The following is a 56,913-nucleotide window of genomic DNA, read 5'->3' on the forward strand; positions in this document are numbered from 1 at the left end:
GCCCGGCCAGCTTCGGACGGCTCATCGGCTCCTGCACCACGAGCACGGCCGGGGGGACGTCGTCGGGCCCCGGATCCTGGGTGGACTTCTCGGCCAGGCCGGGGCTGCCGGGCGCGGTGGCGATCCAGGCGGCGACGAACAGCACCAGCATCGCGGTCAGGTTGAAGAAGAACAGCAGGCCGATGATCGGTCCGAAGATCTTCGCGCTGGTCGAGGTGAGCAGCGACGGGAACAGCGCCAGCGCCTGCTTGAGCAGCTCGAAGCCGACGGCCGCGGCGATGGAACCGCGGATCAGCGCCTTGCGCGGGGCGCGCATGTGCCGGGGCGGCAGCGCGGTGTAGACCCACAGGAAGACCAGGACGTCGGCCGCCATCGCCAGCAGGATCGGGACGATCACCAGCACCGGCTTGAGCCAGCCGACGTCGGACAGGTTCAGCCAGTCGAGCACCTGGGAGGTCAGTGCGCCGCCGACCGACGACAACACGATCGACAGCAGCAGGGCGACACCCAGGCCGACGAGCCGCAGGAAGCTGCGCAGCAGGTTGACCGGCAGACTCTCCTGCGCCGTCTCCTGGTCCTCGTCGAAGTCCGGCCGCCACTGGGCCTGGATGGCGTTGCGCACGTTGCCCATCCACGAGATGCCCGAGTACAGCGCGACGACGAGGCCGATGATGCCGACGGTGTAGCGGGCGTCGATCGCCGAGTTCAGCTGGTCGGAGAGCTGGCTGCCCAGGGTGCCCGGGATCTGCTTGGTGATCTGCCCCTTGAGCTCGTCGATCTGCCCGGGCTGTCCGGCCAGCACGAACCCGACCACGGCGAACGCCACCATCAGGATCGGCACCAGCGCCAGGAACGAGAAGTACGTGATGGCGCCGGCGAACTGGGTGCCCAGCCGCTCGGTGAACCGCCCGCCGGCGCGGGTGAGGTGCAGGATGCCCGGACGGGCCGTCAGCGCCTTGATCCTGGCGGCCAGCGCGGACGGCTTCTTCTCCGCCCGTTCCTCGACCGGGTAGTCGTCGGCGCGCAGCCGCTCGGCCGCGGCCCGCGGGGAGGGGTCGATGGCGGTCATGCCGGCCTCCGAGGTGCTCAGGCCGCCCGGACGGACGGCGACACCAGTGTGAGGTGTCCCCCGACCGGCCGCCGGGAGGGCCGGCCCGGCGGGTCAGACCAGGAACCCGACCCGCTCGTAGACCGCCGCCACGGTGGCGTCCGCCGTCGCCCGGGCCCGCTCCCCACCGGCGCGGAGCACGGCGTCGAGCTCGGCCGGGTCGGCGAGGTAGCCGGCCACCGAGGCCTGCAGCGGCGTCACGAACGCGGCGAACGCCTCGGCCAGGTCGCCCTTGAGATCGCCGTAGCCGCGACCCTCGTACCGGCGCTCCAGTTCCGGGATCGACGCGCCGGTGAACACCGACAGCAGGCGCAGCAGGTTGGACACCCCGGGCTTGGCGTCCTCGTCGTAGCGCACCTCGCGCTCGTTGTCGGTGACGGCCGATTTGATCCGCTTGACCGAGGCCTTGACGTCGGCGAGCAGGTCCAGCGAGCCGCCCGGCGACGACTTGCTCATCTTCACGCCGGGGTCGGTCAGGTCGTAGATCTTGGCCGTGGCCTTGAGGATGTAGGGCTCCGGGACGGTCAACGTCGGCCCGTACCGGGCGTTGAACCGCTGCGCCAGGTTGCGGGTCAGTTCCAGGTGCTGCCGCTGGTCCTCGCCCACCGGCACGGCGTCCGCCGCGTACGCCAGGATGTCGGCCGCCTGCAGGATCGGGTAGGTGAACAGGCCGACGCTGGACCGGTCCGCGCCGCCCCGGGCGGACTTGTCCTTGAACTGCGTCATCCGGCCCGCCTCGCCGAAGCCGGTCAGGCACTCGAGGACCCACGCCAGCTGGGTGTGCGCCGGCACCTGGGACTGCACGAACAGCGTGGACACCTGCGGGTCGATGCCCAGCGCGAGCAGCTGCGCGGCCGCGACCCGGATGCGCCGGCGGAGGTCGGCCGGGTCCTGCTCGACGGTGATCGCGTGCAGGTCGACGATCGAGTAGAAGGCCTGGTGCGTCGCCTGCAGGTCGACCCACTGCCGCAGCGCGCCGAGATAGTTCCCGACATGGAACGAGTCGGCGGTGGGCTGGATGCCGGACAGCACCCGGGGCAGTGCCACCCGGTCGGTGTCCGCAGCGCCGCCGCCGGCGGCGGGGGTCGCGGACGTCGGGGGCGCGGCGGGTGGAGCGGTCATGCCCCGATCTTCGCACCCGCCGGAGCGACCCCTGGTCGCACCGGCGGCGGCCCGGCCGGCGGCGGGGCATCGGGGCGGACGCCGGCCGCAACCCCGGCGTGGGCGGGTACCGCGGACCCGGGACGAGGCGCCTGAACTGCAGGCTCCGGCCCGGTTGCCCGCTCGGACGCGGGGTCCCGGCGGGCCGTCCGCCTGTCCCGCCGGCCGGCCCCCTCCTGGAGGTCGGCCGGCTCGGCCCGCTCGGGGCCGTCGGGGCGGGCGACCCCGTCGCCCGCGGTGCCTGCGTCGTCCCGCGGCGCGCCGTCGCCGTCCCCGGGGTGCTCCGTCGCGCCGTCGGCGGGCTGCGGTCCGGTCGGCGGCGACACCAGGATCCGGGACACCCGGCGGCCGTCCAGCTCGACGACGGTCAGCGTCCGCCCCGCGAACTCCACCGTGTCGCCGGTCCGCGGGATGCGGCCGAGACAGGCCATCACGAAGCCGGCCGCCGTGGTGTACGGACCCGGTGGCAGCTCCAGCCCGGTGATCTCGGCGAAGTCGTCGAGGTTGAGGATCCCGTCCACCTCGCCGGCCTTGGCAGGCGCGGCGGTGGCCGTCCCGCCTCCCGGGGCGACCATCTCGCCGACGATCTCCTCGACCAGGTCCTCGAGGGTGACGATGCCGTCGGTGCCGCCGTACTCGTCGACGACGACGGCCAGGTGCTGACCGGCGCCCCGCATCTCGTGCAGGGCGTCGAGCACGCCCTTGGTGCCGGGGACGACGGTCACCGGGCTGGCCAGGTCGCGCACCGTGGCGGTCCGGCCGAGCGCCCGCGGCGGCACGATCAGGTCCCGGATGTGCACGACGCCGAGCACGTCGTCGGCATCCCGGCCGATGACCGGGAAGCGGGAGTGCGGATGCAGCAGGGCTTCCCGGGCGGCCCGGCCGACCGACAGCTGGGCGTGCAGGAACCGCACCTCCGGTCGCGGCACCATCACCTCGCGGACGTGGGTGCCCTCCGCCTCGAAGACGTCGGCGATCATCCGCCGCTCCACCGACGTCAACGACTCGTGCGCCGCCACCAGCGACTGCAGTTCCTCGGAGCTGATCTCCTCCCCGGTGGCGTCCGGATCGCCGCGCAGCACCCGCACCATCAGGTTGGTCGAGCGGCCGAGCAGCCAGACCACCGGGCGGAACAGCCGGGCCAGCAGGGACAGCGGGCCGGAGGCGAACAAGGCGATCGCCTCACGCCGCTGCATGCCGATCCGCTTGGGCGTCAGCTCACCCAGGACCAGCGAGAAGAACGAGATGACCAGGGTCGTGCCGACGAGCGCGACGGTGCCGGCCGCACCGGGCCCGACCCCGATCGAGACAAGCCACACCTCGACGCGCTCGGACACCGTCGCGGCGCCGAAGGCCGAGGACAGCATGGTCGCGACGGTGACGCCGATCTGCACGGCGGCCAGGAACCGGTTCGGGTCGGACACCAGCCGCTCCAGCCGCCGCCCGCGGATGCCGCGGGTGGCCGCCAGCTGCCGCACCTGGCTCTCCCGCAGCGAGATCATCGAGATCTCCGCGGCGTTGAAGCAGCCGCCGATCAGGATGAACAGCGCGACGACCGCCACGTCCACCAGGACGTCCATCAACGCCCCGTCCCGGCCGTGCGGGCCGCGGGCGGCATGCCCCCCGGTCGCGGTGACGCCGCTCCCCCGGAGCGGTGTCCGGCCCGGCCGATGCTCGAGCGACTGGGCGGTGCACCGATGGCCGGTCCTCGGACCGGCCCGGCGGACGGTGGCTCCACCGGGCGATCGTAGCCGCGCACCGGCCCCGCGCCGGCCCGCACCGGCCGACCGGTTCGGACCGGCCGGCGGTACACCGGCTCGGACCGGCCGGCGGTGCACCGCCGCCGCGCCGCTCAGTCCAGCGGGCGCAGCTCGTCGGCGTAGGACACCGACCGCCGCCGCAGCACCCCGCCGCGCAGCGTGTACTGACCCATCCGCCACAGCGGCGGTGAGTACGCGTGGATCGACACGCTGGCCGGGGCCAGGCCGGTCAGCCGGTGGATGTGGTCGGGCCCGAAGCTGAACGCCCGCCCGCCGGGGACCGGGGTCGGCACCCCGGTGCTGCCCGCGCCGACGGCCAGGTTGTGCTCGACGAGCAGACCCCGGGTGACGGCGACCGCGCCGGACGAGATGTCGTGGTCGTGCCAGCCGGTGTCGTTCTCCGGCACCCAGCACAGCACCCACACGTCGACGTGGGCGTCGCGGTGCAGCAGCGCGTAGTGCCGCCGTCCGCCCTCGCCGAAGGCGACGTGCGCCTCCCAGCGCTCCGGATCCGCGGCCACCGCGGCGACCAGCTCCAGCAGCTCGGCCGGGGCGAGGTCGCGGCCGGGGAGCCGGTCCAGCGTCACGGCCGGTTCGGCCACCCGGTGCAGGTCCACGGACGCCGCCGCGGGCACCACCGCGTCGGGGTCCGCAGGCGGCTCGACTCGGGCCCGGTCCCCGGCCGGGTGCAGGGCTTCGGCGGTGCTCATCGTGCTCCGTTCAACAGGCGTGCGGGATTGGTGACGTGGATGGCGTGCCGGGCCGCGGCGCCGAGGCCGGCGTCGACGGGGCGCGCGTACGGGTGGTCGCTGCCGAGCACGAGCTGGTCGATGCCGAGCACGCGGACCAGGGCGTCCTGCGCCTGCCGGCCCAGCGACGAGGTCTCGACCCAGGTCAGCGGGTCGACCCGGAACGGGCCCCCGCCGCGCGCGGTCCACCGCTCGTGGTGCACCGGCGCCAGGCCCGCGCCGGCGACGAAACAGATGCGCAGCCCGGGCAGCAGGGACCGTCCGGCGGTGTGCCACGACCACCACGCCGCCTGCAGCTGCGCGGAGTAGTCGACGACGGCGGCCCACCAGTCCGGGACCGCCGACCCCGCACGGGCCGCGGGTCCCGGGTGCACCAGCACCGGCCGTCCGGCGCGCTGCGCCACCTCCAGGACCGGCGCCACCGCCTCGACGTCCGACGGCGTCGCCAGCCAACCCGCAGGTACCTGCAGGCCGGCAAATCCGCCCGACAGCCGGCCGGCCAGCCCGGCGGTGTCCGGCTCGCGGCGGGTGACCGCGGCCCAGCCTCCGGACGACGGGTCCAGCGCGGCGACCCAGCCGTGCCAGGCGTCGAGCAGCGGCGCCGCCTCCGCGGGCGGCAGGTCCTCGATGCCCAGCGGGCTGGACAGCGCGAACAGCGACCGGCCGGCCACCGGCGCGGCCCCGGCGTCCGGCGCACCCGACCCGGAGTCCGCGCCCGTCGGGACGGCGTCGGCGGTTTCGGCCGCCGCGGCCGGGTCCGGCAGCCGGAACGGCGGCTCGCCGTCGAGCAGCAGGTCCCGACCGGCCACCCGCGGCGCCGTGGACCGGGACCGCAGCGCCTCCACCAAGGTCTCCGGCCAGTGGTGGCGGTGCACGTCGACGGTCCCCGCGGAGGCCGCGCCGGGCGGATCGGGCGGCAAGCCGGACGGGACCGTGGCGAACGGGACGGTGGCGGACGGGACAGTGGCGGACGGGACGGTGGCGGACGGGACGGAAGGAGACACCGGGACCTCGGGGCGTGCGGGAGCGGACCGGTCGCACTCGACCGGCGGGGACCACCGCCGACAGGTCCGGTGGACCGGTCGGGGCGCGGGGCGGCCCTGGGAACAGGGCGGAGCAGGCGGACGGCGGCCGGGACGACCGGGCTCCCGGGAGAGCCCGTCGACCGGCGGGCGGTCAGCGGGACGGGGCCGGCTCCGGACACAGCGCGCTGCAGACCCGCTGCAGGTCGACGTGCGTGCGGTACGTGCAGGTGCGGCGGTCCGCTGCGGTCCCGAAGGCCGGACCCGGATGCACCATGCCGTCCACCTCGGTCGTCACCGGCCCGCTCGGGCCGCGCTCTTGTGGCCACCCGGTCGGGTGCCACCCGGTCGTCACCTGGAGCACCCCACAGCGACGAGGGTTGCCGTCCGGCGAGCCAGGGCTTGCCACCGGATCTCTTGACCTTGGCCCGCACGGTAGGGCCGGCGCACCGGGGCTGTCAACGATCACCGGGGTCCCGCGTCGCCGGCCTCCGGCCCCGTCCCGGCCGGCCCCGGTCGACTACCCTGGGGCCGGTCACACCGCGGTGACGCACCCGGTCAGGAGTCCGATGAGCTTCCGCAGCCCGTACCCCGACGTCGACATCCCCGACGTGTCCCTGTTCGACTACCTCTTCGCCGGACTGGACGAGGACGTCGCCGCCCGGCCCGCGCTGATCGACGGGACCACCGGCGCGGTCACCCGCTACGGTGAGCTGCGGGCCCAGATCCTGGCACTGGCAGGCGGTCTGGCCGCCCAGGGCTTCGTCCGCGGCCAGGTGGCGGCGCTGCTGTGCCCGAACATCCCCGCCTACGTCACCGTGTTCCACGGCATCCTGCGCGCGGGCGGGGTGGTGACGACGATCAACTCGCTGTACACCGTCCGGGAGATCGTGGAGCAGCTGGCCGACTCCCGCGCGGTCTACCTGTTCACGCTGTCGCCGTTCCTGCCGCAGGCCGACGCCGCGGCGCTGGAGGTCGGCCTGCCGGCGGAGAACGTCGTGGTCATCGACGGCGGACCCGAGGTGGCGCCGGACCGGTTGTCGTTGCGCGCCTTGCTGTCCGGCGCGACGCCGCCGCCGACGGTGGACGTCGACGCCGAGCACGACCTGGCCGTGCTGCCCTACTCCTCGGGCACCACCGGCAAGGCCAAGGGTGTCATGCTGACCCACCGGAACCTGGTGGCGAACCTGGCGCAGGGCGCGCCGGTGATCGGCGTCGAGCCCGACGACCGCATCCTGGCCGTGCTGCCGTTCTTCCACATCTACGGCATGAACGTGCTGATGAACGGCGGGCTGCTGCACCGCGCGGCGGTGATCACGATGCCGCGGTTCGACCTGGCCGAGTTCCTGCGGGTGATCAGCGAGCACCGCGCCAGCTACGTCTACATCGCCCCGCCGATCGCGGTGGCGCTCGCCAAGCACCCCATGGTGGACGACCACGACCTGTCCAGCGTGCGGCTGATCTTCTCCGGCGCCGCGCCGCTGGACGCGGAACTGGGCCGGGCCGTCGCCCGGCGACTCGGGTGCCTGGTCCGGCAGGGCTACGGGATGAGCGAGATGAGCCCGGTCAGCCACTGCATCCCGGCGTTCCGCGACGACATCCCGCTCGGCACGGTGGGTCTCACGCTGCCCAACATGGAGTGCCGGCTGGTGGACCCGACCACCGGGCAGGAGATCGACGTGCCGGAGACCGGCACCAGCGCGCCGGGTGAACTCTGGTGCGCCGGGCCGAATGTCATGATCGGCTACCTGGGCGACCACCAGGCCACGATCGACACCCTGGACCTGGACGGGTATCTGCACACCGGTGACGTCGCGACGGTGTCCGCCGAGGGCTACGTCACCATCGTCGACCGGGTCAAGGAACTGATCAAGTACAAGGGCTACCAGGTCCCGCCGGCCGAGCTGGAGGCGTTGCTGCTCACCCACCCCGGGATCGCCGACGCCGCCGTGGTGGGCGTGCGGGACGAGGACGGCGAGGAGGTCCCGAAGGCCTTCGTCGTCCGGCAGGCGGGTGTCACCGACGACGACCTGTCCGCACAGGACGTGCAGGCGTTCGTCGCGAAGCGGGTCGCCCCGCACAAGAAGGTCCGGCGGGTGCAGTTCGTCGACGCCATCCCGAAGTCGTCGTCGGGCAAGATCCTCCGGCGGGAACTGCGGACCACCACCTCCGGCTGACCAGGCGCCGGCTCGACGCGGCCCGCCGGCGCACCCACCCCCGCCGCCCCGGTCCCCACGAGGCCGCGGCCGGCGGTCAGCGACCGCCGGCCGCCACGACCGGTGGTCAGCGACCGTCGGCGCCGGACGCCTTCGCCGGCCGCCGGGCGGCCATGTCCTGGGTCTGGACCCGCAGGTTCTCGGCGATCGTGGAGAGCGCCGCGGTCACGGTGGGCATCGCCGCCGGTTCGATGTCGTCGAACGCCGCCACGAACCACGGGCCGAGGGCGTCGACGGCCGCCCGCCCGTCCTCGGTGAGCTGCAGGACGGTGCGCCGGCGGTCGGTCGGGTGCGGGAGCCGGCGGGCGATGCGGTCGCGCTCGAGCCGGTCCACCAGGGCCGTGATGCTGCTGGTGTTGAACCCCAGGAGGACGCCCAGGTCCCGCTGACCCATGGCGCCGCGGCTGTACAGGTAGCTGACCGCCTGCGCCGCCCCCACGTCGAGCCCCAGGTGCGCCGACGCCACCTGCCGGTACTTTTCGCCGGCCAGGATCAGTTCGCGCAGCGCCGCGGCCGCCGCGGTCACCGTTGCGTCCTCGGCGTCACCCATCGGCACAGATTACTTGACGATCGAGATGTTGCAACGCACATTGCTTGACAGACGAGCGATTGCAGCGCAGGATGGTGCCATCGGTTCGGACCCCAGCCCGGGCTACCGCGCCTGATCCCCGTCGGTCAAACAGTCGGCCACGCGGATCCGAAGGCACCGAACGGTTCTGGCACTCGGAGCTCGACCGCCAGGTTCGCCGGTCCTCCCCCGTGCCGGCGAACCGCTCCGCCCCTCCGGGGACAGCCGGCCGCTCGCCTCCCGAGGACAGCGGCGACAGCCCGCCCGGTCGTCGCCGACGGGCCGGACCCCGGGCGCGGCCGACCCGGAGGCCTGCCGCGCCCTGCGGTCAGGCCAGCCGCTGCTGCAGGTTCTCGTCCAGCGCGGCCAGGAACTGCTCGGTGGTCAGCCACCCCTGCTCCGGCCCCACCAGCGCGGCGAGATCCTTGGTCATCTTGCCGCTCTCGACGGTCTTGATGATCACGTCCTCGAGTGCCTCGGCGAAACCCGTGACCTCCGGAGTGCTGTCGAGCTTGCCACGGTGCTTCAGGCCGCCGGTCCAGGCGTAGATCGAGGCGATCGGGTTGGTCGAGGTCGGCTTGCCGGCCTGGTGCTGGCGGTAGTGGCGGGTCACCGTGCCGTGCGCCGCCTCCGCCTCGACGACGGAGCCGTCCGGGGTGCTCAGCACCGACGTCATCAGCCCCAGCGAACCGAAACCCTGTGCGACGGTGTCGGACTGGACGTCGCCGTCGTAGTTCTTGCACGCCCAGACGTAGCCACCCTCCCACTTGAGCGACGCGGCGACCATGTCGTCGATCAGCCGGTGCTCGTAGGTCAGGCCCGCCGCGTCGAAACGCTCCTTGAACTCGGCGTCGAAGATCTCCTGGAACAGATCCTTGAAGCGGCCGTCGTAGGCCTTGAGGATCGTGTTCTTGGTCGACAGGTACACCGGGTAGTTCCGCGCCAGGCCGTAGTTCAGCGAGGCGCGGGCGAAGTCGCGGATCGAGTCGTCGAGGTTGTACATCGACAGCGAGACGCCGGCCCCGGGCGCCTGGAACACCTCGTGCTCGATCGGCTCGGACCCGTCGGACGGGGTGAAGGTGACCGTCAGCGTCCCCGCTCCCGGGAAGCGGAAGTCGGTGGCGCGGTACTGGTCCCCGTAGGCGTGACGGCCGACGACGATCGGCTTGGTCCAGCCCGGCACCAGCCGGGGGATGTTCGAGATGATGATCGGCTCGCGGAAGATGACGCCGCCCAGGATGTTGCGGATGGTGCCGTTGGGCGAGCGCCACATCTTCTTGAGCCCGAACTCGGCCACCCGGGCCTCGTCCGGGGTGATCGTCGCGCACTTGACGCCGACGCCGTGCCGCTTGATCGCGTTGGCGGCGTCCACCGTCACCTGGTCGTCGGTCGCGTCACGGTTCTCGATGCCCAGGTCGTAGTACTCCAGGTCGACGTCCAGGTAGGGCAGGATCAGCTGGTCCTTGATGAACTGCCAGATGATGCGGGTCATCTCGTCGCCGTCGAGTTCGACGACGGTCCCCGTCACCTTGATCTTCGCCATGTCGCCTCGCTGCCTGTAGGTAGGTGCACTCCGCCACCGGCGCGGAGGCCGGTCTCCGTGTCCAACCGTACATCCGTACTGCTGGCGCACCGCACCCCGGTCGGTCCCCGGAACCTACCGCCGGGTCCTGTCGGGACCGCACCCGTCCCGGTGGTAGTAATGGGCCAGGGGGCACCAACTCGGTGCAAAAGCGACACGGGGGACACGTGAGAGCACAGCCGCCGGCCATCGACCCGGACCGGATGCAGGCCTGGGTGCGGTTCCTGCACGCGCACGCCGCCGTCGTCCGGCGGCTGGCCAACGACCTCGAGGCCGCGAACAAGATCCCGCTCGGGACCTACGACGTGCTGGTCCAGCTGTCCGAGGCGGGCGGGGCGCTGCGCCACCGGGACCTGCTCGGCCGGCTGCTGGTGCTGTCCCAGCCGGGTCTGTCGCGCCGCATCGACCGCCTGGAGGAGGCGGGCCTGGTGGAGCGCCGGCCCGACCCGCGCGACGGGCGCGGCGTCATCGTCCGGCTGTCGCGGTCCGGGCGGGCCGCGCTGCGCTCCGCCGCGGCGGTGCACCTGGCCGGTGTCGAGGACTACTTCGGCGCCGCGCTCACCGACGAGGAGGCAGGGGTGCTGGCCGCCGCCTTCGGCCGCATCCTCGACGGCCTCCAGGACCGCCCGTCCCGGGTCCCGACGGCGCGCCGCCGCTGACGCTGACGCTGACGGTGACGGTGACGGTGACGGTGACGCTGACGCGCTGACTGGAGCCCGCCGGTCAGCCGAGGGCGACCATGGTGCCGAGCACGGCGCCGAGCACAAGCAGGAACAGCACGTCGAACAGCCGCCCGCGGACAGCGAGCAGACCGATCACCCGCACCGGCAGGACCAGCCGCAGGGCTGCGGCCAGCACCGCCGCCGCGGCCAGCGCGGCGGACCCCCGCCGCCAGTGGTCGCTGCCGATCAACACGAGCGCGACCACCACTACCGCGACGACCGCAGCGAAGGGCACGGCCGACCACCGGCCGCCGGCGGTGCGGGAGCCCGCCCGCTCCGCAGAACCGGGACGCACCCGGTCGCCGGCCGGCCGCACCACCGGGTCGCCGGCCGGCTCGCGCACCACCGGGTCGCCGGCCGGCTCCGTGGTCACCGGGGACGCAGGCGCTCGGCCGCGGCCACCACGTTGGACAGCAGCATGGCCCGGGTCATCGGGCCGACGCCGCCGGGGTTGGGCGCCAGGTAGCCGGCGACCCCGCGCACGTCCGGCGCGACGTCCCCGGCGATCCGCCCGTCCACCCGGCTCACCCCGACGTCCAGCACGGCCGCACCCGGCTTGACCATCTCCGCGGTCACCAGCCCGGGGACGCCCGCCGCCGCGACGACGATGTCCGCCTGCCGGACGTGCGCGGCCAGGTCGCGGGTGCCGGTGTGGCACAGCGTCACGGTGGCGTTCTCCGAGCGGCGGGTCAGCAGCAGACCCAGCGGCCGGCCCACGGTCAGCCCGCGACCGATCACGACGGCGTGCGCCCCGGCCATCGGCACCCCGTACCGCCGCAGCAGCTCGAGGACGCCGACCGGAGTGCAGGGCAGCGGCGCCGGCTGCCCGAGCACCAGGCAACCCAGGTTGTACGGGTGCAGGCCGTCGACGTCCTTGGCCGGGTCGACGCGGGACAGGATGGCGAACTCGTCGAGCCCGGTCGGCTGCTGCACGAGGAACCCGGTGCACGCCGGGTCCTGGTTCAGCTCGTCGACGACGGCCTCCACCTCGGCCTGGGTCGTGCCGGCCGGCAGTTCCCGCTGGATCGAGGCCACACCGATCTCGGCGCAGTCGCGGTGCTTGGCGGCGACGTACCAGCGGCTGCCCGGGTCGTCGCCCACCAGCACGGTACCCAGACCGGGGACGACACCGACCGCCCGCAGCGCCTCGACCCGCCCGCGGAGCTCGTCCTTGATCGCGGCGAGCGTGGCCTTGCCGTCCAGGATGGTCGCCGTCACGGCTGCCGATCCTGCCACGGCCGCCGCGCCCCGAGGGCTTGCCCTGCCGGCCCGGCCAGGAGCGGGACGGCTGTCGGTGGTCGGGTGCAGGCTCGGCGCGGATCCCGGCACCGGGGTCACCGGCCGCGTGGGGTCGCCGGTTCTGACGGAAAGGAGCACGAGGTGGCGGAACGCACCGTCGAGTGGGTCGACGAGCTGCTGGAGCAGTTGTCGTTCGAGTGGGACCACCAGCTGCGGCCGCGGTGGTCCGGCCTGACCGACGACGAGTACCTGTGGGAGCCGGTGCCGGGCATGTGGAGCGTGCGGCCCCGCGGGCAGGCGGTCACCCCTCGCGCCGCCGGCGGCGGCGACTGGGTCGCGGACTTCGACCGGGAACCGGATCCGGCGCCGGTGACCACGATCGCCTGGCGCGTCGGTCACCTGCTCGTCGGCATCTACGGCGACCGCCTGGCCCGGCACTTCGGCGGTCCGCCGGTCGACTACGGCAGCTACGACTACCCGTCGACAGCGGCGGACGCTCTCGCGCGACTGGACGACCAGCAGGCCGCGTGGGTCGCCGGGATCCGCTCGCTGTCCGTCGCGGACCTGGCCAGGCCCTGCGGCGAGCCGGGTTTCGAGCAGGACACGCTGGCCGCCCTGCTGCTGCACATCAACCGGGAGATCATCCACCACGGCGCCGAGATCTCACTGCTCCGCGACCTCTACCGCTGGTGGCCGTCCCGGGGCAGTGGTGAGCAGGGTTGACCCGCGGGGGTGCGGGTACCGACGGCCCCTGCGATGTGATCGGATCGGTGGGCAGTGACCGGACCGGCGACGACCGTCCCGGCGGCTGTCCGGGGACGCGAGAGGAGCTGCAGTGAGCGACCAGACGCAGGGTTCGGAGCCGACGCAGGAGGAGCTCGAGAAGGCGGCCGGCGCGGAGAGCTACGAGGGCGAGCCGGTCACCGAGGAGGAACTCGGCAAGGTCTGGGAGGCCCCGGAGGCGCAGCAGGCGCCCTCCGACGGACAGGGCTGAGCCGCCGCCGTCGCCGGTGCGCGGATCGTCGGCCGCCCGGCGACGGGCAGGGCTGACGGTCCGCTGCTCCGGTGCCGGGCCGCCGTGTCTGCATGCCGTGGACGGGCGGGACCGGACGGGCCGGCACCGGGCCGTCGCGGGCTCGTCGTCCGGAGGGTCCGAAATTCCGGCCGCCCGTGTCTGCCGAGTGTCGACGGCGGACCGGGTGGTGGGACGGACCCGGCGCGGCAGCCACCGATCAGTCGCCCGGCGGCGCCAGCGTCAGCCCGTGGGCCGCGGCGAACCGGGCCGCCTGGTCCAGGTCGATCACGGCACCGGTCAGCTGGGCGGCCACCCAGCCGCCGGCGTCGGTCAGCGCGCCCCGCAGGTCGGCCCGGCGCAGGTCGGCGCGACCGAGCCGCGCCCCGGTCAGGTCGGCGCCGCGCAGGTCGCATCCGGTGAGCACCGCGCCCGTCAGGTTGGCCTCGCGCAACCGCAGGTGGGACAGGTCCGTGCCGGGCAGGCGCTCACCGGCCAGGCCGACCAGGGTCAGGTCGCAGTCCCGGACCGTCAGGGCGCGCAGCCGGCAGTCCGTCCAGCTGCTCCCGGTGAGCCGGCAGCCGTGCAGCGCGGCCCCGGCCAGCGACGCATCGGTGAAGGTGCACGTCACGAAGCTCGACGCCCGGTGCTCGGAGTCGTAGAGCTCGACGCCGTGGAACACGCAGTCGGTGAAGGCGGTGCCGCGGGTCCGGACGCGGGCCAGCGACGCCCCGGAGAAGTCGCACCGGACGAACTCCAGGCCCCCGAGGTCCGCGTCCGCCAGGTCCACCTCCGACAGATCCTCGTCGACGTAGGACCGCTGCGTCAGTCGCATCCCGGTCCGCCGGTCAGTGGAAGAAGTGCCGGGTCCCGGTCAGGTACATGGTGGCTCCGGATTCCTCGGCGGCCGCGACCACCTCCGGGTCCCGGACCGACCCGCCGGGCTGCACGACGGCGCGGACCCCGGCCCGCAGCAGGATCTCCAGGCCGTCGGCGAACGGGAAGAAGGCGTCCGACGCGGCCACCGCGCCGGCGGCACGGCCGGCCGCCCGCTCGACCGCCAGCCGGGCCGAGTCGACCCGGTTGACCTGCCCCATGCCGATGCCGACGGAGGCGCCGTCGTCGGCGAGCAGGATGGCGTTGGACTTCACGGACCGGCACGCCCGCCAGGCGAACTCCAGGTCGCGCAGCGTCGCCTCGTCCGCCGGTGCTCCGCAGGCCAGCGTCCAGGTCTCCGGCCGGTCGCCGGGGGCGTCGATCGCGTCGCGCCGCTGGGCCAGGGCGCCGCCGGAGATGGTGCGGAACTCCACCGGGTCCGGGGTGGCCCCGGCGGGCATACGCAGCAGCCGGATGTTCTTCTTGCGGGTCAGCACCGCCAGCGCGTCGTCGGTGTAGGCCGGCGCCAGCAGCACCTCGGTGAAGACCTCCGCGATCTGCTCGGCGAGCTGCCGGGTCACCGTCCGGTTGGTCGCGATCACCCCGCCGAAGGCTGAAACCGGGTCGCAGGCGAGCGCCTTGGCGTGGGCGCGGGCGATGTCGTCGTCCGAGCCGCCGGCGACGACGGCGATGCCGCACGGATTGGCGTGCTTGATGATCGCGACGGCCGGATCCTGCCAGTCCCCCGCTGCCCGCCACGCCGCGTCCGCGTCGACGTAGTTGTTGTAGCTCATCTCCTTGCCGTGCAGCTGCTCGGCGACCGCCAGCCCGGGCCGGTCGCCGCCGTAGAGGGCGGCGTCCTGGTGCGGGTTCTCGCCGTACCGCAGCTGCGCCAGCCGGCGGTAGGTGCGCCCCGTCCACGCCGGCCAGCGCGGCGCCGCGGCCGTCGCGCCGGCCGACTCGGCGGCGGCGGCACCGGCGGCGGGCTCCGAGCCCTGGGCCTCCTGCGCGGCGAACCAGCCGGCAACCGCGACGTCGTAGCCGGCGGTGTGCGCGAAGGCCTTCGCCGCCAACGCCCGCCGCTGGGCCAGCGTGAAGCCACCACCGGCGACGGCGGCACGGACCTGCCCGTAGTCGTCGGGATCCACCACGACCGCGACGCTGGGGTGGTTCTTGGCGGCGGAGCGCACCATCGCGGGGCCACCGATGTCGATCTGCTCGATGCACTCGTCCGGTGAGGCCCCGGAGTCCACCGTGGCCTGGAACGGGTACAGGTTCACCACGGCCAGGTCGAACGGCGCGATGCCGAGATCGGCCAGCTGCGCGGTGTGGTCGGCGAGCCGGGTGTCGGCCAGCAGTCCGGCGTGCACCGCCGGGTGCAGCGTCTTGACCCGCCCGCCCAGCGACTCCGGGAAGCCGGTCAGGTCCTCGACGGCCTGCACCGGGATGCCGTGGTCGGCCAGCAGCCGCGCCGACCCGCCGGTGGAGACCAGCTGCACGCCGGCCGCGTCGAGCTCGCGGGCCAGGTCCAGCAGGCCGGTCTTGTCCGAGACGGACAGCAACGCCCGGCGCAACGGCCGCCGGGCCTGCGTGCCGGGCTCGTCCGCCGTGGCGCTCGCGGATCCGGTGGAGGTCATCCGATGGTCACCCTTCTGCCGTCGATGCTCCAGCCGAGCCGGCACAGGCGGCCGACGACGTCGACCAGCTGGGTCCGCTCCGCCTGCTTGATGCGTTCGGTGAGGGTGGCCTCGTCGTCCCCGTCCAGCACCGGCACCGCGGTCTGCGCGACGATCGGCCCGGAGTCCAGGCCGGCGTCGGCGAAGAAGACGGTGGCGCCGGTGATCCGCACGCCGTAGGCCAACGCGTCCCGCGGTCCGTGCATACCCGGGAACGCGGGCAGCAACGTGTTGTGGGTGTTGATGTACCGCCCGCCGAACTCGGCGAGGAAGCGCGGCCCGACCAGCTTGAGGAAGCCCGCCGACACCACCAGCCGGGGGTCATGACGCCGGACCTGCTCGGTCAGCGCGCGGTCCCACGCGTCCCGGTCGGCGTGGTCCCGGACCGACTCGACGAAGGTCGGGACGCCGCGCTCGGCCGCCAGCGCCAACCCACCGGCGTTCGCCCGGTCGGCACCCACGGCCGCCACCACGGCGCCGAAGGCGGGATCCTGCTGGGCGTCCAGCAGCGCCGCCATGTTGGAGCCGCCACCGGAGATCAGGACGACCACGCGCGCGGAGTCGGTGGGACCCGCCGCGGCAGCCGCGGCCGGTGCGACCTGACCGGACAAGCAGCACCCTCTCGAGGCCGGGGACGGGAGCGCGGTCCAGCCTAGGCGTCCTCGCTCCGGCGACTCCGGCCCCCCTGCGCGCCGCGGCCGGGCGGCCCGGCGCCGTGGACGGGCGGGGTGCGGACGGTCAGGCCATCGGCCGCAGCTCCACGGCACTGCCCGGTCCGGCGAAGCGGGCTGCGACCTCCTGCGCACGCTCCCGGGAGGCACAGTCGACGACGAAGTAGCCGGCGAGCTGCTCCTTGACCTCGGCGTACGGGCCGTCGGTGGCGAGGTAGCCCTCGGGCGTCCAGGTGTAGACGGTGGCATCGGCGGGATCGCCGAGGGCCTCGGCGGTGACGAACTCCCCGGAGGCGGACAGCTCGCCGAGCAGGGCGTCGAAGTCCCGGTCCATCTCCTCGTGCCGCTCCCGGGGGATGGCCCGGCCCTCGGCGGTGTACAGCGACGTCGGGTGACCCCAGGGCTCCGGGGTGCTGTGGATCAGGATGACGTACTTCACGGCCGATCTCTCCTCTGTCCGTTCGGGCCGCCGTGGCCGGCGTACCCGGTGGTCGGAGCCGGCCGACCGGGTTCGACAGCAAGATCACCGCCGCGGCGCGTCACCCGTTCCGCCCGCCGTCCCCGCAGGCGACTGCGCTCAGTCGGCCGCGGGGCCGGTGCGCGGTTCCGCCGCCCGGTCCGCCCGGTGCGGGTCCACCGGGCGCTGCTGTGGGAGCAGCGGCCGGGAGCCGTGCACCGGGGCCGCACCGGCGGGTGTGGACAACTGGCCCGTGGGCGCTCCACCGTCGCGCACCGTCGTCTGCTGCGCGTTCGCGGCGTCCGCCACGGCATCCGCGGCGGCGTCCGCTGCGAGGTCCGCGGTGGCGTCCCGGTCGGTGCCCGCCGGCGTACCGGAGGAGTCCGCGACGACGTCCGACGTCCCCCCGTCCGGGTCGCCGCCGCCGCTCGGCAGTACGCCGTCGGGACGGTCCGTGCCGGCGAACGCGCCGGCAGCCTCGGACGCCGGCTCACCCGTCGAATCGTCGACGACGGCCGCGGCGTCCGTGTCCGTGGCCGGGTCCGGGTCCGGGTTCGTGTCCCGGTCCGTGTCCGTGTCCGCAGGGCCTTCGTCCGCGGACGGCTCGGCGGCACGACCCCCGGCCGTGACGACCGCGCGGTCCTCGTGCGTGACGTCCGGGCCGGTGTCGCCGGTGCGCGGGGCATCCGCCACCACGGCCCGGGGGTCCGCAGCGGACTCGTCCGCAGCGTCCTCCGCCGACCCGGCGTCCGGGGCGTCCGCGTGCGCGGCGACCGCCGACTCGGCCCCGTCGGTGACGCCGGCGTCCTGGTCGGCCTCGGCGGCGGCGCCCGGTGCGGTGGCGTCCGGCGTGTCGGATTCCGCATCCGCAGCCGCATCCGTGGCTCTGGCGTCCGCGTCCCCGGACACCGCCCGGGCCGGCACGACTGCCGCGACCGCGGCCCCGACCGCTCCGACCTCCACGGCCAGCAGCACGGCCGTCAGGACCGGCGGGGCACCGGCGGACAGCCACCGGCCCGGCGTCACGCCCCCGGCGGCGAGCCAGGCGAGGGCACCGACCGCCAGGCCGGCGAGCCCCCCGGCCGCCGCCGCGGCGCGGACCCGATCGGCCCGCGAGGCCAGCCGGCGCGCGGCGACCACACCAGCGAGCAGTCCGGCGGCGACGGGGACGGCCAGTGCGACGAGTCCCAACCCGCCGGCCGGGTGGCGGTCCGGGACCGCGGCGAGCAACGGGATGCCCGGCAGGTCGGCGGTCAGCGAGCCGAACGGCGAGTAGTGGCCGGCTCCGATGTCGAAGCCGACGCCGGAGGCGTAGCCGGCCACCGCGATCACCGCATTGGGCAGGAACGCGAGGCTCAGCACCGTGAGACCGAAGGCGTCGGCCCCGCCGCCACCCGCCTCGACCAGGTGGGCCGCCGCGCCGAAGGACAGGGCGGAAGCGGCCGCCAGCACCAGCGCGGAACCCCCGAGCACCGCCGCCACGGCCACCGCGGCGAGGCGCAGGGCGGTCGTCACCCAGCTCGGCGACACCCGCACCAGCAGGGCGCGCAGCGCCGCCCCGCGGACCACCGTGGCCAGGCCGACGGTGACCCAGGCCAGGATCGCCGGGCGCCACCACTGGTCGGGGCTCAGCCGGCCCGGCTGCAGCAGCACCGGGACCGCGGTCACCGCCGCCCCGTGCAGGATGCCGGTCACCAGGATCGCGGCGGTCTCCTGACCCACCCCCGCCGGCACGACGCGACCCCGCCCGACCGCACCCCACAACAGGGACACCGCCAGGACCCCGAGCAGCAGCGGTGGGAGCGTGAGGGTGGCGTCGCCGATCCGGACGTCCATCCCGTGTCCGGCGGCGAGCGCGATGGCACCGGCGCGCAGCGCGGGCAGCGGGCTGGACCCCGACGCCGGGGTGACCGCCCACAGCAGCAGCGCGATGCCGACGGTGAGCACCAGCGCCGCGAGCACCGCGGCCAGCGCCCGCACCGCAGCCGCCACGACGACCAGCGCGGTGGTGGAGGCCGGCGGTCGCCGATCGCGGGAGGTGTCCGGCGGAGCTCCGGACACGGCAGGGCGGTGGCCCGCGTCGAGCAGGGTCATCCGACGACTGTCACACGGTGCGCCCGCGGTCCCCGACAGGCTCGCCGCCGCGACAGCGGCAGTCGGACGCCGCCGCGACAGCGGCCGTCGGACGCCGCCGCGACAGCGGCAGTCGGACGCCGCCGCGACCGCGGCAGTCGGACGCCGCCGCGACCGCGCTGCCGGGAGACGACGAACGGGCGGCCACCGGAATCGGTGGCCGCCCGTCGTAGCTACTTGGTCCGCGCACCCGTTCTCGCCGGGGCCGCGGGACCAGGACGTCAGAAGCGGACCTGCTGGGTGGCGTCCGGACCGTCGTCGCGGCGGTTGGGGTCGGTCCCGGACTCGCCCGAGCCGACGGTCGGGGTGGCGCCGGTCGTGGCGCCGCCCTGGCCGTAGCCGCCGTAGTACGGCTGGTCGCCCTGCTGCTGGTAGCCGGTCGGCTGGCCCTGGCCCTCGGTGCCGACGGTCGGCTGCGGGCTCTGGTAGCCGCCGGTGTCCCCCGGTCCGCCGAACACCTGGCGGTGCGGCGTGCCGGCGTCGCCGTGCCCGCCCTCGCCGCCAAACGCCGGCGGGACCGCGTTGGCCACCGTGGCCGGGACGGGGACGGTGCCCTTGACGACGCCGCTGTCGGCGAGCCAGGCGGCCACGGCAGCGGCCGCCTCCAGCAGGGCGAAGATGGTGACCAGGATCAGGCCGATGCCGGCCTTGTAGTCGATGCCCTGCGCGTCGTCGGTGCCCGGGAGCGAGAACCAGGCGAAGACTGCGCCGAGGAATCCGACGACGGCGAGCACGGCGGCGGTGAACGGGTGACGGCCGGCCTTGGGCAGGATCGGCGCCAGCGACAGCAGGCCGGCCACCACGAGCAGCGCCGGGATCCACCCGCCGAGGTACCAGAGGTTTCCGACGGACTCGTCGTTGCCGTTGAGCGTCACCTTGGAACCGGTGAAGCACGCGAAGATCAGGTTGAGCAGCGCCAGCAGCGCCACCACGAGCGGCAGCACCTTGGCCAGGTTGACCGGGGTCCTGGGCGCCGGCGGCTTCTGCGGACCGCCCTGCTGCCAGCCACCCTGGCCGCCCGGTCCGCCGGGGCCGGGTCCGTAACCGCCGGGACCAGGTCCGTAACCCGGCCGCGCGGGGCCGCCGTACCCGCCGGGCCCCTGCGGGCCGCCGTACTGCTGCTGGCCGTATCCCGGCGCACCGCCGGGCCACTGCCCGGGCTGCGGGCCACCCTGGCCGTACGGGTTCGAACCTCCGGGCTGGCCTCCCTGCGGAGGGCCGTAGGGACCGCTCATCTGCTCCACCTCACGTCGTACCGCCGACACGTGTGCCGTCCGCGCCGCGGACGAGGCGGCGGGGCGGTGCCGGACGTGCTGCGACGCTACTCCTGGGTTCGCGCCGCGACTCTCGGCAACGTATCGCACGCCGTCCCGGCGTCCCGGGCACCGCTCGGGCATGTCCCGGCGACACCGGGCACCGCGCGCATCGACGGGCGGCGGGACCCGGCGGGGCGCTCGGCCGGCGGTACGGCGTGCGAAGGCTCCGGGTGGCGGCGCGGCATCGCCGAACAGGGTCACTCCGGGTGCATCCAGCGGAGTCGATCCGCCGGGCGACCCCTGGCCGGCGACCGGCGGTCCTGGGTCGCCGGTGGCTCGGCAACCCGGAGTCGATGGCCCGGCAAGCCGGAGCCGGCGACAGGGAGCCGGCGGCACGGCAACCCGGCAGCGACGCCGGGGGCCCACCGGCGGCCAAGGGCGCCGAGTCGAGTCCGGCCGCCCCCGGCGATCAGGCCGGCAGGACCTCGCGCAGCAGCCGCGCGGTCTCGGACGGCGTCTTGCCGACCTTGACGCCGGCGGCCTCGAGGGCCTCCTTCTTGGCCTGCGCGGTGCCGGCGGAGCCGGACACGATGGCGCCGGCGTGTCCCATGGTCTTGCCCTCCGGCGCCGTGAAGCCGGCGACGTAACCAACCACCGGCTTGGTGACGTGCTCGGAGATGTACGCCGCGGCGCGCTCCTCGGCGTCGCCGCCGATCTCGCCGATCATCACGATGGCCTTGGTCTCCGGGTCCGCCTCGAACGCCTCCAGGGCGTCGATGTGCGTCGTCCCGATCACCGGGTCGCCGCCGATCCCGATGGCCGTCGAGAAGCCGAGATCCCGCAGCTCGTACATCATCTGGTAGGTCAGCGTGCCGGACTTGGACACCAGGCCCACCGGGCCCTTGCCGGTGATGGTGGCCGGCGTGATGCCGACGAGCGACTCCCCCGGCGTGATGATGCCCGGGCAGTTCGGCCCGATGATCCGGGTGCGGCCGCCCTTGTGCTGGTTGTAGGACCAGAACTCGGCGGAGTCCTGCACCGGGATGCCCTCGGTGATCACCACGAGGAGCTCGATCCCGGCGTCGATGGCCTCGACGACGGCGTCCTTGGCGAACGCCGGGGGCACGAAGACGATCGACACGGTGGCGCCCGTCTCGGCGATGGCCTCGGCGACCGTGCCGAAGACCGGGAGCTGCACCTGCGCGCCAGCGGCGTCGGTGTGCGTCACGGTGGTGCCGGCCTTGCGGGCGTTCACCCCGCCGACGACCTGGGTGCCGGCCTTGAGCATCAAGGCGGTGTGCTTGGTGCCCTCACCGCCGGTGATGCCCTGCACGATGACCTTGGAGTCCTTGGTCAGGTAGATCGCCATGACTGGTGCGCGTCCTTTGCTCTGCTCTGCGGTGCTGGATCCGGCGGCCGGGTGCGGTGACGGACTACGGGGCGGCCAGCTCGGCGGCCTTGTCGGCACCCTCGTCCATGGTGTCGGCGAGGGTCACCAGCGGGTGGTTGGCCTCGGTGAGGATCCGCCGGCCCTCCTCGACGTTGTTGCCGTCGAGTCGCACGACCAGCGGCTTCTCGGTGTGCCCGCCGCCGACGCCGGACTCCAGGATCTCCAGCGCCTTGACGATGCCGTTGGCCACGGCGTCGCAGGCGGTGATGCCGCCGAACACGTTGACGAAGACCGACTTGACGTCGGGGTCGGACAGGATGATGTCCAGCCCGTTGGCCATCACCTCGGCGCTGGCGCCGCCGCCGATGTCCAGGAAGTTCGCCGGCTTGACCCCGCCGTGCTTCTCGCCGGCGTAGGCCACCACGTCCAGCGTGGACATGACCAGGCCCGCACCGTTGCCGATGATGCCGACCTGGCCGTCGAGCTTGACGTAGTTGAGGTTGCGCTCCTTGGCGCGCAGCTCCAGCTCGTTCTCGGCGGCGTTGTCGACGAAGCCCTCGTGGTCGGGGTGCCGGAAGTCGGCGTTGTCGTCCAGCGACACCTTGCCGTCCAGCGCGAGCACCTGACCTTGGGGCGTGCGGACCAGCGGGTTCACCTCGACCAGGGTGGCGTCCTCGGCGGTGAAGACCTTCCACAGGTCGACCAGGATCTGCGCGACCTGGTCCTTGACCTCGTCGGGGAAGCGACCGGCCTCGACGATCTCGGCCGCCTTGGCGGCGTCGACTCCGTCGACCGCGTCGACCGGGATGCGGGCCAGCGCCTCGGGCCGTTCGACGGCCAGCTCCTCGATCTCCATGCCGCCCTCGCGGGTGGCCATCGCCAGGTAGGTGCGGTTGGAGCGGTCCAGCAGGTAGGAGACGTAGTACTCCTCGGCGATGTCGCTGGCCGGGGTGACCAGCACGCGCCGGGTGACGTGCCCCTTGATGTCCAGCCCGAGGATGTTGCCGGCGTGGGTCTGCACGTCCTCGAGCGTCTTGCAGAACTTGACGCCGCCGGCCTTGCCGCGGCCGCCGGTCTTGACCTGCGCCTTGACCATGACCGGCAGGCCCAGCTGCTCGGCGGCGGTGACCGCGTCGGCCGCCGTCGACACCACGCGGCCGGCGGGGGCGGGCACGCCGTGCGCGGTGAACAGTTCCTTGGCCTGGTACTCGTACAGATCCACCTGTGCTCCTCGCCCTGGGTGCGGGTGGCCGGCGGAGCAGGGGGATGCGGGCGCGCCGTCGACCGTCGCAACGACCCTAGTCGCCCCCCGGGAGGGGTCGCCCGCCTGCACCGGTGAGCTTGCCCACGCGTGCCACCGGCCGGAACGGATAGGGCCCGCCCGGGCCGGGACCGAGCCGGGACCGGGCCGGGACCGTCCCGCGGCGGGCAGGTCCGGAGCCCGGGCGCCCCGGCCGGCCGGGGTCAGGACCGGGACAGCCGGGGAGCGACCGCCTGCTCGAGCCAGCCGACGATGTCCGCGGTGGCCGCGCCCGGGGTGAAGACTCCGTGCACGCCCAGTTCGGCCAGCGCGGCAATGTCGTCCGGCGGGATGATCCCGCCGCCGAACACCACGATGTCGGCGGCGTCCTCCGCGGCCAGCAGTTCCACCACGCGCCGGAAGTGCGTCATGTGCGCGCCGGAGAGCACCGACAGCCCGATGGCGTCGACGTCCTCGGCCAGGGCGGCGGCCACCACCTGTTGCGGCGTCTGGTGCAGGCCGGTGTAGACGACCTCCATCCCGGCGTCCCGCAGCGCCCGGGCGACGATCTTGACGCCGCGGTCGTGGCCGTCCAGGCCGACCTTGGCCACGACCACCCGGATCGGGCGGCTGCGCACCGCCGGCCCGCTCACCGGGAGGACGTCCCGGCTCGGCGGGGCCGGACGCCGGGCGGCTGCGTGGGCCGCCCGGTCGGCACCGGCGATCCGCCGCCGGGCCGGTGCAACGACGACACGCTCACCGCGGGTCCCCTTCCGCCGACCGCCGGGGCCGGCCCTGCTGCCGTCCGCCGCCGCGAGCCCGGTCCGCGACGCCGCCGGGAGCACCGGCAGCGCCACCCCGCGACGTCCGTGTCGCGCTGCGGGGGCTCGAGGACGCCATTCTCGCCCCGGCGGCCGCCGCACCGCGCGCCGATCGCCCGGGGTCCCCCGCCGGCACGCCGCCGGCCGGTCCCCTCGCCGGGTCCGACGGCACCCGCGCCGCCCACCCGGCCACCAGCACCGATCCGGCCAGCACCAGCACGGCGGCGGCCACCACCGCCGGGTAGCCGGCCCGCAACGCGAAACCGTCCTGGGCCCGGACCGCCGCCGGCACCACCAGCCGCACCAGCAGCGCGGCCGCCGCGGCCACGCCCGCACCGACGACGACGGACGGCAGGTCGCTGCGGAGGCCGGCCACCAGGCCGGCCGCCACGCCCAGGCACAGCAGCAGCAGCCCGGCACCGTCCACGGCCGACCCGGACAGCAGCGTCGGGCCGCTGCCGGCCGACGTCGCCAGCACCGGCAGCAGCCCGCTGACCAGCACCGCGACGACGAGCACCGCGGCCACGACGCCGGCGCGCTGCCGCACCGCCAGCGAGCTGTCCTCGTCCACCAGGTCGGTGCGGGCGTCCTGCAGGCGCCGGACCGCCACCACACCGGACACCGCGGCCGCGACGCCGAGCAGCGACGCGACGATCCCCCACCACAGCCCCGGCCCCATCGACCAGCGGTGCGGCGTCGCGCCGGCGACGCCGGCCGTGACCTGGGCACTGGCCCGCACGGTGCCGTACACCGCCAGCCCGGCGGTCGTCGCCCAGACCGCCGGCAGCCAGGCGAGCCCGAGGGCCGCGGCACCCGCCGGCGCCGTCGCCGGGACGAGCGCCGCGACACCGGCGACGGCCAGCAGCAGGGCCACCACGAGGAAGGGCCCACCGATCGACGCCGACAGCGGGTAGCCGCCGGGGCGGGGCGGATCCGCGGCGCCGTCGACGAGCAGGCCGCTGGTCCGCGCCGCGAGCACCGCCGCACCTGCCGCGAGCAGCGCCAGCACCCCTGCCAGCAGCCCCGGCAGGCGCCGGCCGCCCGTCCGGTCGCCGCCGGCGAGGACATCGCTGCCCGGCCCCGCCGTCGCGACCCCGCCGCCCGGCGGGCGGGGACCACGCCGGAGCAGCGGCACGGACAGGGCCAGGAGCAGCCCACCGGCGACCAGGGCCCACACCGTGCCCTCGACCCGGACGCCGATCCCCGCCGCCCGGACCAGCAGCGCGGTCAGGGCCGGCACGGCGACCGCCGCCGCCACCCCGCAGAGCAACGCGGCGGCCAGGCGCCGCGGCAGCAGCGGGGCCACCAGCACCGCGGCTCCGGCGAGGACGGCGAGCACCAGCGCGCCGGACAGGTCCCACAGGCCCAGCGCGGGCGGCAGGGCCCGGCTCGCCAGGTAGCCACCGGCGTACGGCACCGACACCGCACCGACCAGCACGGCGACCGCACCGAGCAACCCGACGACGACCGGCGGTCCGGCGCGGCGCACCTCGGCGGCGTCGTCGCCCCCCGCGCCACGGACGGCGAGTCCGGGTCCGTCCGCCCCGTCGCCGGCACCCTCCCCACCGGCGAGGGCGCCCACCGCGGGCGGGCCGTCGGCGGCGAGCGGGTCGACCGGGTCCCGGTCCGGATCGCCGAAGGCGCGGACCATCCCGCGAGCGGCGAGCAGCCCGCCGGCCACGGCCAGCAGGTCGCCGGCCAGCAGCAGCACGGCACCGGCGGGCGCGGCGGTCACCGGCAACGCGTGGACCGAGGCCTCGTGGAACAGCTCGGGACGCACGGCGTCCCCGGGATCGGTCACGGCACCGAGATCGGCGAGCAGGCGACCGGCCGCGAGCGTGCCGGCGCCGGCGGCGGCCGCCAGCCCGGCGAGCGGGCGCCAGGCGGCCAGGGCGAGGACCACCACGGGGACCAGCAGCACGGCCCAGGGCGCGGCACCGGCCGGACCGGGTGGGCTGCCGTCGGCCGTCCGCACCAGCCCGACGACCGGCGCCAGCGCCCCCAGCAGCGCGCCGACCAGCACCAGCGCCGCCGGAGCCAGCACGGTGCGGGCCGACGACACCGGCGAGGGGGCGGCGGTCACGGGATCGACGGCTCGGCCGGGCGGTTCCCGCCGCACCGGCCACCGCGGGCGGCTGCGGCAGAATGCACCCGACGACGGTAGCAACGGTGCCGTCGACGACCGGTGCACACGGGTCCGGCAGCGCTGGGCCGAGCGCCGGGCAGATGCGGGTCCGGCGTCGGGTCGGCGGCGGGCACGACGTCGGGCAGGATGCGGCCCGGCGCCCGCCCTGGTGCCGGGCACGGTCGCGCCGGCGCCCGACAGCGCGCCGGTCGGCTGCCGGGACGGACCCGGGGAGACGACGGGAGGCCCGGTGACGACGCGGTGATCGCCGGTCTTGCGTACGGGCTGCTGGCCGCCGGCCTGGTGCTCGCCCTCTGGACGGGCATCCAGGGCGGCCGCCACCGCCCCACGACCGAGGCGCAGATGGTCGGCGCCATCGTGGTCGAGGCGGGGCTGCTGGTGCAGGCCGTGCTGGCGCTGGTGCGGCTGTCGTCCGCCCACCTGTCCGAGCCGGTGACCTTCGTCGCCTACACCGTCGGCGTGCTGCTGCCGCTGCCGCTCGGCTTCCAGCTCGCCCGGATCGAACGGACCCAGTGGGGGTCGGCGGCGCTGTGCTTCACTGCGGTCGTGGTGGCCGTGATGAACCTGCGCCTGCTGGCGCTCTGGCGTGGCTGACCCGGCCGCCGGATCCGGTCGCCCGGCCCCCGGGGTGCAGCCGGCCGCCGGATCGGAGCCGCACGTCGACGCGGCACCCGCCGGCCAGGACCCCGCCGGACTGTCACCCGCCGGCCAGGACCCCGCCGCGGTCCCGGTGACCGCGGAGCCGGTCGGCGACGAGGACCAGCTGCCGACCGGACCGCGGCGCATCCTGGTCGCCTTCTACGCGATCTTCGCGCTGGCCGCGACCGCCCGGGCCGTCGTGCAGCTGAGCACCGCCTTCGACCAGGCACCGCTGGCCTACCTGCTGTCGCTGTTCTCCGGCATCGTCTACCTCGGCGCAACGCTCGGCCTGGTCACCGAGCGCCGGTGGTCCCGCCCGCTGGCCTGGGCCTCCTGCGGCACGGAGCTGGTCGGCGTGCTGGTCATCGGCGTCGCGTCACTGGTCGACCACGAGGCGTTCCCCCGGGACACCGTGTGGTCGCGGTTCGGCAGCGGCTACGGGTACTTCCCCGTCCTGCTGCCGCTGCTCGGGCTGCTCTGGCTGCGCTACAGCCGGCCCGGCGCCCCTCGGGACTGACCGCGGCGTCGCCACCCGGTCAGCGAGCGCCCGTCGACCGCGCCGTGCCGGGCTCCGGGGCGGTCACCCGGATCGGGTCGGCCAGCCGCCGGTACAGCACCAGGTACAGGACGAACGCCAGCACGAAACCGACCTGGAAGGTCAGGTCACCGATCTGCGCCAGCCGCGCCGCGACGGGACCCCTGTAGAACGTCTGGTTCGAGAACAGCCAGATGGACAGCACCGCCGAGACGAGCATGGCCACGAAGCCGGCCCAATTCCGGTAGCCGGTGTCCGAGTACACCGTCTCGCCGGGCCGGAACCGGCGCAGCAGCCGGTCGGCGAACACCACAGCGAGCCACGGCCCCACCCAGTAGGCGATCACCAGCAGGAAACTCTCGTAGCTGGCGATGTTGTGGAGGCCGAACGAGGCCACCACGAAACCGGCGATGCCCATGACGACCGCGATGGCGGCCCGCAGCCAGTGCAGCCGGACGGTGAACCCCATGGCGGCGAACGAGATCGCGCTGGAGTACACGTTCAGTGCATTGGCGGCGACGGCCCCCAGGGCGATGCCCAGCAGGGTGAGCTTGCCCAGCCAGTCGGGCAGCACGCTGGTGTAGCCGAGGGTGGGGTTCCCCGTGTACGAGCCACCGCCGAGCACCGAGAAGGCGGCGGCACCGAACGACTCCAGCAGCACGCACGAGACGAGGACGCCCAGCCCGGCGAAGATGCCGGCGGGGCGCCCGGTCCCGGGCGGCAGGTAGCGGGTGTAGTCGGCGCCGTAGGGGTTCCAGCCGGCCGCGTACCCGAAGGTGGCGCCCAGCAACACCCACCAGGCGCCGGGGAACGCGCCGGCGGCCGGCGCGCCGAGGTGGGCCTTGGACAGGATCACCACCCCGCCGGCCAGGAAGATCACCGTCAGGACGGGCGCGGCGAACCGCTCGAAGACGTGGATCAGGTTGTGGCCGAAGAAGGCCAGCAGCAGCATCAGGACCACGACCACGGCGAGTGCCAGGTACAGGTCGAGGCCGGTCAGCGCGGACAGCGCGAAGGCGCCGCTGACGCTGTTCACCGCGAACCAGCCGACACCGGCCACCAGCCAGTTCAGCCCGGCCGGCAGGATGTTGCCGCGGTAGCCGAAGGCCCGGCGGGACAGCACCATCTGGCAGTAGCCGGTGTCCGGTCCCCAGCTCGACAGCACCGCCTGGGTCGTCGAGCCCAGGGCGCTGCCGATCACCACCGCCCAGAACGTCTGCCAGAAGCCGAGTCCGAAGATCAGGCCGAGCGCGCCGACGTAGATCGTCGAGAACTCCATGTTCGGCGAGATCCAGGTCCAGAGCATCTGCACCGGGCGGCCGTGCCGCTCGGAGAGCGGGATCACTTCGGCGCCACCGGGTTCGACGGCGGCGACGCGGGCGCCGTAGTGCCGGTCACCGGCCACGTCCACGGGGGCAGAGCTCATGGCGGCATCCTCGCGACGATCTTGAGCAGCGGCAAGGCCGCTGTCGACGTTGTGGTCCGCGGGCCCGGTACCCGGCCGGCCGGTCGGCACGCGCCCCGCGGGCGGGCCCGGTGTCAGAGCTTGGTCATCGGCACACCGCCGATGAGCATCAGCCGGATCGTCCCGGCACTGCCGAAGTCGATGACGGCGGTCGTCCGCACGCCCATCCCGGACACCTCGGTCACCTTGCCCAGCCCGTACTTGTCGTGGGAGACGCGGTCGCCGACGGCCAGCACCAGTGGCGGCCGGTTCGTGGTGCGGCTCGGTGTCCGCTCGCCGAACCGCGACGCCGTCACCGGCGCCGACCGGGCCTGCGCCCACCCGGACCGGTTCGCGAAGGCGCCGCCGGGCCCGAACGAGTCCGGCCGGTCGACGAACGGCACGGTCTCCACCATCCGCCGCCAGTGCAGGACCTCGCCGGGGATGTCGTCGAGGAACCGCGACGGCGGGTTGCTGCTCGGCTGACCCCACGCCGACCGCTGCACCGCCCGCGAGACGTACAGCCGCTGCCGTGCCCGGGTGATCCCGACGTAGGCCAGCCGGCGCTCCTCGGCGAGCTCCTTCTCGTCGGCCAGCGACCGCAGGTGCGGGAAGATCCCGTCCTCCATGCCGGTCAGGAAGACGACCGGGAACTCCAGGCCCTTGGCGGTGTGCAGGGTCATCAGCGTGACGACGCCGTCCTCCGAGTCCGGCACCGAGTCGGCGTCGGCCACCAGGGACAGCTGTTCCAGCACCGCGCTGAGCACCTCGCCCGGCGTGCGCAGCGACGCGGCCGCCGGCGCCTCGCCGGGAACCAGCGGTGCCGGGCCGTCGTCGCCGTCCTCCGGCACCGCGTCGCCCGCCACCTCGCGCGCGGACCCGCCCGCCGCCCGGTCCTCGGCCGGCCCGTCCCCCGCCGCGGGTCCGGACACCGCACCGGCGACGGGCACCGCGTCGTCACCGGGCAGCCCGTCGAGCCCACCGGCACCCCGTGCCGCCCGAGCCGGGGGCGCTCCCCGCTCGGCCTCCACCGCCACCTGCCAGGCCTTGGGCCGGCGTGCGGCGCCGGCACCCGGCGCGGGAGGGTCGCCGACACGGTCGTCCGGGCCCGGCAGCTGGGCGGCGGCGGCCGCGGCGCCCTCCGCCGTGTCGTCCAGCTCGACCGGGTCCTCGCCGGCCGCGGCCGTGGCGACCGCGCCGGCCAGCAAGAGTTCGGTGTTCTCCCGCAGCACGCTGACCAGCTGGTCGAGGTTCTCCAGGCGGGCGTAGTCCTGCGGGTCCTGCGACGCCTCCAGCTCGGCCCGGTAGCCGGTGCGGTCCAGCACGGCGGTCAGCAGCTCGGCCGGGTCGCTGCCGTTGGCCACCAGCTCGCGCAGCCCGTCCATCAGCTCGACGAATCCCTTGACGGCGTTCACCGACCGGGTGACCAGGCCCGGGACGTCACCGGCGCGGGTCAGCGCGGTGGCGAACGGGATCCGCTGCTGCTCGGCGAAGAACGCCACCGTCGCCTCGGCGCGGTCGCCGATCCCCCGGCGCGGCGTGTTGAGCACCCGCCGCAGCGACACCTCGTCGTCGGGGTTGGCGACCGCGCGGAGGTAGGCCAGGGCGTCGCGGACCTCGCGGCGCTCGTAGAACCGGACGCCGCCGACGATCCGGTAGGGCATGCCGGTGCGGACGAACACGTCCTCGATGGCACGGGAGGCGGCGTTGGTCCGGTAGAAGACGGCGACGTCGCCGAACCGGATGCCCTCGTTGTCGACGAGCGAGTCGATCTCGCCCGCGACGAACTGGGCCTCCTCGTGCTCGTTGTCCCCGACGTAGCCGACGATCTGCGGTCCGCCCGGCTCCGCGGTCCACAGGTTCTTGGCCCGCCGCTCCGGGTTCCGGGCGATCACCGCGTTGGCCGCGGACAGGATGTTCTGCGTGGAGCGGTAGTTCTGCTCCAGCAGGATCGTCTGGGCGTCCGGGTAGTCCCGCTCGAACTCGACGATGTTGCGGATGGTGGCGCCGCGGAACGCGTAGATCGACTGGTCGGCGTCGCCGACGACCACCAGCTCGGCCGGCTCCACGGCGCCCGGCGTGCCCGGCTCTGCCCTGGTCCCGACCAGCGCGCGGACCAGCTCGTACTGGGCGTGGTTGGTGTCCTGGTACTCGTCGACCAGCACGTGCCGGAACCGGCGGTGGTAGTGCTCGGCGACCGCCGGATAGGTCCGCAGCAGGTGCACCGTCTGCATGATCAGGTCGTCGAAGTCGAACGCCGACGCGGCCCGGAGCCGCTGCTGGTAGCCGGCGTAGACCTTGGCCACCAGCTGCGCCATGTCCGTGTCGGCCCTGGTCGCCGCGCTCTCCGCGTCCACCAGCTCGTTCTTGAGGGTGGAGATGGCGCCGGCCAGCGTGCGCGCCGACACCTTCTTGACGTCCAGGTCCAGGTCCGCGGCGACCAGCTGCACCAGCCGCTGCGAGTCGGCCTGGTCGTAGATGGTGAAGCTGCTGCGGATGCCCAGCGTCGACGCCTCGTTCCGCAGGATGCGCACGCACATGGAGTGGAACGTCGACACCCACATGGCCCGGGCCCGGGGCCCGACCAGGTCGGTGACCCGCTGCTTCATCTCGGCGGCGGCCTTGTTGGTGAAGGTGATCGCCAGGATCTCGCCGGGCCGGGCGCCGCCGGCCGCCAGGAGGTACGCGATCCGCCGGGTGAGCACCCTGGTCTTGCCCGATCCGGCGCCGGCCACCACCAGCAGCGGCGCCCCGCGGTGCTGCACCGCACCCCGCTGCGGGCCGTTCAGCCCGGCGAGCAACTCCGCGCCGGCGTCCGCGGCCGACTGCCCACCGGCCGGGCGCGCGGCACCTCCCGGACCGCCCGCCGGGGCCACAGGTCCCGCGGACCGGGGCGCGCCGAAGGTCCGCGTCGAGGTCGCCGGCGCGGCGGACGGCAACTCGAACAGACCGGTCATGACGGCGACCAGGTTACCCGCGGGCACCGACAGGGCCCGGTGGCCGGCGGCTCCGGCACGGCGCGGCGAGCACGGCATGCCACGGCACGGTGGGCACGCCACGGCGGCCACACGGCACGACCGACGTGCCGGCGACCTGAGCCGTGACGGTTGGGACCGTTGGCACTCGGTGGGGCTTGTGTGCCAGCACCCCGCTCGCCCACCATCACATGATCACCGCTGTGGCCCGACCGGCGGTCCTCGCGACCGCCGGCAGGGGGGAGGTCGACATGTCCGCTGTTCCCGAGCCCTCGACACCGCCGCCGGCCCCGCCGCGCACCGTCGAGGTGTCCGCCTTCCAGGCCGCCGGACGGCTGCGCGGCTTCGTCGTCTCCGGCCGGTGGCCGGCGTCCACCCTGGAGTGGGTCAAGTTCCTGGTGGTGGCGGTCCGGGTGGCGAGCGTGCCGGGACTGCTGCCGATGACGACGGTGTTCCGGGTCCGCGAGGAGCTGCCCGACGACCCGCAGCCGGAGACGGTGGGGGTGGTGCTCGCCGAGGGCACGTTCGCCGGCCAGGACGCGCTGCCGCCCGGGCACTTCGCCGGCCACCAGCCGCCCGGACTGCTGGTCCTGCACCCGCCGTCGGAGACCCGGCCGTCGCTGCCCGAGCACGACGGCGTCGCGTCGGGCTGCGTGCTGCTGCCCGGCATCCCGCACCTGGGGCTGGACCACCGCGCCGGGTGGGTCCAGGCGGACCACACCGGCACCGTGACGACCATGATCGGCCGGGCCGGCATCGACCCCAAGGACGACGCCGACACCGCCGTGCTGGCCATGCTGCTCGCCGCCTGACCGCGTCCCCTCCGGGGCGGCGCCGGGGGCCCCGCGCGACGGCCCTGCGCGACGGCCCTGCGCGACGGCCCTGCGGGACGACCACCGGACACGGCAGCGCGGCCGTCCGCCCGGTGTGCTTTGATGAGCCCATGTCCAGCCGCCGGTTTTACGTCGGGTACCGGATCCCGGTGCCCGTCAGCGGCTGAACCCCACCCGCCACGACGACGCCCCGCGGTCCACCCGGACCCGGGGCGTTTCCCGTTCCCGGGCGGGCCGGACGGGCGAGAATGGGACGACCGATGACCGCCCCCGCCACCCCGGCGCCCAGCACCGCGACGCCACACCCAGGGCCCACCGCCGCACCGAGCACCCGAGCACCCAGCACGCCCGCACCGAGCACGCCAGCACCGGCCGCCGACACGGCGGCCGCACCCACCGACCCACCGCCCGCCCTCCCGGATGCCGACGACCGCCCGGCACCGGCGGCCTCCCGCGCCGACCGGCCGGGGGCCGGGGCCGCCCTGAAAGGTCTGCGCCGAGTGTCCGAGCCCGCGCCGCTCCCGGAGATCCCCGTCCCCGCCGACCAGGCCGGTATCGACGAGCTGCGGTTGGAGATCGACCGCATCGACGCCGAGCTGGTCCGGTTGATCCAGCACCGCACCGCCGTCTCCCAGGCGATCGGCGCCGCGCGCGCCTCGATGGGCGGCCCGAAGATCGTCTACAGCCGGGAGATGCTGGTACTGGAACGGTTTCGGGCCCTCGGGCCCGCGGGTACCGACCTCGGCATGATGCTGCTCGCCATGGGGCGCGGGCAACTCGGACGGAGGTGACGACCGGATGACCAGACCACCGCTGTCGGACGCGGCGCTGGAGCTGCTGGGGCGGCCGCAACCCGCCGTGATGGCCACCCTCAAGCCCGACGGGCAGCCCGTCACGGTCGCCACCTGGTACCTGCTGCAGGGTCAGCAGATCCTGGTCAACCTGGCCGACGTCCGGCGGCGCCTCGACTGGCTCCGCCAGGACGGGCGGGTGGCGCTGACCGTCCTCGGCGACAACTGGTACACCCACGTCAGCATCCAGGGTCAGGTCGCCGCGATCGCCGACGACCCGGACCTGACCGACATCGACCGGATCGCCTCGCACTACACCGGCAAGCCGTACGCCGACCGCCAGGGGCGGCGGGTCAGCGCGCTCATCGACGTCACGGACTGGCACGCCTGGAACCTGTGACGCCCCGCCGACCATGAAGCGGCGTGTTGCGGCGCTGCCGCGGCGCGGGACAGCGCAGCACGCACCGGCCGCGGGCGGACGTGCGGCGGTCTCAGAGCAGCCGGACGAGGCGGTCCAGGGTGGAACCGACCTGGGGCCGGGCCAGCCCGGCCCGGTGCACCGCCGCCCGCCGTCCCTCGTCCGAGAGGCACCAGGCGAGCAGCTCGTCGAGCCGCGCCGCGGCCACCTCCGCGTCCGACAGCACCGCCGGCCACTGCCAGGCGGCCGCCTGCGCGGCGACCTTGCCGCCGCCGGCCACCGGGTCGACGGCCAGCGCCGGGACGCCGTTGGTCAGCGCCAGCACCAGCCCGTGCAGCCGGGTGGTCAGCACGACGTCGAGCCGCCGGATGACGGACGCGACCTGAGCCGGCGTGGACGGCGACGTCCAGTGCCGGGGGTCCAGCCGGGTGTCCAGCTGCACCGCCGCCACGTCGCGCGCCGCCAGCCAGTCGCCGAGGACGCCGCCGACCTCGGGGTGCCGTTGCCGGTCGCCGTACTCGGGCTGCGACCCGGCCAGGAAGACGCCGACCACCGGGACCTCGCCGTGCTCGTGCCCGGCGGCCAGGTCGACGGTCGGCTCCGCGCGGTGCGGCAGGTCCCGGTGCAGCACCTCGTCGAAGCCGGTGACCGCCGGGTCCGCCGGGTCGATGACCGACACCCCCACCGCCAGCCGGCGGCTGGCGGCGAACCGGTCGTGCAGCTCCCGGACCTGCCAGCCGTGCAGCGGCCCGCAGGTGAAGACCAGGTGCGAGTACCGCCCCGGGTCCAGCTCGTCGTACGGGGTCTGCCCCGGCGGGCACATCACCGGGCTCCAGGCCAGGTCGTGCTGCACCCCAGCGCCGGCGAGGGCGGTCCCGACCGCGTGCATGCTGGCGACGTCGCCGGCGGTGGCCTCGCCGTGGACGAAACTCGACCAGCCCACCACCAGCACGCGCCGGTCGCGCGGCGCCGGGACGGGACCGGCCAGCAGGGTGGTGCCGCCGGCGGAGGCCGCGGTGAGGTCCGCGCCGCCGGTCGGGATCGTGCCGCTCGCCGCGACGGCCGCGGTCGTCGTCACGGCGGCGGTCGTCGTCACCGCGGCGGTCGTCGTCACGGCGCCGGTCGTCGGGACGGCGGCGGTCGTCGGGACGGCGGCGGTCGTCGGGACGGCGGCGGCGGCAAGGGCGTGCTCCACGGCGGCCTCTCGGATCGGGCGGGCTGGGGTCCGTTGCCGCCCGGCCGCACTCCGCCGCACGGCGCACCGTAGGCGGCGTGGCCTACGGTGGCCCCAGGTCCCCGACATCGGAACCGCGATCGGAAGGCAGTCTCGATGGACAGCACAGCAGACGACGCCCGGACGGCCGCGACCGGCACCCCCGACGGGCTGCCGGACGACCTCCGACCGGAGGGGACCGGCGACTCGATGCCTGCCGAGGCCGCGGTACGCCCGGAGCAGCCCGAGGCACCCGCCGAGGGCAGCGGCGCCCTGCCGCCGGTCGAGGACCCGGAGTGACCCGCCGCGAGGACCCGTCGCGGTCCGACCGCAGCACCGCCACACCCGCAGCGCAGCGAGGAGACGCCCGATGACCAGCAGCGAACCGGCCGGTTCGACCCGACAGGACCAGACGGACCAGGCGGCGCCGGTCTCCGCCGGCGACACCGCCCGTCCGGCCGGCACCGAGCCGCCGCAGCGGGCGGACGACGACCTGGCCCCCGCCGTCGAGAGCGAGGGTGGCGAGGGCGCGCCGGCGGGCTCGCCGCGCTCCGGCGGCACCGGCGGTGCCGCCGAGGTCCCCGCCGGGGACAGCGGCCGCAGCGACGGCGGCGGCGAGGACGCCGTCACCACCGCCCGGTCGGGCACCACACCGGCGCCGGACGGCAGCTCCACCCCCGCCGCCGGTGACGCGGTCGAACCCACCTCGGGCAGCACGGACACCGGCAGGGACGCCAGCACCGGCGCGAGCACCGATGCCGCCACGGCGCCGGGCAGCAGCGACCGCGGCGGTACCGGCACCCAGGGCGGCGCGGGCACCTCGGCGGGCGGGCCGGTGGGTGCCACCGACGACGAGCCCGCGGACGGGGCGCAGACCGAGCAGGAGCGGCTCGCCGCCATGGTGCCCGTCGACACCACGCAGCTGGAGCGCGCCGACGCCGCGATCGAGACGGCCAAGCAGCACGCCGGCGCGGCCCTGGACCCCGACACCGACTGACCCGCAGGCCGTCCCGCCGGCCGCTCCACGCGGCAGGCCGGGTCGGGCGCTGGGCGGACCGCCGCCCGGCGGGGGTCAGTCCCGGCCGGTCGCCTCGCGCAGCCGCACCCTCGCGGCGCGCTCCAGCAGCTCCCCCATGCTCAACGGGTGCACGCCGGCGTCGCACAGGTCGTCGTGGCAGGCCTGCACGGCGCTGCGCACCCGGGCCACCGGCACGGTGCCGGCGAACTCCCCGGCCAGCCGGCGGGTGGCGTCGAGCACGCACTCCGGGGTCTGGCCGGATCGGCGGGCGGATCCGTCGACCGGACCCGCCGGAGGTGCGGCCGACGGGACACCCGGCGGCCGGGTGGCGGGGATCGAGCCGCCTCCGGGCACCGACCCATGGCTGCGCGTCATCGTGCAGTCCTCGTGCTGCGCCTGCGGTCTGCAGGCACGGCCGCCGTGCCGGTCCTTCGGGGGACCGCATGCGGCCGGATCTGCGGGACGCCGCTCCCGCGATCGTCCCGCGCCCGCTGGTCGGAGCACGGTCGACTCTACGCGGTCGACATGCGCTGGCAGCCGACCGCTGCCGCGCGCCACGACACCAGAGCCGCGACCGGGCAACCCATCTGGTCACGGCCGGATCGAGAACCCGGCCCACGGCAGAGCTGTGAGCTGCCTGAGCGGTCAGATCAGGCGGCGGTCGGTGGCCCACCGGCTGAGCTCGTAGCGGTTGGACTTCTGCGTCTTGCGGAGCACCGCCGAGACGTGGGTCTCCACCGTCTTGATCGAGATGAACAGCTGGGAGGCGATCTCCTTGTAGGCGTACCCGCGCGCCAGGAGCTTGAGCACCTCACGCTCCCGCGGCGACAGCAGGTCCAGTTCCGGATCGCCCACCGGGGCGGCGCCGGGCCGGTCCGAGAAGGCGTCCAGCACGAAACCGGCCAGCCGCGGCGAGAAGACGGCGTCGCCGCCGGCCACCCGGACCACGGCGTCGGCGAGCTCCCGCCCGGAGATGGTCTTGGTGACGTACCCGCGGGCGCCGGCGCGGATGACGTTGATGACGTCGTCGGCGGCGTCGGAGACGCTCAGGGCCAGGAAGACCACGTCCGGGTGGGTCCGGTGCACCTGCTCGAGCACCGCACGGCCGCCGCCGTCGGGCATGTGGACGTCCAGCAGCACCACGTCCGGCGGGTCGGCGGTGATCCGCACCACCGCCTCGGCGACGGAACCGGCCTCGCCGGCCACCTCGATGCGGTCGTCGTCCAGTCCGGCCAGCTCGGCCTTGACCCCGGCACGGAACAGTCCGTGGTCGTCGACGACGAAGACCCGGACCGGGGCCGGGCCGGCCGGCGCGGTCACCGTCGACCCGCCGTGGCCGGGTGGCGGTGCGCCGCGGTCCCGGACGTCGTCCCGTGCACCGGCACCAGCCCCTCCGCGCGTGTCCGTCCGCCCGGCGCCGCGCCGGCGCCGGGGTCGTCCCGCATCGTAGGTCGGCGGGCCGGCCGCGCGCCGGACACCGCGTGCCGCCCGGTCAGTCCGCGTTGCGGCGTTCCTCCGCGACCCGGTGCGGCACCCGGAGCAGCCGGATCGAGGTGACCAGCACCAGTCCGCCGACGACGTTGCCCAGCACCGACCAGCCCAGCGCACCCGCCCAGTCCGCCCAGCCGTAGTCGGAGCGGCCGGTCACCAGGCCGGTGAACATCAGGATCGAGTCCAGCACCGAGTGGAACAGCTGCCCGCCGACGAGCACGAAGGAGAACAGCACCGTGGGCACCAGCTGGACGCCGAGGTTGTCCGTCGCGTGCTGGCAGCGGGTCAGCAGGGTGATCACCGCACCGGCCAGCACGGCGAGGAAGAAGGACCGCCACGAGATGCCGAGGTGGGCGTAGTGCGACGCCGCCTCGATCGCGGTGTCGCGCACGTCCGGCAGCGCCACCGCGATCATGCCGGCCATCGCCAGCCCCGCGGCCAGGTTGGCGGCCAGGCTGACCACCCACAGCCGTATGAGTTGCGGCACCGTGCCGCTGCGGGCGACCACGGCGGTCACCGGGACGAGGAAGTTCTCGGTGAACAGCTCGCTGCGGGCCAGCAGCAGCGCCACGAAACCCGTCGTGAAGGCCGCCGCGGCGAGCAGCGGGTTGTCCGTCCGGTGCAGGACCACCAGGTACATCAGCACGCCGACCGCGACGTCGACACCGCCCAGGAAGCCGGTCGCGGCCAGCGGGAGCAGCGGCCGGACCAGCCGGGTCTGGCCCTCCTCGACGAGCCGGTCGAAGGCCTCCTCGATCTGCGGTTCCTCGCGTGCGCCGGGTGGGGAGGTCAGCGAGTCCGGTCCGCCCCGATCGGCGTTCATCGCCCGGCCGCCCGTCGTGCTGTGTCCATGCCGCAGCGCTACCCGCAGGCCCTGTCGCGGAAACTCCGCGTGCGCAAGTCGTCACGGGGTCCGCGCCGCGGCATCGGCGGCGTCGGCGGCGTCGGCGGCGTACGGGGTGTCCGGGGCCGGGGCGGGATCGGGCGGCGTCGCGGCGGGTGCGGCACCGAGGTGCGCGGGATCCGGGTCGCCGGCGGTGGCCTGCACCGGTACGGACACCTGCACCTCGGTGCCCTCCCCGGGGCGGGAACGCACCACCGCCGTGCCACCGTGCCGGGCCATCCGGCCCCGGATGGAGTGCGCGAGCCCGCGCCGGTCCCCGTCCACGGCGTCCGGGTCGAACCCGACGCCGCGGTCGCGGACGTACACCGTCGCCGTGCCGTCCTCGACCTCCGCGTAGACGCTGATCTCGTCGACGCCGGCGTGCTTGGCCGCGTTCACCATGGCTTCGCGGGCCGCGGCCACCAGGGCGGCCAGGTGCGGGTCCATCGCGGCGTCGCCCACCACCACCGGCGCGACGGCCACCGCATAGGTGTCCTCGACCTCGCCGGCCGCGGCTGCGACGGCGGCGGCGAGCGTGGTGCCGGCGTCCGGTGCGCCGCCGGGGGCCGTGGCGTACCCGGCCGGCCCGAACAGCCAGGTCCGCAGCTCCCGCTCCTGGCTGCGGGCCAGCCGCAGCACCTCGCGGTTGTCGCCGGCTTGCTTCTGGATCAGCGCCAGGGTCTGCAGCACGGAGTCGTGCAGGTGGGCGGCGATCTCGGCGCGCTCCGCGGCGGCCACCCGCGCCGAGCGTTCCGCGCCCAGGTCCCGGACCAGCCGGACCCACCACGGGACGGTGATCACCGCGACGCCGACCAGGGTGAGCAGCACGGCCACCAGCGCGGAGCGGACGGCGGTGAAGTCCAGCTGGCCCAGCGCGAACACCGACAGCCCGCCGACGACGAGCGCGCAACCGCCGCCGAGCCGCCACCACGACCCGCGGGCCGGCCCGACGATGCCCGCGGCAGTGCGTCGCCAGCGGGCCCGCCGCGCCTCGTCGGCCTCCCGCCACACGAAGGCCGCCCCGACCGCGGCCAGGCCCAGCGGGCCCAGCACCCAGCCGAGCAGCTGCCCGAACCCCAGCGCCGCGGCGGCGATCATCAGCGCCGCACCGAGGGCGGCGACGCCGAGCGCCTGGCGGCGTTCCGGCACCGGCAGCGGCGGCAGCGGCTCCTCGGCGGTGCGCGGGTCCGGCCGGACGAAGATCCACAGCAGGGCGTACGCCAGGATGCCGGCGCCGGCCATCACCGACAGCAGCGCGAAGGTGACCCGCACCCAGAGGACCGGGACCCGCAGGTGCACCGCCAGCCCGCCGGCCACCCCGCCGACGACGGCGTGGTCCCGGCGGCGGTACAGGCGCGGGATGCCGTCCGGCGTCAGCCCGTCGGCGACGGACGCGACCCGGCGGCCGTGGGGTCCCCCGGCCGGACCCGCGGAGCCGGCGGCACCCGCGGGCGGCACGGCAGCGCCACCGGGCGGGACCGCGGCACCCGCGGGCGGCACGGTGACTCCACCGGACGGCACAGCGGCACCCGCGGGCGGGACCGCGCCGTCACCGGGCGGGACAGGAGCGACACCGGGTGGGACCGGGGTTGCGGCGGGCGGGACCGCGCCGTCGCGGACGGACGTCGCGTCCTGCTGCGTCGTCCCGTCGGGGATCCCGGCACCGTCGGGCGCGCCGGCCCGGTGTTCCGCACCCCGGTGGCCGACCTGTTCGCGGACCGTGCCGTCGGTGCGCACGGTCCCGCCCGCCGGACGGGCACCCTCGGCGGGCAGCGGGCCGGCCGCCTCGGCGGTCCCGGCGGCGGCGCCGGGCGGGCCGTCCCGGTCGGTCGGCGGGGTCACGAGCACCTCACCGGACCAGGGTCACACGGAGGGCGGGCGACGGGTATCCGGGATGACCCCGGGACGCCGTCGCCGCGGGAATCAGGGTCGTCCCCGATGGTGCCGCGGCGGCGCCGGCGGGACCGTAGCCCCATGACCGACAGCTGGCCGCACTCCACCGCGACGCCGACCGGGTTCCGGCCGCGTCGCCCGCACCGTTCCAGGGCCGACCGTAAGGTCGCCGGCGTGGCCGGCGGGCTGGGCCGGGCGCTGGGCATCGATCCGGTCATCCTGCGGGTGGCCTTCGTCGTCCTCACCGTGTTCGGCGGGTTCGGCGGCCTGCTCTACGTGCTGGGCTGGCTGCTGCTGCCGGACGACGGGGACGAGGTGTCGGCCTTCGAGGCGCTGCTCGGGCGCGGCCGGTCCTCGGTGCCGCCGCCGCTGGCGCTGGGGTTGTCCGTCGTCGCGGCGGTCAGCCTGACGTCGATGTTCTGGTGGGGCCGCTTCGCCTGGCCCGCCGTCATCGGCACCGTGATCGTCATCGCCGTGCTGCGCGGCCGGGCCCGGGGCGGGTGCGGCGGGCACGGCGGCGAGCGCCGGGCCGCGCAGTGGCAGGAGCGCGCGGAGCGGCACGCCCGCGACTGGGACGAGAAGATGCAGCGGCACGCACGCCGCTGGAGCGAGCGCGCCGAGCGCTGGGGCGACCAGGCCACCCGCTGGGGCGACCAGGCCGAGCGCTGGGTCGCCACCCGCAACTGGGGCAGCGGCGGCCGCTGGGGCGGCGGGCCGGACGCGGGCCCACGCTCGCCGTTCTCCCGGCCGCCGTTCTGGGCACAGCCCGGGACCGGCGCGTCCGACCCGGCCGGCGGCACCGGTTCCGGTAGCGCAGGCGGTCGGGTGGACCTGTCCAAGGACGGTCGCGGCCCGGCCGGGCGCGAGGAGACGCCGCTCGACGGTCCCCACGCCACCGTCTCGGCCGCGCCCCGGCCGACCAGGCTGCCCCGCGACCGCGCGGCCGCCACCGGGGCCACCGCCACGGACGCGGCGACTGTCGGTACCGCCGGTGCGGACGGTGCGAATGGTCGGGCAGCCGAGGCCGCGGACCTGCCTCGCACCCCGCCGTCCTGGGACCCGCTGGGCGTCGCGCCGTTCGCCTGGGACCTGCCCGAGCCGTCGCCGGTGGTGCCGCCGGCGCCGCCGCGGTCGGTGATCCCGCGGATCACCACCAGCGTCGCGCTGCTGGCCGGCGCGCTGACCAGCATCGGGATCTTCGCCGGCTGGTGGGCGCTGAGCTGGGCGCAGGTGTCCGCGGTGATGCTGGCCGTCGTCGGCCTGGGCCTGCTGCTCTCCGCGCTGCGCGGTCGCGGCGCCTCGCTCGTCGGGCCGGGGATCTTCCTGTCGCTGATCACGCTGGCGCTCACGGTCACCGGGCTGCGCGGTACGGACGGCTACGGGTCGACCACCTGGACCGTCACCGACCAGGCACAGCTGCAGGGCTCGTACCGGATGAACGCCGGTAACGCCGTGCTGGACCTGTCCCGGCTCGCCGTCCCGGCGGGCGAGACCCGCAGCGTGGTGGTCGAGCTGGGCGCCGGGCACGCCGAGGTCGTGGTGCCGGCGACGGCGGGCGCGACGGTGACCTGCGAGGCCAACGCCGGCCGGGTCGACTGCCTGGGCCAGCAGGAGGGCGGACCGCAGCTGCGGACCACCGCCACCCAGCCGGGCGCCGCGACCAGCGGCCACCTGGACGTCACGGTGAAGGTCGGCGGCGGGTACGCGGAGGTGCGCAATGGCTGACGGGACGGGCGCGCGGCCGGTGGCGCCGGCGCGGCGGGTCAACGTGCTCGGCGTGGTGCTGGGCCTGGTCTTCCTGACGGTCGCCTCCGCCGGCCTCACCGGCGACATGTGGTGGATCTTCAGCGCCGCCACCAAGTGGATCGTGGCCGGCGTGGTGGCGGTGGCCGGGTTGCTGCTGCTGCTGTCCGCCCTGCCGGGCCGCCGGCGGAACTGAAACCCCGCCCCGCCGCCGCCACCGCTGCCGCTCCCGCTGCCGCCGGGTCCCGTCCCACGGGCCCGGCGGCAGCGGCATGCCGGACCCGGCCATCAGTGCCGGCCGGCCAGGCCGGCGCGGTGGGCGACGAGCACCAGCGCCACCCGGTCCCGGCACTGCAGCTTGGCCAGCAGCCGGCCGACGTGGGTCTTGACCGTCCCCTCGGCCATCGACAGCCGGTCGGCGATCTCGGCGTTGGTGGCGCCGCCGGCCACCTCCACCAGGACCTCGCGCTCCCGGTCGGTCAGCTCCGCCAGCGGGTCCCGGCCGGCGTCGGCGCCGGAGGGGTCGGGCAGCCGGCCGGCGAAGGCGTCGAGCAGCCGCCGGGTGGCGCTGGGCGCCACCACCGCGTCGCCCCGGGCCACCGCCCGGATGGCGCCGAGCAGCTCCTCCGGGCGCGCGTCCTTGAGCAGGAACCCCGAGGCTCCGGCCCGCAGCGCCGCGTGCACGTACTCGTCCAGGTCGAAGGTGGTCAGTACCAGCACCCGCGGGCGGCCGTCCCGGGACGCGGCCACCAGCTCGCGGGTCGCCGCGACGCCGTCCAGCCGCGGCATCCGGACGTCCATCAGGACCACGTCCACCCCGTGCCGCAGCGACGCGACCAGGTGCAGCGCCGCCCGGCCGTCCTCGGCCTCGCCGACCACGGCCATGTCCGGCTGCGCGTCGATGAGCATCCGGAACCCGCCGCGGACCAGGTGCTGGTCGTCGACCAGGGCCACCCGGATCGGGCCCGCCCCGGTCGTGTCCGTCCCGCCGGTCACCGCCGTCCCCCGCCCAGCGGCAGGGTGGCGAGCACCTCGAAGCCGCCGCCGGGACGCGGCGCCGCGCGGAGCCGCCCGCCGGCCAGCTGCACCCGCTCCTGCATGCCGGTCAGGCCGTAGCCGGTGCCGTCATCGGTGGCGGCCGCGCCGCGCCCGTCGTCGGACACCCGGGTGCGCAGCACGTCCCGCCGGCCGCCCGGCGCGGTCTCGGTGGCCCGGCCGACCTCGACGTCGACGGAGGCCGCCCGGCCGGCGTGCTTGAGGACATTGGTCAGCGCCTCCTGCACCACCCGGTAGACCGTGACGGCCGTGGTCGCCGGCACCGGTGGCAGGTCGCCGGTGGACAGCCGCACCTGCACCCCCGCGGCGCGGACCGAGTCGACCAGCGCGGGCAGCGCGTCCAGCCCCGGCGTCGGCACGTACGAGACCGCGGCCCGTTCGCGCGGCCATCCGCCGGCCGCACCCGGACCGGCGGTCGCCGCGGTGACAGATGTCGCCGCGGTCGCCGAGGTCGCGGAGGTCGCCGAGGTCGCGGATGTCGCGGAGGTCGCCCAGGTCGCAGAGGTCGCCGCGGTCGCCGGGTCGGGTCCGCCGCGCAGCACCCCGACCAGCGACCGCATCTGGGCCAGCGCGTCCCGGCTGGTCTCGGCGATCGTCTCCAGCACCCGCGGCGCGACCGCCGGGTCGTGCTGCGACGCCGCCACCCCGCCGTCGGCCTGGACCACGATGACCGACAGCGAGTGGGCGACGATGTCGTGCAGGTCCCGGGCGATCCGGGTGCGCTCGGCGGCGGCGGCCATCCCGGCGCGCTGGTCCCGCTCGACCGTGAGCAGCCGGTTGCGCTCCCGCAGCGAGGCCAGCTGATCCGCCGCCCGCTCCTGCCGGTCCCGCTGGCGCAGCGCCACCAGGTACGCCGCGGTGACCATGGCCACCCCGGCCAGGAACGAGATCAGCACCGTCGACGGGTCCGCCGCGACGTACCAGTGCAGCGCGGCCAGCGCCGACCCGCAGACGGCGAGCACCAGCGCGGCCCGTCCCCAGCGCCGGTCCTCGACGTGCGCGGCCACGGCGTGCACCACGAGCGGGACGACCAGGTCGCCGAGCAGCGGCTGCCGGGTGAGCGCGAGCTGCAGCAGGCAGACCGCGACCGTGCCGACCAGCAGCAGCCGGGGGCGGGTGCGGCGCACGAACAGCGGCAGCACGAGGGCCAGGTTGCCGGCCCACTCCCAGCGGCTGCGGCCACCCAGCGCCACCAGGGTCACCGCGGCCAGCGCCAGCAGGGCCACGGCGGCGTCGCCGGCCCAGCGGTGCCGCTCGAACCACCGGCCCAGCTCCGACATCACCTCCGCAGCTTAGGGACGGCACGCCCGCCCGGCGCCGTCTCGACCGGCGATCGCGACCGCGGGCCGACGGGCGGCCGGGCGCCGTCCGACCACGGTCGTACGGCCGCCGTGCTCGACGTCCGACCGGGGACCCGGACGGGCGGCGGAGGTCGCGGCCGCGGGCCGATCCGCGCCGGCGACGGCGTCCCTAGCGTCGACGGCGCCCCCGGCGCACCGGGACACGGGCCGCGAACGACGGCCTGCGGCCCCGAACCCGCGGCCCCGGCACCCCGCCCCCTCCGACAGGAGCACCCATGCGGTCCCCGACCCCGGTCGCCCAGCCGACCGGACCGTCCCCCTCCGGCCCGTCCGCCGACGCCTGCGTGGCGGTCGACGTGGTCAAGACCTACGGCACCGGACCCACCGCCGTCCGGGCGCTGGACGGCGTCACCGCCCGGTTCCGCCGCGGCCGGTTCACCGCGATCATGGGGCCGTCCGGCTCGGGCAAGTCCACGCTGCTGCACTGCCTCGCCGGCCTGGACACGGTGACCTCCGGCCGGGTCCGGATCGGCGACACGGACATCACCGCGCTCGACGACCGCCGGCTGACCCGGCTGCGGCGGGACCGTGTCGGGTTCGTCTTCCAGTCCTTCAACCTGCTGCCGCCGCTGACGGCCGAGCAGAACATCCTGCTGCCGCTCGACCTCGCCGGCCGGGCGCGCGACCGGGCGGCGTTCGACCAGCTCGTGGACCGGCTGGGGCTGACCGACCGGCTGCGGCACCGGCCGGCCGAGCTGTCCGGCGGCCAGCAGCAGCGGGTGGCCGTCGCACGCGCCCTGATCACCCGTCCCGACGTGGTCTTCGCCGACGAGCCCACCGGCGCGCTGGACATCCGGACCGGACGGGCACTCCTCTCGCACCTGCGGTCCGTGGTGCGGGAGACCGGGCAGACGGTGGTGATGGTGACGCACGACCCCGTCGCCGCGTCCTTCGCCGACCGGGTCCTGGTGCTGGCCGACGGCCGGGTGGCCGACGAGCTCGACGATCCGACGCCCGGCACCGTGCTGGCCGCGCTGCGGCCGCTGGACCGCTGATGTCCGCGCCCGCGCTCACGCCCGCCCCGACGGCCGGCACCGCAGTCCCCGCCCGCCCGCACGCCACCCCGGCGCGGCTGGCCGCCGCCTGGCTGCGGTCGGCGCCGGGCCGGTGGGTGGCCGTCACGCTGGCCATCGCGCTCGGTGCCGGGTTCGTCGCCGCGACACTCACCTTCTCGGCGACGTTCCGGGCCGCCCTGGCCGCCGGGCTGACCGCGCCCTACCGGCACGCCGACGTCGTCGTCACCCCGTCCGGCGACGTCCCGGACGGTGCACTGCTCACCCGCATCCGGCAGGCGGCCGGGGTCACCGCCGCGGAGCCGCTCGCCGACGTCCCGGTGCGGTGGGTCGGCGACCGGGCGCACGGCACCGTCGAGCTGACGGCGCTGCCCGCCGACCCCGCGCTGCGCTGGACCGAACTCGGGGCCGGCGGCTGGCCGGCGACCGCGGACCAGCTGGTGCTGTCCACGGCCGAGGCCCGGCGGTCCGGCCTGGCCGTGGGCAGCAGGCTCACGCTGACCGGTCCCGCGGTCGGCGGCGGGCAGGTGCCGGCCACGGTGGTCGGGCTGGTCGACGTGCCCGGGTCCGCGACGCCCGGCGCCGATGGGGACGCCTTCGGCACTCCGGAGCTGCTGGCCCGGGTGCACCAGGGTCCGGTGACGGCGAGTGCCGTCCTGGTCCGGGGATCCGGCGATCCCGGGGAACTGGCGGCCCGGGTCCGGGACGCGGTCGGCGGCGCGGGCACCGTGTCGACGGCGGCGGAGGAGTCGGCGCGGGCGCTGCACCGGCTCGAGGACCGGACGCTGGCGCTGACCACCGTGCTGTCCGGTTTCGCCGCCGTGGCGGTGCTGGTCTCCGGCATGGTCATCGCCACGACGTGGACGATCCTGGTGGCGCAGCGCCGGCGGCAGATCGCCCTGCTGCGGTGCGTGGGAGCGAGCGCCGAGCAGGTCCGCCGGCAGGTGCTGGCGGAGGCGGCCGTGCTGGGGTCGGTCGGCGCGTTGCTGGGCACCGCGGCCGGGGCCGGGACGGGCTACCTGGCGGCCGTCCTCACCGGCCTCGCGGGTGACGGCCCGGTCCTGGAGCCGCTGCCGCTGGCGGCGACCGTTGCGGGCGGCGCCCTGGTGACGGTCGCGGCGGCGTGGCTGCCGGCGGCCGGCGCCATGCGCATCCCGCCGCTGGCGGCGCTGCGCCCGGCGGACACCCCGTCGGCGACGCCGCCGGCCACCCGCCGGCTGCTGCGTCCGGTGGTCGCCACGCTGCTGCTGGCGGCCGGCGTCCCGTTGGCCGACGGTGCCCGCGGCGACGGGCTGCCGGTCGCGCTGGCCGGCGGGGCGGCCGCCGCCGTCGCCGTGCTGCTGCTGGCGCCGACCGTCGTCCCGCCGCTGCTGCGGGTGGTCGGAGTGCTCTGCCGGGGCCTCGGCGTGCCCGGCCGGCTGGCGGTGCACAACCTGGGACGCAACCCCGGGCGGTCCAGCACAACCGCCGCCGCCCTGATGGTCGGCGTCGGCGTCATCGTCACGCTCCAGGTCGGCGCCGCCACCGCCGAGGCGTCGCTGGGTGGCGCGCTGTCGGCGCACTTCCCCGTCGACCTGACGGTCGACGCCGGTGGCGACCCGCTGGACCGGGACCGGCCGGCCGGCGCCGACGGTGCGCCGGGCGGCCTGGCCGCCGCGGTCGCCGAGGTGCCCGGCACCGCGGACGTCCTCGAGCTGGCGGGCGCCCGCGGCACGGTCACCGGCGGCGCCACGGTGACGGTGCTCGGGCTGCCGGCGGACCGGGGCCCGGCGACGGTGCGCCCGCGGTCGCCGGGCGAGGTGGTGGTGCCGCGCTGGCTGGACGGCCAGGAGGCCACGGACGGCCGGCGGATCACCGTGCAGGTGGGCGACCGCCGCGCCGAGCTGACCACCCGGGTCGCCCCGATCGACGCGGCCGGGGTGAGCGGCGCGGCCGACACCGTGGTGGTCGACGTCGCCGTGCTGCGGCGGCTGGCCCCTGCCGCCCTGCCGCTGGCCGTCTGGGCGTCGGTGCCCGACGCCGGGGACGCCGAGGCGGTGACGGCCCGGCTCACCGAGCTGCTCGGCGCCGACACCGCCCGGCAGCTGGGCGGCTCGGTCACCGAGCGGGCGCAGCTGCAGCACGTGCTGGGCCAGCTGGTCACCTTCGCGACGGCGCTGCTCGCGGTGGCGGTGCTGATCGCGCTGGTCGGCGTCGGCAACACCGTCAGCCTGTCCGTGCTGGAGCGGACGCGGGAGACCGCGCTGCTGCGCGCGCTGGGCATGCAGCGCGGCCAGGTCCGCCGGATGCTGGCGGTCGAGGCCGCCGCGCTGTCCGTGGCCGGGGCGCTGGTCGGCGTGCTCGCCGGGCTGGGACTGGGCTGGGCGGGCGCGGCCGCGGCCCTGGGAGCGTCGCAGGACGGGCTGGTGCTCTCGGTGCCGTGGTGGCAGCTGGCCGCCGTGCTGGCGGCCGCCGCGGCGGCCGCGGTGCTGTCCTCGGTGCTGCCGGGCGCGGCGCTGGCCGAATAGGCAGGACCCGAGCAGGCAGGCCCGAGTAGGCACGACCCGAGGTGGACGGGCCCCGAGCACGCAGGGGCCGAGTGGCACGGGTCGACGTGCGGCCCCGGCCGGGTGACACCCGGCCGGGGCGCCGGCCGCCCGCCCAGGGGCCGCGCCCGCCGGCTCCCGGGTCAGCGGGTCCGCTGCGGCTCGAGCACCACCTTGCCGAGCACCGTCCTGGACTCGGCCAGCTCCATGGCGGCGGCCGCCTGGGTGAGCGGGAACCGCTCGGCGACGTGCGCGGTCAGCACGCCCTCGGACAGCAGCCGCAGGACTTCGGACAGGTCCTCGTGCAGCCGCCGGCGGAAACGCCGGACCCGCCGTCGGCCGCCCCACAGGTTGTAGAACGTGGCACTGCGGCCGTTGGGCAGCACGGTCCGGACCGCGAGCCGCCCGAAGATCCGGACGAACTGGAGCAGCACCGACCCGCCCGCGTCGACCTGCGCCGCCGTGCCGTAGCAGACCAGGGTGCCGCCCCGGCGCAGCAGACCGAACGAGCGTCGGAAGCTCTCGCCGCCCAGGTGGTCGAAGACCGCGTCGAAGCCCCCGGGGGCCACGGCCCGGAGTCGGGCCGCCAGGCCGTCCTCGCGGTAGTCCACGGGTTCGACGCCCAGTGCCCGCAACCGGTCGTGGTGCCGGGGGTGGGCGGTGCCGACCACCCGCGCACCGGCATGCCGGGCCAGCTGGACCAGCACCGACCCCACCCCGCCGTTCGCGCCGTGCACCAGCACCGCCGCACCGCTGCCGACGCGGGCCTTGCGGTGCAGCATCTGCCAGGCGGTCACGCCGTTGACCAGGACGGTCTCCGCCTTGCCCGCGTCGACCTCGTCGGGCACCGGGACCAGGTCGGCCGCGGTCCGCACGGTCCAGGTGGTCCACGCCCCGGTCTTGGTCAGCGCGGCGACGCGGCGCCCGATCAGCGCCGGGTCGACGCCTGCGCCGACCTCGGTGACCGTGCCGACCAGGTCGTACCCCGGGACGAACGGGAACGGCGGCTGGCCGGGATACCGGCCGCGCCGCATCCCCTGCTCGGCGAACGAGACGCCGGCGGCGTCGACCCGGACGCCCGCCTGGCCCGGACCCGGCGCCGATCGGGTGGCGGTGCGCACGACGAGCCCGGACGGCTCCACCAGTCCGGGCAGCACCACCTCGGTGACCGCGCGGACCTCCGGCCCGGGATCTTCCGGTCCCGCGGCCGCCGGTCCGGGACCGACCGCAGCACCGAGCGCACGGTTCACCGCACCACCGTCTGCTCCGGACCCGACCCCCGATGCCGGCCCGGCCTGCCCACTGCTCGTCTCGCCCGGCTTCGCCGCGATCCGCGGGCTTCCGTCGTCCTGCGCCATCGGTTTCTCCTCAGCGTCGTACCGTCACGTTCGTTACAGCATATAACGCTAGTACGGTGCTTTTACGCAAGACCGAACGACGGGAGGACCCGGGTGCTAGACGGTGCGGAGGGCCCACGGGCCCGCTACCGCAGACAGGTCCTCGCCGAGGTGCGCGAGCGGGCCTGGCAACAGGTCGAGCTGGCAGGGGCATCGGCACTGTCGCTCAAGGCCATCGCCACGGACATGGGGATGACGGCGCCGGCGCTGTACCGGTACGTCGCCGGTCGGGACGAGCTGCTCACCGACCTGGTCCTGGAGGCCTACGGCGACCTCGCGGAGACGGTCGAGGCCGCGGCGGGCGGGTCGACCGGTGCGGACGCGAGCGCCTCGGGTCGCGGCCGGGGAGGCGGGGACGGTCCGGACGCCGCCGGGGTGCTGCGCCGAGCTGCCACCGCGCTGCGCGACTGGGCGGTGCGGCACCCGCAGCGCTACCTCCTGCTCTACGGCACGCCGGTGCCCGGCTACCGGGCCCCCGCGGAGGCGACCGAGTTCGCCCGACGGATCTTCGCGCCCGTGCTTGCCGCCTACGGCAGCTCCGCGGACCCGGCGGGACCGGCGGACGCCGGCCCGGCGCTGGACCGGGCGGTGACCTTCTGGACGCGGCTGCACGGCGTGCTCAGCCTCGAGGTCGCCGGACAGTTCACCGGCATGGCGGTCGACCCGGCAGCCCGGTACGCCGCGGAGCTGGACTCCGTGCTGCCGGCCGACTGACGGCCGGGCGGCCGCCGCCGGACCGGTGCGGCCCGCGGGTCAGCCGGCGGCGTGCTCGCGGCCGGCGGCCCTGCGGGTGACGAGCACCGTGGCCAGGGCCAGCACCGCGCACGTCAGCGCCGTCACCGCGAGAGCCGAGCCGGCGGCCCGGTTGCCGATCCCGACCAGCGCGGCGGCCACCGCGGCGAGGGCGAACTGCGCGGCGCCGAACACCGCCGCCGCGGACCCGGCGACCGTGCGGTGCCGGTCCATCGACAGCGCCGACGCGCTGGGCATGCCCAGGCCCAGCGCCGACACCATGACGAACAACCCGACGAGCACCGGCCAGAGGCCCCAGCCGACCAGCAGGGAGGCGGCCAGCAGCAGCGCCCCGGCCAGGCACTGCACCGCCGACGCGGTCAGCAGCGTCGCCGGGCGCCGCCGGCGCACCAGTACCCGGCCCAGCTGGCTGGTGGCCGCGATGCCCACCGCGTTGATCGCGAAGCAGATCGAGAACAGCTGCGGCGACAGGCCGAAGCCGTCCTGCAGCAGGAACGGCGAGGCCGAGATGTAGCCGAACATCGCCCCCGCGACGAGCGTCCCGGACGCCACCCAGCCGAGGTAGACCGGGTCGCGCATCACCACGGCGAAACCGGCGAACGAGGTGGACAGCCGCCCGGTCGACCGGCGTCCCGGCGGCAAGGACTCCGGCACCGCCAGCACCACCAGCAGGAGCAACGCCACCCCGATGCCGGCGAGCACCCAGAAGACCGTCCGCCAGTCCCCCACCCGCAGGACCTGGCCGCCGATCACCGGCGCCAGCACCGGCGAGAACCCGTTCACCGCCGCCATCAAGGCGTAGGCGCCCGCCGCGGCCCGGCCCGTCCAGTGGTCGGCGACGATCGCCCGGCCGAGCACGATGCCGGCGGCACCGGACGCCCCCTGCAGCAGCCGCAGCACGACGAACAGCCACATGGTCGGCGTCACCGCGCAGGCGGCCGATGCCACCACGAACACCGCGACGCCGACCAGCAGCGGGCCGCGCCGTCCCCACCGGTCGGACAGCGGCCCGACGAGCAGCTGGCCCAGCGCCAGGCCGACGATGCACGCGGACAGCGACAGCTGCGCCGCGGACGCGGTGCTGTGCAGCGACGCGGCGAGGTCCGGCAGTGCCGGCAGGTACATGTCGAGGCAGAGCGGGCCGAACGCGGACAGCGCACCCAGCGCGAGCAGCAGGCCGGTGCCGGGCGCCGCGGTCGTCCGCGGCGCGTCCGCGACCGCCTGCCCCGCGGCCGCCGCGTCCCCGGCGGGGCCGGCGACGGGCACCTGCGTGAGGGTGCCGCCGGTGCCGCTGGTGCCGGTGCCACGGATGCCGCCGCCGCTGCCGCCGCGGCCGTCCCGGCCGGCGAGGGGGCGCGCGCCGGCCCCGGTGCCCGGGTGCCCGCCGGCACCGCGCCCGGGGCTCACTCCCACTCGATCGTCCCCGGCGGCTTGCTGGTGATGTCCAGCACGACCCGGTTGATCTCGGGGACCTCGCCGGTGATCCGGTTCGAGATCCGGGCGAGCAGGTCGTAGGGCAGCCGGGACCAGTCCGCCGTCATGGCGTCCTCGCTGGTCACCGGGCGCAGCACGACGGGGTGGCCGTAGCTGCGGCCGTCACCCTGCACGCCGACCGACCGGACGTCGGCGAGCAGCACCACCGGGCACTGCCAGACCTGGTCGTCCACGCCCGCGGCGGTCATCTCCTGGCGGACCACCAGGTCCGCGGCGCGCAACGTGGCCAGCCGGTCGGCGGTCACCTCGCCGATGATCCGGATGCCCAGGCCGGGGCCGGGGAACGGGTGCCGGCGGATGATCGCCGCCGGCAGGCCGAGCTCGGCGCCGAGCAGCCGGACCTCGTCCTTGAACAGCGTCCGCAGCGGCTCCACCAGCTCGAACGTCAGGTCCTCCGGCAGGCCGCCGACGTTGTGGTGGCTCTTGATGGTGGCCGTGCCGGTGCCGCCGCCGGACTCGACGACGTCCGGGTAGAGGGTGCCCTGGACCAGGAACCGCACCCCGGCGCCGTCCGGGCTGTCGGTCCGCGCGGCCGCGGACACCTCGGCGGCCGCCTGCTCGAACACCCGGATGAACTCCCGGCCGATGATCTTGCGCTTGGTCTCCGGGTCGGTGACGCCGGCCAGCGCGGACAGGAACCGCTCGCGGGCGTCGACGGTGACCAGCCGCACCCCGGTGGCCGCGACGAAATCCTGCTCGACCTGCTCCCGCTCGCCCTCGCGCAGCAGCCCGTGGTCGACGAAGACGCAGGTCAGCTGGTCGCCGACGGCGCGCTGCACCAGCGCGGCGGCCACCGCGGAGTCGACCCCGCCGGATAGCCCGCAGATCACCCGCTCGTCGCCGATGCGCTCCCGGACGAGCCGGACCTGCTCGTCGAGGATGCGCCCCGGCGTCCACGCCGGCGGGATGCCGGCGACGTCGTGCAGGAAGCGCTCCAGCACCCGCTGGCCGCCCGTCGAGTGCACGACCTCCGGGTGGTACTGGACGCCGGCCAGGCGGCGGTCGACGTCCTCGAAGGCGGCGATGGGCGTGTCCGGGGTGCGGGCGGTGACGGTGAAGCCCTCCGGCGCCCGGGCGACGGCGTCGCCGTGGCTCATCCAGACGTCCAGCTCGCCGGGCAGGTCCTGCAGCAGCGGCGAGCCGGGTTCGGTGACGGTGAGCCGGGTGCTGCCGTACTCGCGCCGCCCGGTGCGGTCCACCCGGCCGCCGAGGGCCTGCGCCATGGCCTGGAACCCGTAGCAGATGCCGAACACCGGCACGCCGGCCGCGAGCAGCGCCGGGTCGACCGGCGGAGCTCCGTCGGCGTACACCGACGACGGTCCGCCGGACAGGATGATCGCCGCCGGTCGGCGGGCGAGCACCTCGTCGGCGCTCACGGTGGACGGCACGATCTCCGAGTACACCGAGGCCTCGCGCACCCGGCGGGCGATGAGCTGGGCGTACTGGGCGCCGAAGTCGACGACGAGCACCGGGTGCGCCTCGAGGTCACCTGTGACGGCGGCCTCCGGGCTGGCCGGCAGCGGCGCGAAGGGCGGCGCGTCGGTGGTGGCGGTGCCCTGCCCGTCGACGGCCGGGGCGCCGGGATCGTCGGGCGTGCCGGCCGCGGCCCGCAGCTGCGCCAGGGCGGCGTCCGCGTCGGTGTCCCCGCGGCCGGGCGCGCGGTCCGGGCCGGCACCGGCACCGGCACCGGCGCCAGCACTGTCGGGCGCGGGCGGCGGGACGGTCATGTCGCTCTCCTCGGGTCACCACGGTGGACGTCGCGGCGCCCGCCGGTGAGCGCGGCGTCGCCCGGCGGTGCAGGGCTGGACCGGCGCTCCGCGGCCCGACGGTGGACCCCGTGGACCCCCGTGGACCGCAGTGGACCGCCGACGGCGGGGCGGACGGGCGCCGCCGATGCTAACCGGTGCGGTCCGCCGCGCCGGCCGGGCGGACCGGTGTGGTCCGCCGCGCCGGCCGGGGGGGCGGCGGCGCACGGTCCTCGTCCTGCCCGGCGACAATGCCCGAGTGACGGTGCTCATCGACCCGCCGCGCTGGCCGGCTCACGGTCGGCTGTGGTCCCACCTGGTCAGCGACACCTCGTTCGACGAGCTGCACGTCTTCGCAGGGGCCCTGGGCATCCCGCCGCGCGGCTTCGACCACGACCACTACGACGTGCCGGGTGACCGCTACGCCGCGGTGGTCGAGGCGGGGGCGGTGCCGGTGGACTCCCGCGAGCTGCTCGCCCGGCTCACCGCGGCGGGGCTGCGCCGGCCGCGGCGGGACCGGCGCGGGCCGTCCTGACGCGCGTCACGGCCGCCGGTCGTCCCACCAGCGGCCGGCCACCATGACCGCCCTGACCTGCAGCGCCGCGTCCGTGACCACGAGATCCGCGACGTGCCCGGGGGCGAGCGCCCCGAAGCGGTCCGCCACCCCGAGCACGCCGGCCGGGACGGTCGACGCGGCGGCGACCGCCTCGACCAGCGGCACGCCGACGTCCCGGACCGCGCGCCGGACCGCCTCGTCCAGGGTCAGGGTGGACCCGGCGATCGAGCCGCCCTCGGTCAGCCGGGCCACCCCGCCGGTCACCGTGACGTCGAAGGAGCCGAGCCGGTAGCGGCCGTCGCCACCGGGCAGGCCGGCCGCGGCCATCGCATCGGTGACCAGGGCGACCCGCCCGGGCGCCGCGGCCCGCAGCAACCGGACCGCCGCCGGGTGCACGTGGATCCCGTCGTTGATCACCTCGAGCACGACGCCGGGCGCGTCCATCGCGGCGCCGACCAGCGCCGGGTCGCGATGGTGCAGCGGCCGCATGCCGTTCCAGGCGTGGGTCACCAGGTCCGCGCCGGCAGCGAACGCGGCCGCCGCCTGGTCGTAGGTGGCGTCCGTGTGCCCGACGGCGGCGTGCACCCCGGCGGCCACCAACCGGCGCACCAGGTCGAGCCCGCCGGGCCGTTCCGGGGCGACGGTGACCACCGCCACCCGACCGTCCCCGGCCTCGAGGAGGCGGTCCAGCAACTCCGGATCCGGGTCCCGCAGCGCGGCCGGGTCGTGGACGCCGCGCCGGGTGACGTCCAGGAACGGTCCCTCCAGGTGCAGCCCGAGGACGGTCGGGTCGGTGGCCGCGTGGCCGGCGGCCGCCCGCACGGCGGCCACCATGGTGTCCGGCTGCGCGGTGACCAGCGAGACCAGCGAGCGGGTGGTGCCGGCGGCCCGGTGCACCGCCAACCCCGCGCGGACCGACGCCGCGCCCTCGTCGAAGGTGGCGCCGCCGCCGCCGTGGACGTGCAGGTCGACGAGGCCCGGCAGCACCGTCGAGTCCGGCAGGTCCAGGCGGGGCACCGGATCCGCGGCGTCGCCGGACGGCGGTGCTCCCTCGCCGACGGCGGCGATCGTCCCCCCGGACAGCCGCAGCCAGCCCGGCGCGAGCACGGCCGCCGGGGTGACCACCCGCGCCGCCGCGACGACGAGCTCGCCCGCCGCGTCCCCGCCGCCGTCCAGCGGCCCGCTCATTCCCGTCCCCTCTCCACGACCTGCCAGGCCAGCGCCGCCGCCCCCAGCACCCCGGCCCGGTCCCCCAGCTCGGACAGCCGGACCGGTGGCGGGGACCGGAAGGTCAACCGGGCCACCAGCGCCGGGCGCAGCGGACCCGTCAACCGCTCGCCGGCCAGCGACAGGCCGCCGCCGACGACGACGGCGCCCGGGTCGAGCAGCACGGTGACGGCCGCGAGGGCGTCGGCCAGGGCGTCGACGGCGTCGGTCCAGACGGCGACGGCCGCCGGGTCGCCCGCGGCCGCCCGGTCCGCGACGTCCCGGGCCGTCGCCGCCGTGCCGGTGAGCTCGCGGTACCGGCTGGCGATCCGCGACGCGGACGCCAGCGCCTCGAGGCAGCCGCGGTTCCCGCAGCCGCACGGCGGCCCGCCCGGCCGCACCACCAGGTGGCCGACCTCGCCCGCCATGGCCCGGTCGCCGTCGTCGACCTGCGCCACGCCGTCGATCCAGCGCACCAGGCCGCCGGCGATGCCGGTGCCGATCATCACGCAGAACACCGTCCGCCCGGCGGCCGCCACCGGACCGGGGTCACCCGGGTGACCCGGGTCGCCGGTCCCGGCACCGAACCGGCCCTCGCCGAGCGCTGCCGTCCGCACGTCGTGGCCGAGCGCGACCGGCAGGCCCAGCCGGGCGGCCGCCAGGTCCTGCAGCGGGACGTCGGTCCAGCCGATGTTGGCGGCCCACCGAGCTACGCCGGCCGCCGCGTCGACCACGCCGGGAACGCAGATGCCGGCGCCGCGCGGCGCCGTCCCGTCGGGCGCCCGGCCGGCCAGCTCCGCGGCGGCGTCCAGGATGTGGCGCACCACCGCGTCCGGCCCGTGGGGCACGCCGGTCTCCCAGGCACCGCCGGCGACCACCGCGCCGGCCCGGTCGACGAGCGCACCCTTGATCGACGTGCCGCCCACGTCCAGCGCCACCACCAGCGGATCGACGGTCCTCACCCCACCCGGTCGTCGGACGGCTGCGGCGGCGCCGCAGCCGGCGTCCCGGGTGGGCACCGCGCCGCGGCACCGGCGGGCAGGCGCATCATCGGTCACGTCGCACACCGCATCACACCGCCCGGGCAGCCCACCCTACGGTGCGCGGTCCCACCGTCGACCGAGCACCGAGGACTGCCGATGACCACCGACACCAGCCCGCGCACGGACGCCGGCGGCGGTCCGGCCGCCGGGCCGCCCACCATGCTGTGGCGGCGCGGCGGGGTCGTCGCGCCGGGCATCGCGCCGCAGGACATCGGCGCCGAGCTCCGCTCCTCCGGCGACTGCTCGGCCTGGCTGTTCGTGCCGCGGCGGGACTCGGAGACGCTGCGGGCGGCCGCCGACTACCTGGGCCTGGACGTGCTGGCCGTCGAGGACGTGCTGGGCGACCGGGAAGGGGTCAAAGCGGACTGGCTGGGCGACACCCTCGTGGCGCTCACCCCGATGGTCGCCTACTCGCGGGACGCGGTCGAGCTGTCCGTGGAGCCGGTGTCGCTCATCGCCGGGCGGCGCATCCTCGTCGTCGTCGCCGACGACGGCGCCCAGCCCGTGCTGCGCACCGCCCTGGCCAGGGCCGAGGCGCAGGTCGTCGACGTCGGCATCCCGGCGGCCCTGCACGCCGTGCTGGACCGCATCGTCGACGGCTACTCCGCCGCGCTGACGGCCATGCAGGACGACCTGGACGACATGGCAGACATGCTGTTCGACGACCGCCCGCTGGCCAGGGCGGAGCAGCTGCGCTCCTTCGGGCTGCGCCGGTCGATGGGCCGGCTCGCCCGCATCACCGGGCCGATGCGGGACGTGGCCGCCAGCCTGGCGAACGCCGCCGCGCGACCCGGGACCGGGGACGCGGCCGGCGATCCCGCGGCGACGCTGCTCGGCACCCGCATGGCGCGGGAGTTCTCGGACGTCGCCGACCACGCGAACCACGCCGACCAGGCCACCAAGTCCATGCGGGAGGAGATCGGCTCGATGTACGAGACCAACCTCGCGCTCTCCGACGTGCACCTGAACATGGTCATGAAGAAGCTGTCGGCCTGGGCGGCGATCATCGCCGTGCCGACGTTGATCACCGGCTTCATGGGGATGAACGTGCCGTACCCCGGGTTCTCGCAGCGGCAGGGCTTC

Annotated in this window: 51 protein-coding genes and 1 riboswitch (2 of these 52 running past the window's edge); of the genes, 18 read left to right on the top strand and 33 right to left on the bottom strand. The window is 75.9% G+C overall.

All coding sequences use genetic code 11. From position 1 onward, the window contains the following. The 5 genes from yhjD to IEY37_RS11435 form a co-directional block, all read right to left on the bottom strand. On the bottom strand, positions 1–1,069 hold the 5' portion of the coding sequence (yhjD, locus tag IEY37_RS11415; protein ID WP_188941690.1) for an inner membrane protein YhjD. Its footprint begins 53 nt before the window's first position; the window shows 1,069 of its 1,122 coding nt (coding positions 1–1,069); the start codon lies at positions 1,067–1,069; the stop codon falls past the left edge of the window. Between the two features lie 93 nt (positions 1,070–1,162). Then, a complete protein-coding gene (gene trpS, locus IEY37_RS11420; protein ID WP_188941691.1) occupies positions 1,163–2,230 on the bottom strand; it encodes a tryptophan--tRNA ligase in 1,068 nt (355 codons plus the stop codon). Next, positions 2,227–3,849, bottom strand: coding sequence for a hemolysin family protein (locus tag IEY37_RS11425; RefSeq protein WP_229674309.1), 1,623 nt, complete (start codon positions 3,847–3,849; stop codon positions 2,227–2,229). The genes trpS and IEY37_RS11425 overlap by 4 nt, the downstream gene beginning before the upstream one ends. 272 nt (positions 3,850–4,121) lie before the next feature. Continuing rightward, the gene (locus tag IEY37_RS11430; protein ID WP_188941692.1) at positions 4,122–4,739 is read right to left on the bottom strand and encodes a cysteine dioxygenase; all 618 of its coding nucleotides are present in this window, start codon (positions 4,737–4,739) and stop codon (positions 4,122–4,124) included. Further along, positions 4,736–5,782, bottom strand: coding sequence for an amidohydrolase family protein (locus tag IEY37_RS11435; protein WP_229674310.1), 1,047 nt, complete (start codon positions 5,780–5,782; stop codon positions 4,736–4,738). Before IEY37_RS11435 ends, IEY37_RS11430 begins: the two co-directional genes overlap by 4 nt. Before the next feature lie 328 nt (positions 5,783–6,110). Further along, a riboswitch (SAM riboswitch) is annotated at positions 6,111–6,223 on the bottom strand. 146 nt (positions 6,224–6,369) lie between these two features. Between IEY37_RS11435 and IEY37_RS11440 the strand changes: the two genes are divergently transcribed. Continuing rightward, positions 6,370–7,977, top strand: a complete 1,608-nt coding sequence (locus IEY37_RS11440) for an AMP-binding protein (RefSeq protein WP_188941693.1) — start codon at positions 6,370–6,372, stop codon at positions 7,975–7,977. A gap of 106 nt (positions 7,978–8,083) precedes the next feature. Here the strand turns inward: IEY37_RS11440 and IEY37_RS11445 are convergent, their stop codons facing one another. Further along, positions 8,084–8,566 (bottom strand): MarR family winged helix-turn-helix transcriptional regulator, encoded by a 483-nt coding sequence (locus tag IEY37_RS11445; RefSeq protein WP_188941694.1) that lies wholly within the window; start codon positions 8,564–8,566, stop codon positions 8,084–8,086. A 346-nt stretch (positions 8,567–8,912) separates the two neighbouring features. After that, the gene (locus IEY37_RS11450; RefSeq protein ID WP_188941695.1) at positions 8,913–10,127 is read right to left on the bottom strand and encodes an NADP-dependent isocitrate dehydrogenase; all 1,215 of its coding nucleotides are present in this window, start codon (positions 10,125–10,127) and stop codon (positions 8,913–8,915) included. A 206-nt stretch (positions 10,128–10,333) separates the two neighbouring features. Between IEY37_RS11450 and IEY37_RS11455 the strand changes: the two genes are divergently transcribed. Further along, a complete protein-coding gene (locus IEY37_RS11455) occupies positions 10,334–10,825 on the top strand; it encodes a MarR family winged helix-turn-helix transcriptional regulator (protein ID WP_188941696.1) in 492 nt (163 codons plus the stop codon). A 64-nt stretch (positions 10,826–10,889) separates the two neighbouring features. On the opposite strand, the gene IEY37_RS11460 is transcribed toward IEY37_RS11455, so the two are convergent. Together IEY37_RS11460 and IEY37_RS11465 are read right to left on the bottom strand one after the other, a co-directional pair. Further along, a complete protein-coding gene (locus tag IEY37_RS11460; protein ID WP_229674311.1) occupies positions 10,890–11,261 on the bottom strand; it encodes a DUF3017 domain-containing protein in 372 nt (123 codons plus the stop codon). Continuing rightward, the gene (locus tag IEY37_RS11465; protein ID WP_188941697.1) at positions 11,258–12,106 is read right to left on the bottom strand and encodes a bifunctional methylenetetrahydrofolate dehydrogenase/methenyltetrahydrofolate cyclohydrolase; all 849 of its coding nucleotides are present in this window, start codon (positions 12,104–12,106) and stop codon (positions 11,258–11,260) included. The genes IEY37_RS11460 and IEY37_RS11465 overlap by 4 nt, the downstream gene beginning before the upstream one ends. A gap of 162 nt (positions 12,107–12,268) precedes the next feature. Between IEY37_RS11465 and IEY37_RS11470 the strand changes: the two genes are divergently transcribed. Continuing rightward, the gene (locus IEY37_RS11470; RefSeq protein ID WP_188941698.1) at positions 12,269–12,850 is read left to right on the top strand and encodes a DinB family protein; all 582 of its coding nucleotides are present in this window, start codon (positions 12,269–12,271) and stop codon (positions 12,848–12,850) included. A gap of 112 nt (positions 12,851–12,962) precedes the next feature. After that, complete coding sequence (locus IEY37_RS11475) at positions 12,963–13,121, top strand: hypothetical protein (protein ID WP_188941699.1); 159 nt, start codon at positions 12,963–12,965, stop codon at positions 13,119–13,121. A gap of 238 nt (positions 13,122–13,359) precedes the next feature. Here the strand turns inward: IEY37_RS11475 and IEY37_RS11480 are convergent, their stop codons facing one another. The 10 genes from IEY37_RS11480 to IEY37_RS11525 all read right to left on the bottom strand — a co-directional run bounded on the left by IEY37_RS11480 (position 13,360) and on the right by IEY37_RS11525 (position 25,742). Next, positions 13,360–13,974, bottom strand: coding sequence for a pentapeptide repeat-containing protein (locus IEY37_RS11480; protein ID WP_188941700.1), 615 nt, complete (start codon positions 13,972–13,974; stop codon positions 13,360–13,362). A gap of 13 nt (positions 13,975–13,987) precedes the next feature. Then, the gene (gene purH, locus IEY37_RS11485) at positions 13,988–15,652 is read right to left on the bottom strand and encodes a bifunctional phosphoribosylaminoimidazolecarboxamide formyltransferase/IMP cyclohydrolase (RefSeq protein ID WP_188941701.1); all 1,665 of its coding nucleotides are present in this window, start codon (positions 15,650–15,652) and stop codon (positions 13,988–13,990) included. Next, on the bottom strand, positions 15,649–16,302 hold the full coding sequence (gene purN, locus IEY37_RS11490) for a phosphoribosylglycinamide formyltransferase (protein ID WP_373298313.1): 654 nt from the start codon (positions 16,300–16,302) through the stop codon (positions 15,649–15,651). Before purN ends, purH begins: the two co-directional genes overlap by 4 nt. A 127-nt stretch (positions 16,303–16,429) precedes the next feature. Beyond that, on the bottom strand, positions 16,430–16,801 hold the full coding sequence (locus tag IEY37_RS11495; protein ID WP_188941702.1) for a YciI family protein: 372 nt from the start codon (positions 16,799–16,801) through the stop codon (positions 16,430–16,432). A 138-nt stretch (positions 16,802–16,939) separates the two neighbouring features. Further along, a complete protein-coding gene (locus IEY37_RS11500; protein WP_188941703.1) occupies positions 16,940–18,913 on the bottom strand; it encodes a cell division protein PerM in 1,974 nt (657 codons plus the stop codon). Between the two features lie 260 nt (positions 18,914–19,173). Continuing rightward, positions 19,174–20,187, bottom strand: a complete 1,014-nt coding sequence (locus IEY37_RS11505) for a DUF5336 domain-containing protein (protein WP_188941704.1) — start codon at positions 20,185–20,187, stop codon at positions 19,174–19,176. 490 nt (positions 20,188–20,677) lie between these two features. Further along, positions 20,678–21,577 carry a succinate--CoA ligase subunit alpha gene (sucD, locus tag IEY37_RS11510; protein WP_188941705.1) on the bottom strand — a complete coding sequence of 300 codons (900 nt, stop codon included), beginning with the start codon at positions 21,575–21,577 and terminating at the stop codon, positions 20,678–20,680. A gap of 64 nt (positions 21,578–21,641) precedes the next feature. Beyond that, positions 21,642–22,820 (bottom strand): ADP-forming succinate--CoA ligase subunit beta, encoded by a 1,179-nt coding sequence (sucC, locus tag IEY37_RS11515; RefSeq protein WP_188941706.1) that lies wholly within the window; start codon positions 22,818–22,820, stop codon positions 21,642–21,644. Between the two features lie 242 nt (positions 22,821–23,062). Then, complete coding sequence (locus IEY37_RS11520) at positions 23,063–23,491, bottom strand: cobalamin B12-binding domain-containing protein (RefSeq protein ID WP_229674313.1); 429 nt, start codon at positions 23,489–23,491, stop codon at positions 23,063–23,065. Between the two features lie 103 nt (positions 23,492–23,594). Then, entirely contained in the window at positions 23,595–25,742 is a 2,148-nt protein-coding gene (locus tag IEY37_RS11525) for a hypothetical protein (RefSeq protein WP_188941707.1), read from the bottom strand. A 303-nt stretch (positions 25,743–26,045) separates the two neighbouring features. On the opposite strand from IEY37_RS11525, the gene IEY37_RS11530 reads away from it, so the two are divergent. Continuing rightward, positions 26,046–26,399, top strand: coding sequence for a hypothetical protein (locus tag IEY37_RS11530; RefSeq protein WP_188941708.1), 354 nt, complete (start codon positions 26,046–26,048; stop codon positions 26,397–26,399). After that, on the top strand, positions 26,392–26,961 hold the full coding sequence (locus tag IEY37_RS11535; protein WP_229674314.1) for a hypothetical protein: 570 nt from the start codon (positions 26,392–26,394) through the stop codon (positions 26,959–26,961). Before IEY37_RS11530 ends, IEY37_RS11535 begins: the two co-directional genes overlap by 8 nt. Positions 26,962–26,980: 19 nt before the next feature. On the opposite strand, the gene IEY37_RS11540 is transcribed toward IEY37_RS11535, so the two are convergent. Both IEY37_RS11540 and IEY37_RS22110 read right to left on the bottom strand, forming a co-directional pair. Continuing rightward, entirely contained in the window at positions 26,981–28,405 is a 1,425-nt protein-coding gene (locus tag IEY37_RS11540; RefSeq protein WP_188941709.1) for a purine-cytosine permease family protein, read from the bottom strand. 113 nt (positions 28,406–28,518) lie between these two features. Next, complete coding sequence (locus IEY37_RS22110; RefSeq protein ID WP_229674315.1) at positions 28,519–31,380, bottom strand: UvrD-helicase domain-containing protein; 2,862 nt, start codon at positions 31,378–31,380, stop codon at positions 28,519–28,521. A gap of 269 nt (positions 31,381–31,649) precedes the next feature. On the opposite strand from IEY37_RS22110, the gene IEY37_RS11550 reads away from it, so the two are divergent. From IEY37_RS11550 to IEY37_RS11560, 3 genes are all read left to right on the top strand, one after another. After that, positions 31,650–32,210 (top strand): peptidase, encoded by a 561-nt coding sequence (locus tag IEY37_RS11550; RefSeq protein WP_188941710.1) that lies wholly within the window; start codon positions 31,650–31,652, stop codon positions 32,208–32,210. Positions 32,211–32,731: 521 nt separating this feature from the next. Beyond that, complete coding sequence (locus IEY37_RS22115; protein ID WP_229674316.1) at positions 32,732–33,022, top strand: chorismate mutase; 291 nt, start codon at positions 32,732–32,734, stop codon at positions 33,020–33,022. 7 nt (positions 33,023–33,029) lie between these two features. Beyond that, positions 33,030–33,422: a TIGR03618 family F420-dependent PPOX class oxidoreductase gene (locus IEY37_RS11560; RefSeq protein WP_188941712.1), complete on the top strand. Its 393-nt coding sequence runs from the start codon at positions 33,030–33,032 to the stop codon at positions 33,420–33,422. A gap of 91 nt (positions 33,423–33,513) precedes the next feature. Here IEY37_RS11560 and IEY37_RS11565 read toward each other — a convergent pair whose 3' ends face one another. Next, a complete protein-coding gene (locus IEY37_RS11565; RefSeq protein ID WP_229674317.1) occupies positions 33,514–34,635 on the bottom strand; it encodes a polysaccharide pyruvyl transferase family protein in 1,122 nt (373 codons plus the stop codon). 135 nt (positions 34,636–34,770) lie between these two features. Between IEY37_RS11565 and IEY37_RS11570 the strand changes: the two genes are divergently transcribed. Continuing rightward, positions 34,771–34,953, top strand: a complete 183-nt coding sequence (locus IEY37_RS11570; RefSeq protein ID WP_188941713.1) for a hypothetical protein — start codon at positions 34,771–34,773, stop codon at positions 34,951–34,953. A 70-nt stretch (positions 34,954–35,023) separates the two neighbouring features. Continuing rightward, positions 35,024–35,650 carry a hypothetical protein gene (locus tag IEY37_RS11575; protein ID WP_188941714.1) on the top strand — a complete coding sequence of 209 codons (627 nt, stop codon included), beginning with the start codon at positions 35,024–35,026 and terminating at the stop codon, positions 35,648–35,650. A gap of 75 nt (positions 35,651–35,725) precedes the next feature. Here IEY37_RS11575 and IEY37_RS11580 read toward each other — a convergent pair whose 3' ends face one another. From IEY37_RS11580 to IEY37_RS11595, 4 genes are all read right to left on the bottom strand, one after another. Further along, positions 35,726–36,046: a hypothetical protein gene (locus tag IEY37_RS11580; RefSeq protein WP_188941715.1), complete on the bottom strand. Its 321-nt coding sequence runs from the start codon at positions 36,044–36,046 to the stop codon at positions 35,726–35,728. A gap of 270 nt (positions 36,047–36,316) precedes the next feature. Beyond that, entirely contained in the window at positions 36,317–36,991 is a 675-nt protein-coding gene (locus IEY37_RS11585) for a response regulator (protein ID WP_188941716.1), read from the bottom strand. 172 nt (positions 36,992–37,163) lie between these two features. Then, the gene (locus IEY37_RS11590) at positions 37,164–37,985 is read right to left on the bottom strand and encodes a formate/nitrite transporter family protein (protein ID WP_188941717.1); all 822 of its coding nucleotides are present in this window, start codon (positions 37,983–37,985) and stop codon (positions 37,164–37,166) included. 81 nt (positions 37,986–38,066) lie between these two features. Further along, entirely contained in the window at positions 38,067–39,503 is a 1,437-nt protein-coding gene (locus IEY37_RS11595) for an ATP-binding protein (protein WP_188942327.1), read from the bottom strand. 516 nt (positions 39,504–40,019) lie between these two features. Between IEY37_RS11595 and IEY37_RS11600 the strand changes: the two genes are divergently transcribed. Beyond that, a complete protein-coding gene (locus tag IEY37_RS11600) occupies positions 40,020–41,663 on the top strand; it encodes a PspC domain-containing protein (RefSeq protein ID WP_229674319.1) in 1,644 nt (547 codons plus the stop codon). After that, positions 41,656–41,877: a hypothetical protein gene (locus IEY37_RS11605; protein WP_188941719.1), complete on the top strand. Its 222-nt coding sequence runs from the start codon at positions 41,656–41,658 to the stop codon at positions 41,875–41,877. The genes IEY37_RS11600 and IEY37_RS11605 overlap by 8 nt, the downstream gene beginning before the upstream one ends. Before the next feature lie 92 nt (positions 41,878–41,969). On the opposite strand, the gene IEY37_RS11610 is transcribed toward IEY37_RS11605, so the two are convergent. Continuing rightward, positions 41,970–42,677 (bottom strand): response regulator, encoded by a 708-nt coding sequence (locus IEY37_RS11610; RefSeq protein ID WP_229674320.1) that lies wholly within the window; start codon positions 42,675–42,677, stop codon positions 41,970–41,972. Further along, positions 42,674–44,017 carry a sensor histidine kinase gene (locus IEY37_RS11615; RefSeq protein WP_229674410.1) on the bottom strand — a complete coding sequence of 448 codons (1,344 nt, stop codon included), beginning with the start codon at positions 44,015–44,017 and terminating at the stop codon, positions 42,674–42,676. The genes IEY37_RS11610 and IEY37_RS11615 overlap by 4 nt, the downstream gene beginning before the upstream one ends. 296 nt (positions 44,018–44,313) lie before the next feature. On the opposite strand from IEY37_RS11615, the gene IEY37_RS11620 reads away from it, so the two are divergent. Both IEY37_RS11620 and IEY37_RS11625 read left to right on the top strand, forming a co-directional pair. Then, positions 44,314–45,093, top strand: a complete 780-nt coding sequence (locus IEY37_RS11620) for an ABC transporter ATP-binding protein (RefSeq protein ID WP_188941721.1) — start codon at positions 44,314–44,316, stop codon at positions 45,091–45,093. Then, positions 45,093–47,618 (top strand): FtsX-like permease family protein, encoded by a 2,526-nt coding sequence (locus IEY37_RS11625; RefSeq protein WP_188941722.1) that lies wholly within the window; start codon positions 45,093–45,095, stop codon positions 47,616–47,618. The genes IEY37_RS11620 and IEY37_RS11625 overlap by 1 nt, the downstream gene beginning before the upstream one ends. Positions 47,619–47,779: 161 nt before the next feature. On the opposite strand, the gene IEY37_RS11630 is transcribed toward IEY37_RS11625, so the two are convergent. Beyond that, entirely contained in the window at positions 47,780–48,796 is a 1,017-nt protein-coding gene (locus IEY37_RS11630) for a medium chain dehydrogenase/reductase family protein (RefSeq protein ID WP_373298329.1), read from the bottom strand. A gap of 291 nt (positions 48,797–49,087) precedes the next feature. On the opposite strand from IEY37_RS11630, the gene IEY37_RS11635 reads away from it, so the two are divergent. Next, positions 49,088–49,747, top strand: a complete 660-nt coding sequence (locus IEY37_RS11635; protein WP_188941724.1) for a TetR/AcrR family transcriptional regulator — start codon at positions 49,088–49,090, stop codon at positions 49,745–49,747. Between the two features lie 39 nt (positions 49,748–49,786). Here the strand turns inward: IEY37_RS11635 and IEY37_RS11640 are convergent, their stop codons facing one another. Both IEY37_RS11640 and guaA read right to left on the bottom strand, forming a co-directional pair. After that, complete coding sequence (locus IEY37_RS11640) at positions 49,787–51,193, bottom strand: Bcr/CflA family efflux MFS transporter (protein WP_229674322.1); 1,407 nt, start codon at positions 51,191–51,193, stop codon at positions 49,787–49,789. Continuing rightward, positions 51,190–53,007, bottom strand: coding sequence for a glutamine-hydrolyzing GMP synthase (gene guaA / locus IEY37_RS11645; protein WP_229674323.1), 1,818 nt, complete (start codon positions 53,005–53,007; stop codon positions 51,190–51,192). Before guaA ends, IEY37_RS11640 begins: the two co-directional genes overlap by 4 nt. A 277-nt stretch (positions 53,008–53,284) precedes the next feature. Here guaA and IEY37_RS11650 point away from each other — a divergent pair, with 277 nt between their 5' ends. After that, entirely contained in the window at positions 53,285–53,560 is a 276-nt protein-coding gene (locus IEY37_RS11650; protein WP_188941725.1) for a DUF4031 domain-containing protein, read from the top strand. Between the two features lie 6 nt (positions 53,561–53,566). Here IEY37_RS11650 and nagA read toward each other — a convergent pair whose 3' ends face one another. Further along, positions 53,567–54,769 (bottom strand): N-acetylglucosamine-6-phosphate deacetylase, encoded by a 1,203-nt coding sequence (nagA, locus tag IEY37_RS11655; protein ID WP_188941726.1) that lies wholly within the window; start codon positions 54,767–54,769, stop codon positions 53,567–53,569. Further along, positions 54,766–55,749 carry an ROK family protein gene (locus IEY37_RS11660; RefSeq protein WP_188941727.1) on the bottom strand — a complete coding sequence of 328 codons (984 nt, stop codon included), beginning with the start codon at positions 55,747–55,749 and terminating at the stop codon, positions 54,766–54,768. Before IEY37_RS11660 ends, nagA begins: the two co-directional genes overlap by 4 nt. A 177-nt stretch (positions 55,750–55,926) precedes the next feature. Here IEY37_RS11660 and IEY37_RS11665 point away from each other — a divergent pair, with 177 nt between their 5' ends. Beyond that, on the top strand, positions 55,927–56,913 hold the 5' portion of the coding sequence (locus tag IEY37_RS11665) for a magnesium transporter CorA family protein (RefSeq protein ID WP_188941728.1). 75 nt of this gene lie beyond the right edge of the window; the window shows 987 of its 1,062 coding nt (coding positions 1–987); the start codon lies at positions 55,927–55,929; its stop codon lies off the right edge, out of view.

The sequence above is a fragment of the Nakamurella endophytica genome, from assembly GCF_014646215.1.
Classification (GTDB): domain Bacteria; phylum Actinomycetota; class Actinomycetes; order Mycobacteriales; family Nakamurellaceae; genus Nakamurella; species Nakamurella endophytica.

Excerpts from the sequence above, each read along its gene's own strand:
- IEY37_RS11590 (WP_188941717.1), bottom strand. The coding sequence starts at position 37,985 with ATGAACGCCGATCGGGGCGGACCGGACTCGCTGACCTCCCCACCCGGC.
- IEY37_RS11615 (WP_229674410.1), bottom strand. The coding sequence starts at position 44,017 with ATGTCGGAGCTGGGCCGGTGGTTCGAGCGGCACCGCTGGGCCGGCGAC.
- sucD (WP_188941705.1), bottom strand. The coding sequence starts at position 21,577 with ATGGCGATCTACCTGACCAAGGACTCCAAGGTCATCGTGCAGGGCATC.
- IEY37_RS11570 (WP_188941713.1), top strand. The coding sequence starts at position 34,771 with ATGGACAGCACAGCAGACGACGCCCGGACGGCCGCGACCGGCACCCCC.
- IEY37_RS11450 (WP_188941695.1), bottom strand. The coding sequence starts at position 10,127 with ATGGCGAAGATCAAGGTGACGGGGACCGTCGTCGAACTCGACGGCGAC.
- IEY37_RS11540 (WP_188941709.1), bottom strand. The coding sequence starts at position 28,405 with ATGAGCTCTGCCCCCGTGGACGTGGCCGGTGACCGGCACTACGGCGCC.
- IEY37_RS11550 (WP_188941710.1), top strand. The coding sequence starts at position 31,650 with ATGTCCGCTGTTCCCGAGCCCTCGACACCGCCGCCGGCCCCGCCGCGC.
- IEY37_RS11430 (WP_188941692.1), bottom strand. The coding sequence starts at position 4,739 with ATGAGCACCGCCGAAGCCCTGCACCCGGCCGGGGACCGGGCCCGAGTC.
- IEY37_RS11620 (WP_188941721.1), top strand. The coding sequence starts at position 44,314 with ATGCGGTCCCCGACCCCGGTCGCCCAGCCGACCGGACCGTCCCCCTCC.
- IEY37_RS11605 (WP_188941719.1), top strand. The coding sequence starts at position 41,656 with ATGGCTGACGGGACGGGCGCGCGGCCGGTGGCGCCGGCGCGGCGGGTC.
- IEY37_RS11500 (WP_188941703.1), bottom strand. The coding sequence starts at position 18,913 with ATGACCCTGCTCGACGCGGGCCACCGCCCTGCCGTGTCCGGAGCTCCG.
- IEY37_RS11480 (WP_188941700.1), bottom strand. The coding sequence starts at position 13,974 with ATGCGACTGACGCAGCGGTCCTACGTCGACGAGGATCTGTCGGAGGTG.
- IEY37_RS11425 (WP_229674309.1), bottom strand. The coding sequence starts at position 3,849 with ATGGACGTCCTGGTGGACGTGGCGGTCGTCGCGCTGTTCATCCTGATC.
- IEY37_RS11625 (WP_188941722.1), top strand. The coding sequence starts at position 45,093 with ATGTCCGCGCCCGCGCTCACGCCCGCCCCGACGGCCGGCACCGCAGTC.
- IEY37_RS11560 (WP_188941712.1), top strand. The coding sequence starts at position 33,030 with ATGACCAGACCACCGCTGTCGGACGCGGCGCTGGAGCTGCTGGGGCGG.
- IEY37_RS11445 (WP_188941694.1), bottom strand. The coding sequence starts at position 8,566 with ATGGGTGACGCCGAGGACGCAACGGTGACCGCGGCGGCCGCGGCGCTG.
- guaA (WP_229674323.1), bottom strand. The coding sequence starts at position 53,007 with ATGACCGTCCCGCCGCCCGCGCCCGACAGTGCTGGCGCCGGTGCCGGT.
- IEY37_RS11580 (WP_188941715.1), bottom strand. The coding sequence starts at position 36,046 with ATGACGCGCAGCCATGGGTCGGTGCCCGGAGGCGGCTCGATCCCCGCC.
- IEY37_RS11575 (WP_188941714.1), top strand. The coding sequence starts at position 35,024 with ATGACCAGCAGCGAACCGGCCGGTTCGACCCGACAGGACCAGACGGAC.
- IEY37_RS11505 (WP_188941704.1), bottom strand. The coding sequence starts at position 20,187 with ATGAGCGGTCCCTACGGCCCTCCGCAGGGAGGCCAGCCCGGAGGTTCG.
- IEY37_RS11440 (WP_188941693.1), top strand. The coding sequence starts at position 6,370 with ATGAGCTTCCGCAGCCCGTACCCCGACGTCGACATCCCCGACGTGTCC.
- IEY37_RS22110 (WP_229674315.1), bottom strand. The coding sequence starts at position 31,380 with ATGACCGGTCTGTTCGAGTTGCCGTCCGCCGCGCCGGCGACCTCGACG.
- purH (WP_188941701.1), bottom strand. The coding sequence starts at position 15,652 with ATGACCTCCACCGGATCCGCGAGCGCCACGGCGGACGAGCCCGGCACG.
- nagA (WP_188941726.1), bottom strand. The coding sequence starts at position 54,769 with ATGAGCGGGCCGCTGGACGGCGGCGGGGACGCGGCGGGCGAGCTCGTC.
- IEY37_RS11600 (WP_229674319.1), top strand. The coding sequence starts at position 40,020 with ATGACCGACAGCTGGCCGCACTCCACCGCGACGCCGACCGGGTTCCGG.
- trpS (WP_188941691.1), bottom strand. The coding sequence starts at position 2,230 with ATGACCGCTCCACCCGCCGCGCCCCCGACGTCCGCGACCCCCGCCGCC.